General features: G+C 71.6%; 60 protein-coding genes (1 of these 60 running past the window's edge). 29 read left to right on the top strand and 31 right to left on the bottom strand.

Features of this window, described 5'->3' with window-relative positions:
- The 6 genes from ACFQ7C_RS06265 to ACFQ7C_RS06240 all read right to left on the bottom strand — a co-directional run.
- Positions 1–775, bottom strand: partial view of a cytochrome c biogenesis protein ResB gene (locus ACFQ7C_RS06265; RefSeq protein WP_378898649.1) — the start only. Its footprint begins 926 nt before the window's first position; 775 of the gene's 1701 nt are visible here — the first part of the coding sequence; the start codon lies at positions 773–775; its stop codon lies off the left edge, out of view.
- 28 nt (positions 776–803) lie between these two features.
- Positions 804–1658, bottom strand: a complete 855-nt coding sequence (locus ACFQ7C_RS06260) for a cytochrome c biogenesis CcdA family protein (RefSeq protein ID WP_378898648.1) — start codon at positions 1656–1658, stop codon at positions 804–806.
- Complete coding sequence (locus tag ACFQ7C_RS06255) at positions 1655–2272, bottom strand: TlpA family protein disulfide reductase (RefSeq protein WP_378898647.1); 618 nt, start codon at positions 2270–2272, stop codon at positions 1655–1657. Before ACFQ7C_RS06255 ends, ACFQ7C_RS06260 begins: the two co-directional genes overlap by 4 nt.
- Complete coding sequence (locus ACFQ7C_RS06250) at positions 2269–2898, bottom strand: histidine phosphatase family protein (RefSeq protein WP_378898646.1); 630 nt, start codon at positions 2896–2898, stop codon at positions 2269–2271. The genes ACFQ7C_RS06255 and ACFQ7C_RS06250 overlap by 4 nt, the downstream gene beginning before the upstream one ends.
- Positions 2899–2965: 67 nt before the next feature.
- A complete protein-coding gene (locus ACFQ7C_RS06245; protein WP_378898645.1) occupies positions 2966–3634 on the bottom strand; it encodes a DedA family protein in 669 nt (222 codons plus the stop codon).
- A 146-nt stretch (positions 3635–3780) separates the two neighbouring features.
- The gene (locus ACFQ7C_RS06240; RefSeq protein ID WP_378898644.1) at positions 3781–4236 is read right to left on the bottom strand and encodes a DUF6264 family protein; all 456 of its coding nucleotides are present in this window, start codon (positions 4234–4236) and stop codon (positions 3781–3783) included.
- Between the two features lie 73 nt (positions 4237–4309).
- On the opposite strand from ACFQ7C_RS06240, the gene aspS reads away from it, so the two are divergent.
- Positions 4310–5650 carry an aspartate--tRNA(Asn) ligase gene (aspS, locus tag ACFQ7C_RS06235; RefSeq protein WP_378898643.1) on the top strand — a complete coding sequence of 447 codons (1341 nt, stop codon included), beginning with the start codon at positions 4310–4312 and terminating at the stop codon, positions 5648–5650.
- Positions 5651–5847: 197 nt separating this feature from the next.
- Here the strand turns inward: aspS and ACFQ7C_RS06230 are convergent, their stop codons facing one another.
- From ACFQ7C_RS06230 to ACFQ7C_RS06210, 5 genes are all read right to left on the bottom strand, one after another.
- On the bottom strand, positions 5848–6099 hold the full coding sequence (locus ACFQ7C_RS06230; protein ID WP_378898642.1) for a glutaredoxin family protein: 252 nt from the start codon (positions 6097–6099) through the stop codon (positions 5848–5850).
- Between the two features lie 14 nt (positions 6100–6113).
- A complete protein-coding gene (locus ACFQ7C_RS06225) occupies positions 6114–6407 on the bottom strand; it encodes a rhodanese-like domain-containing protein (RefSeq protein WP_378898641.1) in 294 nt (97 codons plus the stop codon).
- Between the two features lie 88 nt (positions 6408–6495).
- Positions 6496–6594 (bottom strand): 30S ribosomal protein bS22, encoded by a 99-nt coding sequence (locus ACFQ7C_RS06220; RefSeq protein ID WP_003792170.1) that lies wholly within the window; start codon positions 6592–6594, stop codon positions 6496–6498.
- An 82-nt stretch (positions 6595–6676) separates the two neighbouring features.
- The gene (locus tag ACFQ7C_RS06215; protein WP_019182077.1) at positions 6677–6868 is read right to left on the bottom strand and encodes a helix-turn-helix domain-containing protein; all 192 of its coding nucleotides are present in this window, start codon (positions 6866–6868) and stop codon (positions 6677–6679) included.
- Positions 6869–6977: 109 nt separating this feature from the next.
- Positions 6978–7907 (bottom strand): TetR/AcrR family transcriptional regulator, encoded by a 930-nt coding sequence (locus tag ACFQ7C_RS06210; protein WP_378898640.1) that lies wholly within the window; start codon positions 7905–7907, stop codon positions 6978–6980.
- Between the two features lie 106 nt (positions 7908–8013).
- Here ACFQ7C_RS06210 and ACFQ7C_RS06205 point away from each other — a divergent pair, with 106 nt between their 5' ends.
- Positions 8014–8940 (top strand): ATP-binding cassette domain-containing protein, encoded by a 927-nt coding sequence (locus ACFQ7C_RS06205; RefSeq protein WP_378898639.1) that lies wholly within the window; start codon positions 8014–8016, stop codon positions 8938–8940.
- Positions 8937–9734, top strand: coding sequence for an ABC transporter permease (locus ACFQ7C_RS06200; RefSeq protein ID WP_378898638.1), 798 nt, complete (start codon positions 8937–8939; stop codon positions 9732–9734). The genes ACFQ7C_RS06205 and ACFQ7C_RS06200 overlap by 4 nt, the downstream gene beginning before the upstream one ends.
- Before the next feature lie 105 nt (positions 9735–9839).
- Here the strand turns inward: ACFQ7C_RS06200 and ACFQ7C_RS06195 are convergent, their stop codons facing one another.
- Positions 9840–10250 carry an ArsR/SmtB family transcription factor gene (locus ACFQ7C_RS06195; protein WP_378898637.1) on the bottom strand — a complete coding sequence of 137 codons (411 nt, stop codon included), beginning with the start codon at positions 10248–10250 and terminating at the stop codon, positions 9840–9842.
- Positions 10251–10380: 130 nt separating this feature from the next.
- On the opposite strand from ACFQ7C_RS06195, the gene ACFQ7C_RS06190 reads away from it, so the two are divergent.
- From ACFQ7C_RS06190 to ACFQ7C_RS06180, 3 genes are read left to right on the top strand one after another with little or no spacing between them, the layout of a single operon-like run.
- On the top strand, positions 10381–11793 hold the full coding sequence (locus tag ACFQ7C_RS06190; protein ID WP_378898864.1) for a TrkH family potassium uptake protein: 1413 nt from the start codon (positions 10381–10383) through the stop codon (positions 11791–11793).
- A 4-nt stretch (positions 11794–11797) separates the two neighbouring features.
- A complete protein-coding gene (locus ACFQ7C_RS06185; protein WP_374226639.1) occupies positions 11798–12457 on the top strand; it encodes a TrkA family potassium uptake protein in 660 nt (219 codons plus the stop codon).
- A gap of 37 nt (positions 12458–12494) precedes the next feature.
- Entirely contained in the window at positions 12495–12887 is a 393-nt protein-coding gene (locus ACFQ7C_RS06180; RefSeq protein WP_378898636.1) for a YybH family protein, read from the top strand.
- A 35-nt stretch (positions 12888–12922) separates the two neighbouring features.
- Here the strand turns inward: ACFQ7C_RS06180 and proC are convergent, their stop codons facing one another.
- A complete protein-coding gene (gene proC / locus ACFQ7C_RS06175) occupies positions 12923–13768 on the bottom strand; it encodes a pyrroline-5-carboxylate reductase (RefSeq protein ID WP_378898635.1) in 846 nt (281 codons plus the stop codon).
- An 84-nt stretch (positions 13769–13852) separates the two neighbouring features.
- Here proC and ACFQ7C_RS06170 point away from each other — a divergent pair, with 84 nt between their 5' ends.
- From ACFQ7C_RS06170 to ACFQ7C_RS06145, 6 genes are all read left to right on the top strand, one after another.
- Positions 13853–14260 carry an ArsR/SmtB family transcription factor gene (locus ACFQ7C_RS06170; RefSeq protein ID WP_378898634.1) on the top strand — a complete coding sequence of 136 codons (408 nt, stop codon included), beginning with the start codon at positions 13853–13855 and terminating at the stop codon, positions 14258–14260.
- Position 14261: 1 nt separating this feature from the next.
- Positions 14262–14933, top strand: a complete 672-nt coding sequence (locus tag ACFQ7C_RS06165) for an SRPBCC domain-containing protein (protein WP_378898633.1) — start codon at positions 14262–14264, stop codon at positions 14931–14933.
- 123 nt (positions 14934–15056) lie between these two features.
- The gene (locus tag ACFQ7C_RS06160; protein ID WP_378898632.1) at positions 15057–16169 is read left to right on the top strand and encodes an alpha/beta hydrolase; all 1113 of its coding nucleotides are present in this window, start codon (positions 15057–15059) and stop codon (positions 16167–16169) included.
- A gap of 64 nt (positions 16170–16233) precedes the next feature.
- Entirely contained in the window at positions 16234–17199 is a 966-nt protein-coding gene (locus ACFQ7C_RS06155; protein WP_378898631.1) for a cation diffusion facilitator family transporter, read from the top strand.
- A gap of 13 nt (positions 17200–17212) precedes the next feature.
- Complete coding sequence (locus ACFQ7C_RS06150; RefSeq protein WP_378898863.1) at positions 17213–18139, top strand: LLM class F420-dependent oxidoreductase; 927 nt, start codon at positions 17213–17215, stop codon at positions 18137–18139.
- Between the two features lie 40 nt (positions 18140–18179).
- Entirely contained in the window at positions 18180–18578 is a 399-nt protein-coding gene (locus ACFQ7C_RS06145; protein WP_378898630.1) for a hypothetical protein, read from the top strand.
- Here the strand turns inward: ACFQ7C_RS06145 and ACFQ7C_RS06140 are convergent.
- Together ACFQ7C_RS06140 and ACFQ7C_RS06135 are read right to left on the bottom strand one after the other, a co-directional pair.
- Positions 18535–19260: a DUF2306 domain-containing protein gene (locus ACFQ7C_RS06140; protein ID WP_378898629.1), complete on the bottom strand. Its 726-nt coding sequence runs from the start codon at positions 19258–19260 to the stop codon at positions 18535–18537. The genes ACFQ7C_RS06145 and ACFQ7C_RS06140 overlap by 44 nt on opposite strands.
- 142 nt (positions 19261–19402) lie before the next feature.
- Positions 19403–19834: a nucleoside deaminase gene (locus ACFQ7C_RS06135; protein WP_378898862.1), complete on the bottom strand. Its 432-nt coding sequence runs from the start codon at positions 19832–19834 to the stop codon at positions 19403–19405.
- A gap of 99 nt (positions 19835–19933) precedes the next feature.
- Between ACFQ7C_RS06135 and upp the strand changes: the two genes are divergently transcribed.
- Positions 19934–20566 carry a uracil phosphoribosyltransferase gene (gene upp, locus ACFQ7C_RS06130; RefSeq protein WP_378898628.1) on the top strand — a complete coding sequence of 211 codons (633 nt, stop codon included), beginning with the start codon at positions 19934–19936 and terminating at the stop codon, positions 20564–20566.
- A 15-nt stretch (positions 20567–20581) separates the two neighbouring features.
- Here the strand turns inward: upp and ACFQ7C_RS06125 are convergent, their stop codons facing one another.
- The 4 genes from ACFQ7C_RS06125 to ACFQ7C_RS06110 form a co-directional block, all read right to left on the bottom strand.
- On the bottom strand, positions 20582–21844 hold the full coding sequence (locus tag ACFQ7C_RS06125) for a type III PLP-dependent enzyme (RefSeq protein WP_378898627.1): 1263 nt from the start codon (positions 21842–21844) through the stop codon (positions 20582–20584).
- Complete coding sequence (locus ACFQ7C_RS06120) at positions 21841–22392, bottom strand: hypothetical protein (protein WP_378898626.1); 552 nt, start codon at positions 22390–22392, stop codon at positions 21841–21843. The genes ACFQ7C_RS06125 and ACFQ7C_RS06120 overlap by 4 nt, the downstream gene beginning before the upstream one ends.
- 215 nt (positions 22393–22607) lie before the next feature.
- Complete coding sequence (locus ACFQ7C_RS06115) at positions 22608–22928, bottom strand: DUF3467 domain-containing protein (protein ID WP_045296530.1); 321 nt, start codon at positions 22926–22928, stop codon at positions 22608–22610.
- Positions 22929–23031: 103 nt separating this feature from the next.
- Positions 23032–26661 carry a TM0106 family RecB-like putative nuclease gene (locus tag ACFQ7C_RS06110; protein WP_378898625.1) on the bottom strand — a complete coding sequence of 1210 codons (3630 nt, stop codon included), beginning with the start codon at positions 26659–26661 and terminating at the stop codon, positions 23032–23034.
- A 170-nt stretch (positions 26662–26831) separates the two neighbouring features.
- Between ACFQ7C_RS06110 and ACFQ7C_RS06105 the strand changes: the two genes are divergently transcribed.
- Positions 26832–28892: an NAD(+) synthase gene (locus tag ACFQ7C_RS06105; RefSeq protein WP_378898624.1), complete on the top strand. Its 2061-nt coding sequence runs from the start codon at positions 26832–26834 to the stop codon at positions 28890–28892.
- A 49-nt stretch (positions 28893–28941) separates the two neighbouring features.
- Here ACFQ7C_RS06105 and ACFQ7C_RS06100 read toward each other — a convergent pair whose 3' ends face one another.
- Positions 28942–29520 carry a hypothetical protein gene (locus tag ACFQ7C_RS06100; RefSeq protein ID WP_378898623.1) on the bottom strand — a complete coding sequence of 193 codons (579 nt, stop codon included), beginning with the start codon at positions 29518–29520 and terminating at the stop codon, positions 28942–28944.
- Between the two features lie 218 nt (positions 29521–29738).
- Here ACFQ7C_RS06100 and ACFQ7C_RS06095 point away from each other — a divergent pair, with 218 nt between their 5' ends.
- Positions 29739–31220, top strand: a complete 1482-nt coding sequence (locus ACFQ7C_RS06095) for a phytoene desaturase family protein (RefSeq protein WP_378898622.1) — start codon at positions 29739–29741, stop codon at positions 31218–31220.
- A gap of 4 nt (positions 31221–31224) precedes the next feature.
- On the top strand, positions 31225–32709 hold the full coding sequence (locus ACFQ7C_RS06090; RefSeq protein WP_378898621.1) for a lipase maturation factor family protein: 1485 nt from the start codon (positions 31225–31227) through the stop codon (positions 32707–32709).
- On the opposite strand, the gene ACFQ7C_RS06085 is transcribed toward ACFQ7C_RS06090, so the two are convergent.
- Entirely contained in the window at positions 32681–34210 is a 1530-nt protein-coding gene (locus ACFQ7C_RS06085) for an MFS transporter (protein WP_378898620.1), read from the bottom strand. The two genes, ACFQ7C_RS06090 and ACFQ7C_RS06085, sit on opposite strands and share 29 nt — an antisense overlap.
- Positions 34211–34296: 86 nt before the next feature.
- Between ACFQ7C_RS06085 and ACFQ7C_RS06080 the strand changes: the two genes are divergently transcribed.
- Positions 34297–34854 carry a nucleoside phosphorylase gene (locus ACFQ7C_RS06080; RefSeq protein WP_378898619.1) on the top strand — a complete coding sequence of 186 codons (558 nt, stop codon included), beginning with the start codon at positions 34297–34299 and terminating at the stop codon, positions 34852–34854.
- Between the two features lie 157 nt (positions 34855–35011).
- Here the strand turns inward: ACFQ7C_RS06080 and ACFQ7C_RS06075 are convergent, their stop codons facing one another.
- The 3 genes from ACFQ7C_RS06075 to ACFQ7C_RS06065 form a co-directional block, all read right to left on the bottom strand.
- A complete protein-coding gene (locus tag ACFQ7C_RS06075; protein ID WP_378898618.1) occupies positions 35012–35863 on the bottom strand; it encodes an SGNH/GDSL hydrolase family protein in 852 nt (283 codons plus the stop codon).
- Positions 35864–36021: 158 nt separating this feature from the next.
- On the bottom strand, positions 36022–39030 hold the full coding sequence (locus tag ACFQ7C_RS06070) for an AAA family ATPase (protein ID WP_378898617.1): 3009 nt from the start codon (positions 39028–39030) through the stop codon (positions 36022–36024).
- Positions 39027–40175, bottom strand: a complete 1149-nt coding sequence (locus ACFQ7C_RS06065) for an exonuclease SbcCD subunit D (protein WP_378898861.1) — start codon at positions 40173–40175, stop codon at positions 39027–39029. The genes ACFQ7C_RS06070 and ACFQ7C_RS06065 overlap by 4 nt, the downstream gene beginning before the upstream one ends.
- A 110-nt stretch (positions 40176–40285) precedes the next feature.
- Here ACFQ7C_RS06065 and ACFQ7C_RS06060 point away from each other — a divergent pair, with 110 nt between their 5' ends.
- The 4 genes from ACFQ7C_RS06060 to ACFQ7C_RS06045 all read left to right on the top strand — a co-directional run bounded on the left by ACFQ7C_RS06060 (position 40286) and on the right by ACFQ7C_RS06045 (position 42478).
- On the top strand, positions 40286–40759 hold the full coding sequence (locus ACFQ7C_RS06060) for an 8-oxo-dGTP diphosphatase (RefSeq protein WP_378898616.1): 474 nt from the start codon (positions 40286–40288) through the stop codon (positions 40757–40759).
- 101 nt (positions 40760–40860) lie between these two features.
- Positions 40861–41421: a hypothetical protein gene (locus ACFQ7C_RS06055; protein WP_341997012.1), complete on the top strand. Its 561-nt coding sequence runs from the start codon at positions 40861–40863 to the stop codon at positions 41419–41421.
- A 3-nt stretch (positions 41422–41424) separates the two neighbouring features.
- A complete protein-coding gene (locus ACFQ7C_RS06050) occupies positions 41425–42156 on the top strand; it encodes an alpha/beta fold hydrolase (RefSeq protein ID WP_378898615.1) in 732 nt (243 codons plus the stop codon).
- Positions 42157–42265: 109 nt separating this feature from the next.
- Positions 42266–42478 (top strand): hypothetical protein, encoded by a 213-nt coding sequence (locus ACFQ7C_RS06045; RefSeq protein ID WP_378898614.1) that lies wholly within the window; start codon positions 42266–42268, stop codon positions 42476–42478.
- A 10-nt stretch (positions 42479–42488) separates the two neighbouring features.
- On the opposite strand, the gene ACFQ7C_RS06040 is transcribed toward ACFQ7C_RS06045, so the two are convergent.
- From ACFQ7C_RS06040 to ACFQ7C_RS06025, 4 genes are all read right to left on the bottom strand, one after another.
- Entirely contained in the window at positions 42489–42932 is a 444-nt protein-coding gene (locus tag ACFQ7C_RS06040) for a DUF1622 domain-containing protein (RefSeq protein WP_378898860.1), read from the bottom strand.
- Between the two features lie 56 nt (positions 42933–42988).
- Positions 42989–43591, bottom strand: a complete 603-nt coding sequence (locus ACFQ7C_RS06035) for a hypothetical protein (protein WP_378898613.1) — start codon at positions 43589–43591, stop codon at positions 42989–42991.
- Complete coding sequence (locus ACFQ7C_RS06030) at positions 43591–43830, bottom strand: hypothetical protein (protein ID WP_378898612.1); 240 nt, start codon at positions 43828–43830, stop codon at positions 43591–43593. The genes ACFQ7C_RS06035 and ACFQ7C_RS06030 overlap by 1 nt, the downstream gene beginning before the upstream one ends.
- 100 nt (positions 43831–43930) lie before the next feature.
- Positions 43931–44224, bottom strand: coding sequence for a GNAT family N-acetyltransferase (locus ACFQ7C_RS06025; protein WP_378898611.1), 294 nt, complete (start codon positions 44222–44224; stop codon positions 43931–43933).
- 519 nt (positions 44225–44743) lie between these two features.
- Here ACFQ7C_RS06025 and ACFQ7C_RS06020 point away from each other — a divergent pair.
- From ACFQ7C_RS06020 to ACFQ7C_RS06005, 4 genes are all read left to right on the top strand, one after another.
- Positions 44744–45493, top strand: a complete 750-nt coding sequence (locus ACFQ7C_RS06020; protein WP_378898610.1) for a winged helix-turn-helix domain-containing protein — start codon at positions 44744–44746, stop codon at positions 45491–45493.
- Between the two features lie 76 nt (positions 45494–45569).
- Complete coding sequence (locus ACFQ7C_RS06015) at positions 45570–46577, top strand: DNA-3-methyladenine glycosylase family protein (protein WP_378898609.1); 1008 nt, start codon at positions 45570–45572, stop codon at positions 46575–46577.
- Between the two features lie 50 nt (positions 46578–46627).
- The gene (locus tag ACFQ7C_RS06010) at positions 46628–47005 is read left to right on the top strand and encodes an STAS/SEC14 domain-containing protein (protein WP_378898608.1); all 378 of its coding nucleotides are present in this window, start codon (positions 46628–46630) and stop codon (positions 47003–47005) included.
- 97 nt (positions 47006–47102) lie between these two features.
- The gene (locus ACFQ7C_RS06005) at positions 47103–47519 is read left to right on the top strand and encodes a VOC family protein (RefSeq protein ID WP_378898607.1); all 417 of its coding nucleotides are present in this window, start codon (positions 47103–47105) and stop codon (positions 47517–47519) included.
- Between the two features lie 63 nt (positions 47520–47582).
- Here the strand turns inward: ACFQ7C_RS06005 and ACFQ7C_RS06000 are convergent, their stop codons facing one another.
- A complete protein-coding gene (locus ACFQ7C_RS06000) occupies positions 47583–48500 on the bottom strand; it encodes an aldo/keto reductase (RefSeq protein WP_378898606.1) in 918 nt (305 codons plus the stop codon).
- Positions 48501–48582: 82 nt separating this feature from the next.
- On the opposite strand from ACFQ7C_RS06000, the gene ACFQ7C_RS05995 reads away from it, so the two are divergent.
- Both ACFQ7C_RS05995 and ACFQ7C_RS05990 read left to right on the top strand, forming a co-directional pair.
- Complete coding sequence (locus ACFQ7C_RS05995; protein ID WP_378898605.1) at positions 48583–48807, top strand: hypothetical protein; 225 nt, start codon at positions 48583–48585, stop codon at positions 48805–48807.
- 69 nt (positions 48808–48876) lie between these two features.
- The gene (locus tag ACFQ7C_RS05990; RefSeq protein ID WP_159842117.1) at positions 48877–49062 is read left to right on the top strand and encodes a DUF1918 domain-containing protein; all 186 of its coding nucleotides are present in this window, start codon (positions 48877–48879) and stop codon (positions 49060–49062) included.
- Between the two features lie 102 nt (positions 49063–49164).
- Here ACFQ7C_RS05990 and ACFQ7C_RS05985 read toward each other — a convergent pair whose 3' ends face one another.
- Entirely contained in the window at positions 49165–51312 is a 2148-nt protein-coding gene (locus ACFQ7C_RS05985; RefSeq protein ID WP_378898604.1) for a S9 family peptidase, read from the bottom strand.
- 46 nt (positions 51313–51358) lie between these two features.
- Entirely contained in the window at positions 51359–52240 is an 882-nt protein-coding gene (sigJ, locus tag ACFQ7C_RS05980; protein WP_378898603.1) for an RNA polymerase sigma factor SigJ, read from the bottom strand.
- A gap of 126 nt (positions 52241–52366) precedes the next feature.
- Between sigJ and ACFQ7C_RS05975 the strand changes: the two genes are divergently transcribed.
- On the top strand, positions 52367–53110 hold the full coding sequence (locus ACFQ7C_RS05975) for an SDR family oxidoreductase (RefSeq protein ID WP_378898602.1): 744 nt from the start codon (positions 52367–52369) through the stop codon (positions 53108–53110).
- Between the two features lie 192 nt (positions 53111–53302).
- Positions 53303–54049 (top strand): SDR family oxidoreductase, encoded by a 747-nt coding sequence (locus tag ACFQ7C_RS05970; RefSeq protein ID WP_378898601.1) that lies wholly within the window; start codon positions 53303–53305, stop codon positions 54047–54049.
- The last annotated feature ends 67 nt before the right edge of the window (positions 54050–54116 follow it).

Raw genomic sequence — 54116 nt, 5'->3', positions numbered from 1 at the left:
TCAGCGCGTAGGGCTCGAGGGCGTCCTCGTCGACGAACCGGCCGGGGTTGAACGAGGTGTAGTCGAGCATCGTGTTGACCCACGTGCGGCCCTCGATGATGACCGTCTGCCCGGTGTACGTGAACCCGCCGCCGATTCCGACCGCGAGCAGCACGCCGACCAGCGACGCGTGGAACACGAGGTTTCCGGTCTCGCGCAGGTAGCCGCGCTCGGCCGACACCGACAGCGCGCGTGCGCCGTCGTAGCGGGCGACGCGGTAGCCCGCCTTCTTCAGCTGCTGCTGGGCGGCCTCGACGGCGGTCGCAGCGGCGGCGGCAGCATCCGTGTCGTCCTGGTACTCGAGGATCTCGGAGCGGTGCGCTTCCAGACGGGCCAGTCGCGCGGGCGTGCGCGGGGGCTGCGCGCGCATCGCCTTGTAGTGGTGCTTGGTGCGCGGGATGACGCAGCCGACGAGCGAGACGAACAGCAGGATGTAGATCGCCGAGAACCACGGCGAGGTGTACACGTCGAAGAGGCTCAGGTTGTCGAGCACCGGCGCGAGGTCGGGGTTGTCGACGAAGTACTGGCGCACGCCGTTCGGGTCGGCGCTGCGCTGCGGAACGAGCGACCCGGGCACGGCGGCGATCGCGAGCAGGAGCAGCAGCACGAGCGCGGTGCGCATCGACGTGAGCTGGCGCCAGCCCCAGCGCAGCCACCCGACGACGCCCAGAGCGGGCTGCGTGATGTCGGATGCTGCGGACTCCGCGTGGTCGGAAGGCCTGAGGGGGTCGGTCATCTCGTCGGTCGTGGAACCTTCCGTGGCGTCAGAGCGGGGCCGGGACACTGGCGAACACCCCCTGGAGCTGAGCCATGACCGCGGTCCAGACGCCGGTGACCATGAGCAGGCCCAGCACGATGAGCACCGCGCCGCCGATGAGGTTGACGACGCGGATGTGGCGCCGCACGAACGACACCGAGCGCGTCGCCCACCCGAACCCCAGAGTGAGGAGGAGGAACGGGATGCCGAGACCCAGCGAGTACGCGACGCCCAGCAGCGCCGCGCGCGCGGCAGAGCCGGAGTCGAACGCCATCGTCAGGATCACGGCGAGCGTCGGGCCGATGCACGGCGCCCAGCCGATGCCCAGCGCGATGCCCAGCAGCGGTGCGCCGATCAGCCCGAGGTTTCCGCGCACCTGCGGGCGCGAGATGCGCTGCGCCAGGCCGAACCACCCGATGAAGACGAACCCCATCGCGATGATGACGACGCCGAGGATGCGCGTGATGAGGTCCTGGTACTCGAGGAGGAAGCGTCCCAGCGTTCCGCCGAGCATCGCCATGCTGACGAACACGACGGTGAAGCCGGCGATGAAGAGGAGCACCCCGAGCACGAGGCGTCCGCGAGCGGGTGCGTCCTCTCCGCCGGCCTCTCCCCCGGCCGTTGAGCGAGCGAGGGACGAGCGAGACGAGACGCCTTCAGCGCTCGGCGAACCGTGGGGCGCAGCATCCGTTCCGACTGCCACGCGTGCCGGCCGCGGCGAGACCGCGCCGCCGATGAAACCGAGATACCCAGGCACCAGCGGCAGCACGCACGGCGACAGGAACGAGATGGCGCCGGCGAGGATCGCGATCGGGATGGCGATCAGGAGCGACCCGTCGGCGACGAGGGCGCCGAGGTTCACGACTCCTCCAGGGCGTCGCGCACGATCGTCTCGAGGATCGACGCGTCGTCGGCCTTGATCTGGCCGATCAGGCGCGCGGCCACGCGGCCCTGCTTGTCGAGCACGATCGTCACCGGCACGGCGTTGAGAGGCGTCTCCCCGGCGAACGCGAGCTTGATCGAGCCGTCTTCGCTCGCCAGCGCGCTCGGGTACTCGACGCCGTACTTCTCCGAGAACGCCAGCGATGCGGCGGCCCCGTCGTAGAGGTTCACACCCAGGAACGAGACGTCCTGATCCGCGAACTCGGCGTCGGCCGCCGCCAGGACGGGCGCCTCGACACGGCACGGCGCGCACTGCGCGTACCAGAAGTTCACGACGAGCACCTCGCCCGCGTAGTCCGCGCTCGAGGTCGTGCCGCCGGTGTCGAGCACGCCCTCGAACTCGACGGCGTCGGTGCGCTCGGCCGGCGCGATCTCCTTGACGGTGAAGCCGTCGGCGGCCACGAAGCCCTTATTGTCCCCCGAGCGGTACTGCTCGGCGAGGGGGTCGCTCGTGCACGCGGCGAGTCCGGCGATCAGCCCGACGACGAGGAGAGCGGATGCTGCGGCCCGCACCTTCTGGAACCGCTGAGTCATACCGCCCCCACATCCACCGCGCCGGCCGTCGACGCCGGTTCGGCGTAGGCGGTCTCGGTCCACTTGCCGTCGACCATCTCGAAGCTCGTCACGCTCGACAGCGCGCAGCGTCGCGCGCGGGGGTCGTGACGGAGCGGGAGCCCGGCGACCGCGAGGTGGGTGATCCAGATCGGGAGCTGGTGCGACACGATGACGACGTCGCCCGTGTCCGCGGCCTCCCAGGCGTGCGTCATCGCGGAGTTCATGCGACCAACGACGTCGGCGTACGGCTCGCCCCAGCTGGGCAGCGCGGGCTTGCGCAGATGGCGCCAGTTCCACGGGTTGATGAGGGCCACCGCCATGCGCTTGCCCTCGAAGACGTTCGTCGGCTCGATGACCCGCTCGTCGAGGACGGGCTGCAGGCCGAAGATCTCGGTGAACGGGACGGCGGACTCCTGCGTGCGCTGAAGGGGCGAGCTCACGAGTGCCGACACCGGACGCTCAAGCGAGGCGATGTACTCGGCGGCCTGCCGGGCCATGTGGCGGCCGTCGGCGCTCAGTCCGTACCCCGGGAGTCGCCCGTAGAGCACGCGGGCGGGGTTGCGGACCTCCCCGTGGCGCACGAGATGAAGGCGAGCGGCGGGCACCGGCCCAGTCTACGTGGGCGTCTTCTGTGGACCGGCTGAGCGTTCTCCCAGGTTCGGCGGGGTCGGCTCAGTCGAGCTCGGGCTCCGGGCCGCCGCGCGACTCGAGCAGGGCGCGGACGCGCACGTAGAGGAACCACGCCACCCCGATGACGGCGGCCGCGATGACGACGTACTGGAGGATGTCGGCGTAGCGCTCGACGATGTGCCACGACTCGCCGAGGAAGAAGCCCGAGAAGACGAAGATCGAGTTCCACACCAGGCTTCCGGCAGCGGTCAGCAGCGTGAACCGCCACACCGGCATGCGCGTGATGCCGGCAGGGATGGAGATGAGACTCCGGAAGATCGGGATCATCCGCCCGAAGAACACGGCCTTGCCCCCGTGACGCCCGAACCACGCGACCGTGCGGTCGATGTCTTCGGGGTGCAGCAGCGGCACCTTGGTCGCGATCGCGCGCAGCCGTGCGATCCCGAGCCACGCGCCGAGGCCGTAGAGGAGGAGCGCGCCGGCGACCGATCCCACGGTGGTCCACACCAGCGCCTCGACCAGCGAGAACGACCCGCGGCTCGCGGCGAGCCCCGCCATCGGCAGGATCACCTCGCTCGGCAGCGGCGGGAACAGGTTCTCCATCGCGATCGCGAGGCCCGCGCCGGCGGGCCCGATCACGTCCATCAGGGAGACGGCCCAGTCCGCGAGGGCGCTGAGCCAGGAGCCGTCGGTCGTCGTCGCAGTCGTCATTCGTCGGATCCCCGTCCGTCGGTGGCAGTTTCGTGGCGGCGGCCGCGACTCTTCGGCGCGACGTCGTCCAGGCTAGGCGACGAGGATGAACGATTCCCGGGTGCTGACCCCCGGAAGCCGATGGGGTCCGCCCGCACGAGCGAGGATCAGGCGCCCGAGCTGGGGACGCCCGCGGCGGTGACGACGAACGCGAGCACGAGAGACAGCACGATGAGCGCGGCGCCGGCGAGCGGCACCCAGAAGGCGAGCCGGCGCTTCACCATGAGGATGACGGCGACCACCGCGGTGATCGCGAACGCGACCCAGGGCAGGATCATGCCCATCATCCAGCCGATCGCGATGAGGCTGCCGTCGCACAGGACGTTCCCGCACGGGTCGGATGCCATCACGAGGAACATGCCCGTGACCGAGGCGAGCCCAGCGAGCACGCCGTCGGCGACGAGCAGAACGATCGTGACGACGACGTCGAGAACTTTGACGGGCCGTTTGGCGGGCACCGCCTCCGCCGCCGGCGGACCGTATGCGGCGCCGCCCGGATAGGGAGGCGGGGCGGATGCCTCAGCCCACGTCGGAGCGGGCTGCTCGGGTTCCGGCGTGGTCATGCCCGCATGGTAGCGGTGGGTGCGGGCTTCGGCGAGAAGGCGACCGCGGCGCGCCAACGTAGACTTGTCGCTCGTGAGTGAACGCGTCCTCGTCAAGCAGCTTCAGGGTCTCGCCGACGGCCCGGTGTCCGTCTCCGGGTGGGTCGAGACCGTCCGCGATCAGAAGAAGGTGCAGTTCGTCATCCTTCGCGACGAGACCGGGGCCGTGCAGCTGGTCAACCCGGCGACGCGCCCCGCAGAGGACGGATCGGAACAGGATGCTGCGGCCCTGGCCCTCACGGACCTCATCTCCAACCTCGCCACCGGCACGTTCCTGACGGTCACCGGCGAGCTCAAGCACGACGAGCGCGTGAAGCTCGGCGGCGTGGAGATCAAGATCGGCGCGCTCGACGTCGCAGCGGCCGCCCTCCCCGAGACGCCCATCGCGGCCGACTCGGGTCTCGACAAGCGCATGGACTGGCGCTTCCTCGACCTGCGCCAGCGGCGCAACAACCTCATCTTCCGCGTGCAGACGACGCTCGAGCACGCCTTCCGCTCCTACTGGATCGAGCGCGACTACATCGAGGTGCACTCGCCCAAGCTCATGGCCTCGGCCTCCGAGTCCAACGCCGAGCTGTTCTCGCTGGAGTACTTCGAAGACAAGACCGCCTACCTCGCGCAGTCGCCGCAGTTCTTCAAGCAGATGGCCCAGGTCGCGGGCTTCGGCAAGATCTTCGAGATCGCCCCCGCCTTCCGCGCCGACCCGTCGTTCACGTCGCGCCACGCGACGGAGTTCACCTCGGTCGACGCCGAGATCAGCTGGATCGACTCGCACGAAGACGTCGCCGCGATGCAGGAAGAGCTCCTGCAGACCGCGTTCCAGGCCGTCAAGGACAAGCACGGCGCCGAGATCGAGGAGCTGTTCGGCCTCGAGGTGCAGGTGCCTGCGATCCCGTTCCCGCGCATCCCGCTCGCCGAGGCGCGCGAGATCGTGAAGAGCCGCGGGTACGAGATCCCGCGCACCGACGGCGACCTCGACCCCGAGGGCGAGCGCCAGATCTCCGCGTACGTCGAGGAGACCTACGGTCACCAGTTCGTCTTCATCACCGACTACCACCCCGAGATCCGCGCGTTCTACCACATGCGTGACGAGGAGACCGGGCTGACCAAGTCGTACGACCTGCTGTTCAAGGGCGTCGAGATCACGACGGGCGCCCAGCGCGAGCACCGCGTCGACGTGCTGATCGAGCAGGCGAAGGAGAAGGGTCTCGGGGCCGAGCACCTCGACTTCTACTTCGACTTCTTCCGCTACGGCGCCCCGCCCCACGGCGGGTTCGGCATGGGCCTGGCGCGCGTGCTGATGCTGCTCCTCGGCGAGTCGTCGATCCGCGAGGTCACGTATCTGTTCCGGGGCCCCACGCGCCTCGCCCCCTGATCTCCCTCAGCATCGCGAAAGGGGAGATCTCCGCGCTCAGCGTGCGGGGATCTCCCCTTTCGCGATTCCGGATGCTGCGGCCCGCAGCATCCGTCTTCCGCACGGTCTTCTGTTCGCGCTGTCCGAATCGGCATGCGCGGCCGTTCCGAATGGGTGCGAATGCCGATTTCGACCGCGCGGGTGAAAGTCGACGTTCCTCAGCGAGCGGCGGTCAGCGCGGCGCGCAGGCGGTCGGGCGAGACGCGCCAGTGGCCGTGCAGCTCTCCGTCGACGAGCACCACGGGGATCTTCTCCCACCACAGCGCGTAGAGGGCGGGGTCGTCGGCGATCGAGAACTCCTCGACGTCGACCGCGTCTTCGGGCAGCTCTGCCACGACGGTCTCGACGACCTCGCGCGCGACGTCGCACAGGTGGCAATCGGGCTTGCCGATGAGGGTGACGGTGGTCACGCCCTGCGCCGTCGTCACGCCTCGACCGGGTAGCCGGCCGCGATCCACTCGTTGGTGCCGCCGTCGACGTTGGTGACGTCGTAGCCGCGGGCCTCGAGCGCCTCGACCACGCGGCCGGACCGCCCGCCGATGGCGCAGATGACGTCGAACGCGCCGTCGGGGAGCTCGTCGAGGCGCCCCCCGATGACCGACATCGGGATGTTGACGGCGCCGGGCACGTGACCCGCGGCGTACTCGTCGACCTCGCGGACGTCGATGAGCGGGGTCTCGACGCGCTCGCGCAGCTGCTGGACGGTGATGGACTTCATGACGGCCTCTCGGGTCGCGGGCTCTGCCGGTGGGAGCACGGATACACGAAGCGCCCGTCCGGAGACAGGCGCTTGGTGCGGATGCCGCTTACTTCTTGTTGCGGCGCTGGTGGCGAGTCTTGCGAAGCAGCTTGCGGTGCTTCTTCTTCGCCATGCGCTTGCGGCGCTTCTTGATGACAGAACCCACGGAAAACCTCACTAGATCGGGGTCTGGACGCGGCCGCGCCGCGCCCGGGAACGGGGCAAAAGGAAAAATGCCTCGGAACAGTCTAGCCGACGTCGGCGATCGGCCGTTGCAGCGCCTCGGTGACCGCCGACTCGGGCACGCGGTAGCTGCGGCCGAAGCGCACCGCGGGCAGCTCGCCGGAATGCACGAGGCGGTAGACCGTCATCTTCGAGACTCGCATCAGCTCGGCGACCTCGGCCACCGTGAGGAAGCGCACGTCCGGCAGCTCAGCCATGTCGATCCCCTTCCCCAGAAGTGCTGCAGTCACTCTAGAACGCGCGTGACCCGCGTGTAAACACAGAGACGGATGTGAACGCGTGTGACCTGTGATGCCCCTGGGACGATCACGAGTCGGGCCGCAGTCGAGCGCGCCGGTCGCGCGCCTCGCGCGCCGCCTGTCGCTCGAGCTTGTGCGCGTCGCGCAGCGCCTTCTCGGCCTCGCGCACCGCCTTGCGCGCCTCACGGAACTTCTTGTCGTCGGCGATGTCGGCATCGTCGAGGGCCACCCACGGCCGGGGCCGCTCACGATGCCCGTCGGCCGTCGCGGCGATGTAGTCGCTCACGCCTTCGAGGCCCCGCGCGAGCGCGAAGGAGAACGGGTCCGAGTCGTCGAGGAAGGCTCCCGCCTCGATCGCCGCCCGCAGCTCGGGATAGGCATCGGCGGTGATCAGCGCGCGGAACATCGCGTCCTCGCTGCGGCTGATGGATTCGCCGTCGACCCCCCGCTCCCGCTCCACACGCGCGTAGCCCGCCAGGATCGTGCCGGCCCAGTGGGCGGTGCCGGTGACGAGGAGCATGACGGCGAGCCGCTCGGAGTAGGTGAGACCGGTGTCGGCGAGCGCGCTCAGCCCGGCATCCATCCATGCCGCGCTGTTCGGTGTCGCCGGCACCCCCGAGATCGGGATGTCGAGCACCCACGGGTGCGTGAGGTAGTGCTGCAGCTGCTCGCCATAGATTGCCTCGAGGCGTTCCCGCCAGCCCCCTGCTGTCCGTGTGGCCTCGGACGGCGCCCCGGTCGCCTCCTCCTGCATGAGGAGGACGAGGTCCTCCTTCGCGTTGACGTAGCGGTAGAGCGACATCGGCGTGAATCCGAGCCTCGCCGCCACCGCAGCCATCGAGACGGCACCGAGGCCCTCGGCGTCCGCGATCTCCACCGCCGCTTCCACGATGCGCTCGACGCTCAACTCGCGCTTGGGCCCGCGCTGCGGGTTGGCCGCCACGCCCCACGCCAGGGCGATGCCCCGCGGAAGCTCGGGCTCGGCTGCATCGGTCATGGCGCCAGTCTAGGACTGTTTATTCCGTAAACAGTGTGTTACCGTCATAAACAGTTACTGGTGTAAACAGTTTCTCCCCTACACGATTCAGACGGAAGGAAGTCCCATGCCCGACCGCACCGCTCCGCCGGTCATCGTCGTCGACGGCCTGCGCAAGGCCTTCGGCCGCCAGCAGGTCCTCGACGGACTCGACCTCGAGGTCGCGCGCGGCGAGGTCTTCGCGCTGCTCGGACCGAACGGCGCCGGCAAGACCACGACCATCAACGTGCTGACGACCCTCGTCCGCCCCGACGCCGGCATCGCGACCGTCGCGGGCATCGACGTCGTCCGGGATCCCGAGCAGGTCAAGCGCCGGATCAGCCTGACGGGGCAGTCCGCCGCCGTCGACGACGCGCTCACCGGCACCGAGAACCTCGTGATGCTCGGGCGCCTGTCCGGGCTGTCGCGACGGGCGGCCCGCGTCCGCGCCGCCGAGCTGCTCGACCGCTTCGGATTGACGGATGCTGCCACCCGCCGTGTCGGCGCATACTCGGGCGGCATGCGCCGGCGCCTCGACCTCGCCCTGAGTTTCGTCGTCGCGCCCGAGATCCTGTTCCTCGACGAGCCGACCACGGGCCTGGACACCCGCAGCCGCCGTGAGCTCTGGGAGGTCATCCGGTCGCTCGCCGACGCGGGCACCACCGTCTTCCTCACGACGCAGTACCTCGAGGAGGCCGACAACCTCGCCGACCGGATCGCCGTGCTCGACGACGGCCGTATCGTCGCCGTCGGCACTGCGGCGCAGCTCAAGGCGCGCATCGGCGGCGACGCCGTCGAACTGCACGACGCCCACGGCGCGCTCCTGCGCGAGGTGCCGACGGACGGCACGGTGTCGGGCCTGCGGCGGGCGCTCGATGTGCTCGACGAGTCCGGCGCCGAGGGAGTCGTGACGCTCCGCCGCCCGAGCCTGGACGACGTCTTCCTCGCCCTCACCTCCCCCGACGGCCGCGGCGCGCGCCGGGCCGCGGCCGACACCGTCAAGGAGCACGCATGACCACCATCGCCCCCGCCCCCGCTCTGCGCCCGCGCATCTCGGGCCTCACCGCCGAGAGCGTCTTCGTCGGCCGCAGCCTCCTGCACTCGCTGCGCGACGGCGAGTCGCTGCTCATGGCGATCATGCTCCCCGTGCTGCTCATGGTGCTGTTCACCTACGTCTTCGGCGGCGCCATCGACCCCTCGGGCGGGTACGTGAACTATGTCGTGCCGGGCATCATCCTGCTGTGCGCCGGCTTCGGCGCGGCCTCCACCGCCGTCTACGTCGCCAACGACATGAAGGCCGGCATCATCGACCGCTTCCGGACGATGCCGCTGCGCGCGAGCGCCGTGCTCACGGGGCACGTCGTCGCGAGCCTGCTGCGCAACCTGCTCGCCACCGCGGTGGTGATCGGCGTCGCGCTGCTGGTCGGGTTCCGCCCCACGGCCGACGTCTGGGGGTGGATCGGCGCCGTCGGGCTGATCGCGCTGTACATCCTGACGATCACCTACCTGTTCGCCGCGATCGGGCTCGCCGCGGGCAGCCCCGAAGCGGCGAACGGCTACGGCTTCATCATCCTGTTCCTGCCGTACCTGTCGAGTGCGTTCGTGCCCGTCACGACGATGCCCGAGTGGCTGCAGTGGGTGGCCGAGAACCAGCCTGTGACGCCGATCATCGAGGCCCTCCGCAGCCTCCTCATGGGGACCCCCATGGGCGACGCCGGCTGGTGGGCCATCGGCTGGTGCTTGGCGATCCTCGCCGTGTCGTTCGTCTGGGGCGGCTGGCTGTTCCGTCGCAAGGCCGGGCGCCGCTAGGAGCGATCACGAGGGACGGGACGGATGCTGCGGCCGCAGCATCCGTCTTGTCCGTGTGCCACAGCGAAGGGTGGAGGGGGCGTGGAGACGTCCCATCCGGGTGCGTCAGCGGCCGGGGAGACGCTTGAAGGCGTTCTCGAGGGCGTGCTTGGCCGAGGCGGCGGCGCGCCCGACGACCTCGGCCGCGTGCGCGGCGGAGTCGGGCAGCGCCGCGGCGACGCCGTCGGCCTCGAGCCCGCTGTCGTCGTCGAGGAAGGGCACGAGCCAGTCGTCGACCTCGTCGAGCGGCGCGGCGGAGAGGCTGTAGTAGCGGTGCTGCCCCTCTTCGCGCACCGACACGAGGTGCGCGTCGCGCAGCACCTTCAGGTGCTTCGAGACGGTCGGCTGGCTGGCACCGAGCTCGGTCACGATGTGCGACACGCTGGTGCCGCGCTCTCCGGCGGACGATCGATCGAGCAGCAGTCGCAGGATGTCGCGACGCGTTCCGTCTGCGATCACGTCGAAGATGTCCGCCATGTGCTCAGATTAGTCGGGAGCCCTGCGGAGTACCATGAGCACGACCGCCGGGCCGCCCGCACGAGCATCGTTTTCGCACCAGGAGGAAACCCGTATGACGGATGGCAGGCGCGCCGCCCCCGTCACAGGCATGGGTCGCGTGCGTGCCGTCGGCCACGCGTTCATGGAGTTCTTCCGCGACCTGACGCAGCGCTCCCCCGCCCGGTTCGCGATTCTGATCTTCCTGTCGCTGATCCTCGTGTTCACCGGTCTCTTCTCGCTGCCCATCGCCGCGGCGGACGGCCAGGTCACCCCTTTCGCCGACGCCTTCTTCACGGCCGTGTCGACCATCTGCGTCACGGGGCTGGCGACGGTCGACATGGCGACGCACTGGTCGCCGTTCGGTCACGTCCTGGTGTTCGTCGGCGTCCAGATCGGCGCGCTCGGCGTGCTGACGCTCGCCTCGATCCTCGGTCTCGTGATCTCGCGCCGTCTCGGATTGCGGGCGAAGCTCATCGCCGCGAGCGACTCGAATCCGCTCCGCACCCACGGCGGGCCTGTCAACGAGGGTCAGACGGTGCAGCTCGGCCAGATCGGCAGCCTGCTCGCGACGGTCGCACTGTCGACCCTCGCGATCGAGACGATCATCGCGATCCTGCTCTACCCCGGACTCATCGTCGCGGGCGTCCCGTGGCAGGCGGCACTGTGGGAGGCGCCGTTCTACGCGGCGATGTCGTTCACGAACACCGGGTTCACGCCGAACGCGGAGGGCCTCGAGCCGTTCCGGCACGACTACTTCTTCCTCACCGTCCTGATGGCGGGCGTGTTCCTCGGCTCGATCGGATTCCCCGTCATCTACACGCTCCTGCGGCAGCGGTGGCGGGTGCGGCGGTGGTCGCTGCACGCGAAGCTCACGGTCATCACGACCGTGACGCTGTTCTTCCTCGGCGGCGTGGTGTTCCTCGTCCTCGAGTACGACAACCTGCTCACGCTCGGCACCAACGACGCGTGGGACACCACGTTCCAGGCGTTCTTCCTGTCGGCGATGACGAGATCCGGCGGCTTCGCCATCCTCGACATCGGAGAGCTGAATCAATCGAGCCTGCTCGTCGCGTGCATGCTCATGTTCGTCGGGGGCGGCTCGGCGTCGACCGCCGGCGGCATCAAGGTGACGACCCTCGCCGTGATCGCGCTCGCGGTCATCTCGGAGGCGAAGGGCCGCGCGTCGAACCAGGTGTTCGGGCGCCGGATCCCGAGCGACGTGCTGCGCGTGGCGCTGTCGGTCGTGGCATGGGGATCGACGATCGTCGCGATCTCGACGATCATCATCACGCAGATCACGAAGGCGGATCTCGGCGACGTGCTCTTCGACGTCATCTCCGGCTTCGCCACCGTCGGTCTCTCGACGGGCCTCACGGCGGAACTGCCCGACCCCGCCATCTATGTGCTCGCGATCACGATCGTCATGGGTCGCGTTGGTACAGTGACACTCGCCGCGGCGGTGGCCGCGTCATCCCGATCGCAGCTGTATTCGCTGCCCGTGGAAAGGCCGATCGTTGGTTGAGCGGATGAGGGGCGATGCGCCCGTTCTCGTGATCGGACTGGGGCGCTTCGGCGCCGCGTGCGCAGGTGAGCTGGACCGGCTCGACCGGGAGGTGCTCGCCATCGACGACAACCTCGACCTCGTGCAGAAGTGGTCGGAGCGGGTCACCCACACGGTGCAGGCCGACGCCCGCAACATCGACGCGCTGAAGCAGATCGGCGCCCAGGACTTCTCGGTGGCCGTGGTGGCGGTCGGCTCGTCGATCGAGGCATCCGTCCTCATCACCGCCAACCTCGTCGACCTCAAGGTGCCGCAGATCTGGGCGAAGGCGGTGTCGCAGTCGCACGGCAAGATCCTCGCCCGCGTCGGCGCCAACCACGTGATCTACCCCGAGCGGGAGGCCGGCGAGCGCGTCGCGCACCTCGTCAGCGGCCGCATGCTCGACTTCATCCGGTTCGACGACGACTTCGCGCTCGCGAAGCTCTACCCGCCGAAGTTCATCCGCGGCGTCGGCCTCAACGAGTCGGGCGTGCGCACGAAGTACAACGTCACCGTCGTGGGGGTGAAGAGCCCGGGCAAGCCGTTCCGCTATGCGGAGGCGAACACCGTCGTCACCAACCACGACCTCATCATCGTGTCGGGCACCAACTCCGACATCGAGCGCTTCGCGTCCCTCGAGCGCTGACCTTCCGGATGTCGGCGCCCCGAGGCATACTCGCGGCATGACAGACCGGAACACGACGGATGCTGCGGCCCGGTGCTGGGTCGCCGCGTATGAGGACGCCTGGCGTACGAACGATCCGGACGACATCCGGAGGCTGTTCACCGATGCCGCGGTCTACGCCACCGAACCCTGGGGTGACGCGTGGGAGGGCGCCGACGCGATCGTCGCGGGGTGGCTCGAGGCGCGCGACGAACCGGGCACGTACACCTTCGAGTGGGACCTCGCGGGCATCGACGGCCGCCGCGTCTTCGTCGAAGGGCGCACGGTGTACGCCCCCGCGGACTCGCAGCCCGAGGGCCGCACGTACCGCAACCTGTGGGTCGTCGACCTCGACGACGACGGCCGGGCGCAGGCGTTCACCGAGTGGTACATGGAAGAACCGCACGCCTGAGGCGTCCTCCCACACAGCTCCCGTGATCGGTGTCGCTACCCGCCGGCGGCGAGCTCCTTCGCGCGGGCCAGGGCGGCGTCCGTCGCCTCGGCGAACACGTCGTCGAGGCGGGCGTCCTGCAGCACGGCGATGGCGCGCTCGGTGGTGCCCTTCGGGCTGGTCACCCGTCGACGCAGCTCCGCCGGATCGTCGCCGGACGCCTCGAGCAGCGCCGCGGCGCCGATGAAGGTCTGCTCGGCCATGAGCCGAGCTTCGGCTTCCGCGAATCCCTTGCCGATCGCCGCCTTCGTGAACTCCTCCACGAGCAGGAAGAAGTAGGCCGGGCCCGAGCCCGAGATCGTCGACAGCGCGTCGATCTGCGACTCGGGCGCTTCGACGACCATGCCCACGGTCTCGAACAGGCGGCGGACGATGGCGCCCGCGTCCTCGTCGGCGTGCGAGCCCGCCGCGAGACCCGTGACGCCGCGACCGACGAGCGCGGGCGTGTTCGGCATGGAACGCAGCACCGCGACCTCATCACCCAGGATCTCTTCGAACGTCGCGATCGTGACACCCGCGGCGAGGCTCACCACGATGGTGCCGGGCTGCAGAGCCGGCGCGATCTCGCGCAGCAGATCGGGGACCATGGCCGGCTTGACTCCCACGAGCACGACTCCGGCGGCGGCCGCGGCATCCGTGTTCCCCGTCGGGTCCGTCTCGAGGGCGATGCTCGTCACATTCGCGAGGCCGTCGAGCTCGGCCGCCTTCGCGCGGGAGCGGTTCGTCGTGGTCACTCCCCCCGCGGCGAGCCCCGAGCGCGACAGGCCGCGGGCGATCGCGCCGCCCATCGAGCCGGCGCCGAGGATCGCGATGGACGGGAGGGCGGGGGTGTCTGCAGCCATGGCTCCGATCCTACGAGCCACCCTTTCACCCCCCGCCCGTGTATTGGTATTGACTTATATAAGTGTTCGCGCAATCATTGGCTTGTGCACGCGCTCGACATCCTCGGAGACCCGGTGCGCCGGCGCATCCTCGAACTCCTGGCGGAGGGCGAGCGCAGCGCCGGCGAGATCGGTGAGGACGTGCAGCGCGAGTTCGGCATCTCGCAGCCCGCCGTCTCGCAGCACCTCCGCGTGCTGCGAGAGTCGGGCTTCGCGACCGTGCGCCCCGATGGCACCCGCCGCCTCTACGCGATCGCCCCCGACCCGCTCGAGGACGCCGCCGCCTGGTTCGATCCGTTCCGGCGGTTCTGGCAGCCGCACCTCGACGCCCTCGGCACCGAGCTCGCGCGCGGGCGCCGCGCGCGACGGCTCGCCGCCGAGCAGCACCCGGATGCCGACACTCGAGACTCCGAGACCGAAGAATCCGACACGACCGAACCGCAGGAGGAATGACATGGTCGACGTACAGGGCCAGCTCGCCGCAGTGACCCGCGAGATCGCGAGCGAAGAGGTCGACGGCTTCCCGTCGCGCGTGCAGACGCTCGCGCAGACGTACCCGTCTCCCATCGACGACGTGTGGGACGCCGTCACCAGTGCGGACCGGATCGCCCGATGGTTCCAGCCGATCTCGGGGGACCTCGTGCTCGGCGGCCGCTACCAGATCGAGGGCAACGCCGGCGGCGAGATCCAGGAGTGCGCGCCGCCCGCCGGCGGCGCCGCCCACTACAAGGCCACGTGGGAGTACGGCGGCGGGGTGACGTGGCTCACAGTGCGGCTGACCGCCGAGCCAGGCGACGCGACCCGCTTCGAACTCGAGCACATCGCCCGCACCGACGACGTGCCTGCCGAATTCTGGGATCTGTACGGCCCCGGCGCCACCGGCGTCGGCTGGGACGGCGGCCTGCTCGGACTCGCCCTGCACCTCACCGGCGGCGGCGGACCGAAGCCCGAAGACGCCGAGGCGTGGGCGTTCACGGACGAGGGCCGCGCGTTCTACCGCGGCGCCGCCGATGCGTGGGGCGCCGCGCATGCCGCCGACGGCGCGGATGCCGGCGCTGCCGCGCGGGCCGCCGACAACACCTACGCCTTCTACACCGGTGAGAACCCGCCGTCCACCACGGAATGACACGGATGCTGCGGCCCGCGGCATCCGTAACATGAAAGGCGATTCACAAGAACTGGCACCCGGTCTATTCTCGTGAGTGGGCGGGGGCGCAGGGGCTTCCGCAGGACGTGGGAGGCACCTGAAATGACCCTCTTCGATGGCATCGCCGCACGCATCGTCGAGACACCCGGCCTGTCGGTGAACGTGCTGGAGCGCACCGCGGACGACCCGAGCACGCCGCCCGACCGCACGGTGGTGCTCATCCACGGCAACGCCTCCTCGTCCCTCTTCTGGCAGGAGCTGATGGAGGACCTCCCCCACGATCTCCGGGTGATCGCGATCGACCTGCGCGGCTACGGCGGCACCGAGCACGCACCCATCGACGCGACGCGCGGCGTGCGGGACTTCAGCGACGACGTGCACGCGACTCTCGAGGAGCTCGGCATCGAGACAGCCCACCTCGTGGGCTGGTCGCTGGGCGCCGGCGTCGTCATGCAGTACGCGCTCGACCATCCGGTGCTCAGCCTCACGCTCGAGGCGCCGGTCTCGCCCTACGGGTTCGGGGGCACGCGTCGCGACGGCACACGCCTCACCGACGACGACGCCGGCACCGGCGGCGGGGCCGGCAACCCTGACTTCGTGCAGCGGCTGATCGACCACGACACCGGGACCGACGCGCCCAACTCGCCCCGCAACGTGTTCCGCGCCCACTACGTGGCTCCGGGCTACCAGACCGAGCACGAGGACGTGTGGGTCGAGTCGATGCTCACGACCTCGACCGCGACGGGCAACTACCCCGGCGACGCGGAGAAGACCGAGAACTGGCCCGGCTTCGCCGCCGGCAAGGTCGGCGTGCTCAACACGCTGGCGCCGGGGAACTACGACGTGTCGGGCATCGTCGACCTGCCGGAGAAGTTCCCGATCCTCTGGATCCACGGCGCGCTCGACCCGATCGTGTCGGACGCGTCGCTCTACGACCTGAACAACCTCGGCAAGCTCGGCATCGTCCCCGGCTGGCCGGGCGACGAGGTCGCGCCGCCGCAGGAGATGGTGTCGCAGATGCGCGACGTCCTGGCCCGGTATGCGGACGCCGGCGGCGAGGTGACCGAGATCGATCTCCCCGACACCGGCCACACGCCGCACCTGGAGCGGCCGGCCGAGTTCCGCCACGCGCTCCTCGAGGTCATCGGGTACGTCGGGCACCCCCACGACCCGGCTCCGCCGACCGAGGCGATCATCCTGCGTTCGTCGGACTGACACCGCGCGCGGCGCCGCGCAAGGGGGGCGGAGCGCGGGTCGCCGCATCCGTAGACTCGTCCGCATGAGTGCTTCCGGCGGCGGCAAGGCGATCCTTGCGGCGTTCTTGGCGAACATGGGCATCGCTCTGGCGAAGTTCGTCGCATGGTTCCTATCGGGCTCGGCGTCGATGCTCGCCGAGGCGATCCACTCGGTCGCCGACTCGGGCAACCAGCTGCTGCTGATGCTCGGCGGGCGCCAGGCGAAGAAGAAGGCCGACCGCGAGCACCCCTTCGGCTACGGCCGCGAACGGTACGTCTACGCGTTCGTGGTGTCGATCATCCTGTTCTCGGTCGGCGGCCTGTTCTCGATCTACGAGGGCGTCGAGAAGCTCACGCACCCCCACGAGCTCGAGAACGCGTGGATCCCGATCGCCGTTCTCGTCGTCGCGATCGTGCTCGAGTCGTTCTCGCTGCGCACGGCCGTCAAGGAGAGCAACCACGTGCGCGCCAAGGGCCAGTCGTGGGTCTCGTTCGTGCGGCACGCGAAGGCCCCCGAGCTCCCGGTCGTCCTGCTCGAAGACATCGCGGCGCTCGCCGGACTCGTGTTCGCACTTTTCGGCGTCGGCATGACCGTGATCACCCACAACCCGGTCTTCGACGCGATCGGCACGCTCATGATCGGAACGCTGCTGATCCTCGTGGCCATCACCCTCGGCGTCGAGACGAAGAGCCTCCTCGTGGGCGAGGGCGCGACGGACGCCGACCACGACCGCATCGTCGACGCCATCAACGACGGACCCGAGGTCGAGAAGATCATCCACATCAAGACGCTCTACCTCGGCCCCGACGAGCTGCTCATCGCCGCCAAGCTCGGATTCGCGTCGGATGCGCCGCTGGTGCATGTCGCCTCCGACATCGACCGCGTCGAGGCCCGCGTGCGCGCGGCCGTGCCTGCGGCGCGCGTCATCTACTTCGAACCCGACATCTACCGCCCCGGCGAGGATTCGACTCCGCCCACCTCCGAGTTCGTCATCAAGTCGGCGGACTGAACGACCGATGGCGATCGAGTACTGCATCTTCACCGAGCCCCAGCAGGGCGCGAGCTACGACGACCAGCTCGCCTTCGCGCAGACGGCCGAGCGCCTCGGGTTCGACGGCTTCTTCCGCTCCGACCACTACCTGCACATGGGCGACGGCGACGGGCTTCCCGGTCCCACCGATGCGTGGACCACGCTGGCAGGGCTCGCCAGGGAGACCTCCCGCATCCGTCTCGGCACCCTCGTGTCGTCGGTGACCTACCGCGTTCCCGGCCTGCTCGCGATCCAGGTGGCGCAGGTCGACGCGATGTCGGGCGGACGCGCCGAGCTCGGCCTCGGCACGGGGTGGTTCGGCCGCGAGCACGAGGCCTACGGCATCCCGTTCCCTCCTCAGCGGTTCGACCTCCTGGAGGAGCAGCTCGAGATCGTGACCCGGCTGTGGTCGACGCCGGCGGGCGAGACCTACAGCTTCGCCGGCGAGCACTACCGGCTGACGGATGCCCCGGCCCTGCCGAAGCCGGTGCAGTCCCGGGTTCCCGTCATCGTGGGCGGCGGCGGGCCGAAGCGCACGCCCGAGCTCGCCGCACGGTTCGCGACGGAGTTCAACATCGGCTTCCGGTCCGAGGCGGAGTCGGCGGAGAAGTTCGCGGGCGTGCGCGCGGCGTGCGAGCGCGTCGGCCGCGACCCCGAGTCGCTCCGGCTCTCCGTGGCGCTGCCCACGCTGGCCGGGGCATCCGTGTCCGAACTCGACCGGCGTGCCGAGAACCTCGGCCGCACCGTCGACGAACTGCGCGGCGAGGTGAACATCGTCGGCACCCGCGACGAGATCGTCGCGAAGGTCGAGCGGCTGGTCGCGATCGGCGCGCAGCGTGTCTACTTCCAGCTCATGGATCTGCAGGACCCCTCGCACGTCGAGTATCTCGGCGAGGTGCTCCCCCACCTCCCCCGCTGACGTCACGAGCCTGCCCCGTTCCTCGGCGCGGAGGATCACGGTGTCGACGACGATCGCGCGTCCGGCACCTGAGCCGGCCACCTCGAGGCTCGCCGTTCACTTCCCGGTCGTTCTGGTCCTCCTGGGCGACGGCGAGAGGAGCCGGTACACCGACCCGCCGTTCAGCGGCACGCTCGCGACGCTCGACCTGTCGAGCGGCGACCTGCTCGAATACCCGCTGCAGGGAGTGACGTCCGCGGCGTTGGCGCCCGATGGACTCGCGCGGGATCTGATCCGCGAGGGGGTGGTCGAAGACAGACCGGCGGACCAGGGATGGACGTTCGGGATCATCGGCAGCATCGCGGTCGGCGCCGCCGCCGGACTCGTCGTGTGGTCTGTGCCGCGGCGCGCCGCTCTCAGACCGGCAGGCGGTACGAGGGCAGGCCGCGGCGCCGGATGAGCCACTCGGCGAAGACAAGGTTCGGCAGCCAGCACAGGAACGGCACCGCGGCGTACGCGTTCGCGAACGCCGAGTCGAACTCCCACGGCTGTCCGAACACCAGCGGCGCCATGAGCAGCAGCGGCAGCCAGACGCGCAGCATGACACCGGAGTAGGTGAGCGCGTAGTTGCGGATCATCCACGCCTGGTGGCTCGGCACATCGTGGCGGCGGATCGCGCGGTACGCGCGCCAGCCCGTGAGCAGCCACAGCACCGCGAGCGCACCGAACCCGAACAGACCCACGTAGCCGGCAGGGCTCGAGGGCGCGATGATCAGACCGCCGACGGCCCCGATGGCCACCGCCACCAGGTAGACGCGGCCGATCCAGCGGTGCACACGCGGCGCCCGGGTGCGCAGGCCGCGCCAGAACTGCAGCGGCCCGGCCACGAGCGCCACGGCACCGCCCACGATGTGGACGTACAGCGCGCCCTGCACGAAGGGGTGCACGGCGGCGTAGGTCGGCGCGAGGCCCACGTCGTCGCCGGCGAGGTCGGCCAGCGACGCCGTGAAGTAGGGCACGGCGGAGTACGCGACGATGGCGAGCGCCGTCAGCAGGACGAACGTCCAGCCGATGCGGGAGCGGATGCCGCCCGGCCGTGCAACGGCAGGAGCGGTGCGAACGGGTTCGATGAGGCGGGTCACGTGCCACACGCTAGGCCCGGGCCGGCGGCGCCCAGCAGGGTGCTGTCCCCCCGTTCCCGCGCGGCTGGCCCCCGGAATCGCGAAAGGGTATGTGTGGGGGCACGCACCGCGTGCGGAGATACACCCGCTCGCGATTCCCGGATCAGCGGCGGGCGTCGAAGAAGGCACGCAGGAGGACGGATGCCTCCTCCTCGCGCACCCCCGCGACGACCTCGGCCCGGTAGGGCAGGCGCCGGTCGCGCACGACGTCGTACACCGACCCCGCGGCGCCGGCCTTCTCGTCCCAGGCGCCGAAGACGAGCCGCGAGATGCGCGACTGGAGCACGGCGCCCGCGCACATCACGCACGGCTCGAGGGTCACGACGAGCGTGCAGCCTTCGAGGTTCCAGCTGCCCCGGGCCGCCGCCGCCGCGCGCAGAGCGACCACCTCGGCGTGCGCCGTGGGGTCGTGCTCGAGCTCGCGGAGGTTGCGGCCCTCGCCGATGACCGTGCCCGCAGCATCCGTCACGACCGCGCCGACCGGGACGTCTCCCGCCGCGCCCGCCGCGGCGGCGAGTTCGAGCGCGCGATCCATGGCGGCGAGGTCGGCGGGGGCGGGAAGCACAGCACGAGCGTAGCCGCCCGCGCAGAAGTCGCCCCGGGTCCGGGCGTGCCGACGCACTAACCTGTCTCTATGCGCCTGCACGTCGCCGATCACCCCCTCATCACCCACAAGCTCACGGTGCTGCGCGACCAGCGCACGCCGTCGCCGGTGTTCCGCCAGCTCACCGAAGAGCTCGTGACGCTGCTCGCCTACGAGGCGACCCGCAACGTCCGTGTGGCGCCGATCGACATCCAGACGCCGGTGACGACGACGACCGGCGTCCGCATCGACGAGCCGCGACCCCTCGTCGTGCCGATCCTCCGTGCCGGCCTCGGCATGCTCGAGGGCATGGTCAAGCTCATCCCGACAGCGGAGGTCGGCTTCCTCGGCATGGTCCGCGACCACGAGACGCTCGAGCCCTCGACCTACGCCGAGCGACTGCCCGACGACCTCAGCGACCGCCAGTGCTTCGTGCTCGACCCGATGCTCGCGACCGGCGGCTCGCTCGGCGCGGCCATCGACTTCCTGTTCGCCCGCGGCGCGCAGGACGTCACCGCGATCTGCATCCTCGGCGCGCCCGAGGGCGTCGCCGCGATCGAGAAGCAGGTCGCCGGCCGCGACGTCACGCTCGTGCTGGGCGCCCTCGACGAGCGCCTGAACGAGCACGGCTACATCGTGCCGGGACTCGGCGACGCCGGCGACCGGCTGTACGGCACGGTCTGAGGGGCTTCGCCGGGATCACACGATCGGCACACGGCGCACGTCGGCGGTCACCGCGACCTCGCCCGTCGTCGCCCCGCGCCCGACGACGGCCACGGGGGTGAAGGGCCGTCCGTTGAACCGCGTCGCGGTGACCGTCGTATACGCGCCCATCGTGGGGCTGACGAGCAGGTCGCCCACCCGCAGCTCGGGCAGCAGCACCTCGCGCGCGATCACGTCCGACGAATCGCACGTCGGACCCGCGAGCGTCGCCCAGCGATGGTCGGCAGCATCCGTCCGCGGGAGGTCGCGTTCGGCGAACACCAGGGGATGCACGTCTTCGGTGAGCACGTTGGAGTACGAGCCGTAGAGCCCGTCGTCGAGGTAGTACCAGCGGCCGTCAGCGCGCTCGGCCATGCCCACGACACTCGTGACGAGCGTCATCGCGTCGGCCACCATGACCCGGCCGGGCTCGGCGATGATGTCGAGCCGGCGTGCGTGGGGCTCGAGCACGGGGCGCAGCACCGCCGCGACGTCCTCGATGGCGGCGGCCTCGGAGTCGTACGACGCGGGGAACCCGCCGCCGATGTCGAGAGTGTCGAACTGCACGTTGAGGCGCCGCTCGAGGATGCCCATGAGCTCGAGCGTGTCGGCGGCCGCGGCGGCGAACCGAGCGGGGTCGTCGAGCTGGCTCCCCACGTGATAGCTGAAGCCGGCGACCGTGACGCCCGCGGCGAGCGCCCGTTCGACGAGACGCGCCGCCTCGAACGGCCCGACCCCGAACTTGCTCGACAGGTCGCTCTTCGCATGCGGGCTGCGGTAGGCGAGCCGGACGAGCAGTCGCGTGTCGCTCGGCGCGCCCCGGAACTTGTCGATCTCGACGTCGTTGTCCACGACGAACGTGCGCACTCCTGCGGCCAGCGCCTCGGCGATCTCGGCGGGCTTCTTGATCGGGTGCGTGTGGATGATGCGGGATGCCGGCACACCGCGGCGGGTCAGCATCGCCAGCTCCTCGCCGGTGGCGACGTCGAAGCCGCAGCCCGCGTCGTCCAGCACGTCGAGGACCGCGTCGTGCGCGAGCGCCTTCACCGCGTAGTGGAACCCCACGAATGGCAGTGCGTTGCGAAGGTGCCGGTACTGACGCCGCACGCGCTCCGGATCGAGCAGCAGCAGGGGCGTGCCGTGCAGCGCGATCGCCGCGCGGGCCGCCACGGAGGAGAGAAGCGCGGATGCCTCGGCCCGGCGCCGGTGCTCGAGTGCCTGGGTCGTGCGCGGCTCGCGCCGCAGAGCCGCCGGGTTCACGGTGTCACCTCCGGGGCCGCCCTCCGGCGGCGCGCGTCGCGCAGCCCGGTCTTGGCGGTGACCGTGAAGGCGCCGGCCGCGACGGCGTAGAACACGATGTCGGCGGCGATCTTGCCCGCGAGCATGCCCCAGAGCGGATCGGGGATGAGCCACACGCCGATCATGAGCGCGGCGGGACGCACGAGGAAGGTGTCGAGCAGCTCGGCAGCGCCGAACTCGGCGACCAGGAGCACGGCGGTGCGCCCGGCGGCGCGGCGCCGGGTGGCGGACACCTGCGTCTGCTCGATGTAGATGGTGACCGCCAGGACGGCGTAGAAGCCCACGATCTCGCCGAGGAGCGCTGCGACCGCGATGAGCGGCGCCGCGTCGGTCCACATCGTGGCGAGGAGACCGCCCATCACCATCGCGGCGGTGCCGACGACCTCGGCCGGCAGGTAGCGGACGATCCAGAACACGAGTCCACGACGCGTGGGCTCGGCCGCGGTCGGCGTGCCTGCCTGCTCCGGCGCGGTCGCGATCGTCGCGAGCGGCTGGTCGATCGTGGTCATGGCGTCCTCCTCCGTGTGTCAGAGGAAGAAGCACCGAGCGTGATACCGCGCAGGTGCGGCGCGGCATCCGCCCCTCGCCGAACGGATGCCGCGCCTTGCGCCGTCTGGGGCGCGTGGCAAGGCTACGTCGCGAGGATTTTTCACCCAAAGGGGTTGACTTTGGCGGCACCGGCCGTCTAGTTGCGCGGGGCGCGCGACTCGCCGCAGGGTCGGGGTCAGTCGCCGAGCGGGGGCTCCTGCGGGTTGCGGCGCCCGGTCTCGCGCTCCCAGAACTCGAGCTGCTGGGTGAGCGCCTTCGCGAGCTCGAACACCTGGTCGGGTGGGATGCGGATGCGGCTCACGACGCGCGCCGGAACGACGGTGTGACGCTGACCGGTCTCGGCGTCGACCTGCTCGCGCGGCGGCTGCGCGAGAGTGAGGAAGTCCATCACGAACACCGTCGGCGTGTGCCAGACGTTCGCGAAGTCGGCGTAGTTGCCGCCGATGAGCTCGGGCGGGAGGTCGATCTCGAACTGCTGCGATGCGTCGTCGGCCATGCGGGCTCCTGTTCGGGCGGGCGTCTCTTCCCTGACCGGTGCGAGACGCTCGGGGGCTGTCGTGTGCGACGTGTTCGACTGTGAGCGCGAGTCTACGCGGGCGTCAGCCCCGCCCGACGAGCCGCGCGAAACCGCTCAGGCGCGCGACCCCCTCCGGCGTGTACGGCAGATCGTCGAGGAGGCCCGGCGAGTACACGACGAACGCCGTGTGCATGGCGCGCGAGATCGCGACGTTGAGGCGGTTGCGCAGCAGGAGGAACTCGAGCCCCCGCGGCGCGTCGCGTCCGCTCGAGGCCGCGAGCGACACGATCGCGACGGCCGCCTCCTTGCCCTGGAACTTGTCGACCGTGCCGACGGGCACCTCGGGGAAGCCCGCGGCCGCCAGCGCCGCCTCCACCGCGACCTGCTGGGCGTTGTACGGCGTGACGACGATGACGTCCTGCTGCGTCAGCGGCCTCGGCGGCAGCGCGACGGAGGATCCGTCGATGTCGTTGGTGGCAGCATCCGTCCACTCCCGACCGATGAGGTCGGTGACGAGACGTGCGACCTCCGCGGCCTCCTCGAGGGACTGCGTGGCATTGCCGTGATGGCGCAGCGCGATCGGCACGAGGCCGGCGGGAACGCCGTCGATGCGACGCAGGGCCGTCGAGGGATGCGCCTCGAGCTCGCCGCGGTACGACAGCGTCGACACCGGCGCGGCGACCTCGGGCCGCATGCGCCGGGTCTCGGCGAGGAAGTAGCCGTACTCGTGCGGGATGACGTCGGCACCGTCCATCACCCAGCCGAGCGCCGACGTGTCGACGGGCGCGGGGTGGGTGCCCTGACTCACCTGCGGCAGCTGCTGCGGGTCGCCGAGCAGCAGCAGCCGCGGGGCGGCGAGCGACACCGCGATCGTCGAGGCGAGCGAGAACTGGCCGGCCTCGTCGACGACGAGGAGATCGAGGCTGCCGCGCGGGACGCGGCCCTCATGGCTGAAGTCCCACGCGGTGCCGCCGACGACGTAGCCGGATGCCTCGTGCTCGGCCGTGAACGCCGCCACACCGTTCTTCGGCAGCACGGTGAAGGCGTGATCGGCCGCCGTGTCCTTCGGGGCCTTCCCCACCTGCGACGCCGGCACGCCCGCGGCGATGACGCGGTCGAGGAGGTGCTCGATCGTCGCGTGCCCCTGGGCGACGACGCCGACCTTGTAGCCGTGGTCGCGCACGAGCCGTGCGATCACGTGGGAGCCGACGTAGGTCTTGCCGGTGCCGGGAGGACCCTGCACGGCGAGGTAGCTGCGATCGAGGCCGCGCACGGCCCGCGCGATGGCCTCGACGGCGTCCTCGCCCGCGGCCGGCAGCGAGCCCGCCAGCGTGCGCGGCGGGCGGCGGCAGAGGATGTCGGTGGCCGGATCCGCCGGCAGCTCCGGCGCCGACGCGATCAGCGTGTCGGCCCAGGCGTCGATGGCCTTCTGCTGGTTGCCCGCGGCCGGCGGAGCCTGCGGGGTCAGCGCGAGGGGCAGCTCGCTCCAGGTCACGCCGTCGACGGCGGTCTCTTCGATCACGGCGCCGTCGTCGAGCACCTCGACCACGGTCACCGAGCGGTACGCATGGATCCAGCGCGGCGACGCCTCGAACGGGAACGGCGCAGGCAGCTCGTACAGCGCGAACGGGTTGGTCCCCTCGCTCAGCCGAGTGCCGGGTGCGAGGTCACCGCGCAGCTCGACGATGCGCCGCTCGCCGCCCTTGCCGCTCTCGAGGAAGTGCCAGTCCTCGCGCACGCGGCTGCGCGCCGGGTCGATCGCGACGACGTCGCGCGTCTCGTCCCACAGCGAGACCGGCTCACGCAGCCGGAGGAAGTGCGTGGCCCAGAACGATTTCGCCTCGCGCGGGTAGTAGTCGATCGCGGCGGCGCCGAGCCGGAGCGTGCGCGCCTCGACAGAGTCCTCCGGGTGGTCGAGGGCGAGCGCATCGAGCACCGTCGCCCGCACCGACGGCTCGTACGCCCGCTCGTCGGGCTCGGGATTCGGCGAGGGCACCAGCCTGGCCTCGCGCGCGCGGTCGACGAGCCAGTCGCGCAGGCGCCGGGTCGAGACGCAGTCGTAGCGGTTGTAGTCGGCGAGGTCGTCGAGCACGAGTGTCGCCTCGGCCTCGGCGCCGTCGGCCTGGAGAGCACGGGCCTCGACGTAGCGGACGATCGAGTCGTCGCCCTTCTGCACGTCGCTCGTGCGCACCTCGTCCCGCATGTACAGGGGCTCGAGCTTCTTGATCGAGTACGACCGCGAGCCGACGCGCAGCGCGCGGCGCACGATCGGATACAGGTCGACGAACACGCCGTCGCGCAGCAGCCGGTCGACGTCGGCTTCGCGCACCCCGTGGCGCGCGGCCATGGCCAGCAGGTGCGTCGGCTCGTACGGCGCGTAATGGTAGATGTGCATGCCGGGGAACTGCTGCCGGCGGAGGTTCACGATGTCGAGGAACGCCTCGAGCGCCCGCCTCTCTTCGGCGAACGAGTGCGCCCACAGCGCCGTGTACTGCTCGCGGGTGTCGACCCACCCGAACAGGTAGTCGATGCCCCACTGCGTGGGCTGGCCCGGCGCCGGCGGCTCGGTGTGCAGCGGATCGCCTTCGAAGTCGAAGAAGAGGTCGCCGTGGTCCGGCCGAGGCAGAGCCCCCAGCGCCTTGGGCGCCACCACCTCGAACACGGGGACCGGTGGAGCCGGCACCGCTACCGGCGCCTCGAGCACCGCGGCCACCGTCGCCTGGGCGACCGTGACGCCGTCGGAGGCGACCAGGGTCTCGGCCACCACGACGTCGTGCGGTGCGGGCTTCGGCGCGATGAGCGGCGGCGTGCCGGCCGGGCTCTCGAGCTGCAGGCGCGCCTGTGTGCGCAGCGACGCGAACACGTCGGGATTCATGCCAGCTGGCCCGTCCGGCGCCGCGGCCAGCTGCTCGATCCTCTCGATCCCCGCGGCGCGGAGCCGTTCGCGCTGCACCGGGCGCATCCCCGCCACGAGGAGGAGGTCGCGCGATGCCACGACCTCGGCGTCGCACGTCGCGCAGCGCCCGCACGCGACCACCCCGAGCTCGCCTCGCGGGTCGCCCCAGGCGATCGGCTCGCCCGCCGCGCCGAGGGCGAGCCGGCGGTCGGCGATGAGGGCCGCGAGCCGCTCACGGCGCAGCGCGAACACGGGCAGCAGGTCGTCGACCTCGTGCTCGCTGACGCTGCCGTCGCCGAGCAGCAGCTGCACGCGGTCGGAGCGCGGGACGCCGAGTCGGTCGAGCTGGTCGACGTACGCCGCCAGCTGCATGAGCGCGGTCACGCGCGCGTGGCGTGCGAGCTTGGTGTCCTGCACGAGCCATCGTCCGGACTCGTCCCGCACGAGGAAGTCCGCGAAGCCGACGAAGGAGTCGGTCGAGAACGCGGCCTGGTAGACGACCTCGGCGTCCGACGCGAGGGCCGCATTCGTCTGGGCGACCGCATCGGCGAGGGCCGCAGCATCCGATGATCGCGCCTCGGGGATCTCGACCACGCGGTCGCCGAAGCGCTCCACGTAGGCGGCGAGCACTCGACGCTCGTGCACCGTGCCGAGGCGGCCGGCGCGCTCGAGCGTGAGGTCTTCGGGCTCCTCGACGGCGGCAACGCGCCCGAGTCGCGCGTCGATCGCGCGCAGCCACGCGAACTCGCACTCCGCCGCGGTCTTGAGATCGCTCGCGCTCCAGACGATCCGGCCTTCGTCCTCGATGTATCGCATACCCCGCCCTTCCCTCATGACGATAGCCGCGGCCGCCGACACCTCCGCCCTCCCCTGCTCACCTGTCGCGATGTGCCACCCGCCCCGGCACTTCGTGACAGGTGAGCAGCCTGAACTCGCGGCGCGCACCGCCTCGAACCCGAGCCGGGCCACCTGCCAGACTTGACCCCATGAGCCTGCCCTTCGACAGCGCCTACCGGCACGGGTTCGCCCGGGTCGCGGCGTGCACGATCCCGGTCGAGATCGCCGACCCCGCCGCCAACGCCGCCGCGGTTCTCGAAGCCGCGCGCGTGGCGGACGCCGATGCGGTCGCCGTCGCGGTCTTCCCGGAGCTGTGCCTGACGGGGTACGCGATCGACGACCTCGTCATGCAGGACCCCGTGCTCGACGCCGTCGCGGGCGCGATCGAGGGGCTGGTGGCAGCATCCGTCGATCTCCTCCCGGTGCTCGTGGTGGGTGCGCCGCTGCGTCACCGCAACCGCCTCTACAACTGCGCCGTCGTGATCCACCGCGGCGAGCTGCTCGGCGTCGCGCCCAAGTCGTACCTGCCGACCTACCGCGAGTTCTACGAGCGCCGCTGGTACGCGCCGGGCGACGACCAGGACGGGCAGGACATCCGGGTCGGCGAGCTCGAGGCGCCGTTCGGGCCCGACCTGCTGTTCGAGGCGCTCGACATCCCCGGTCTCGTGGTGCACGCCGAGGTCTGCGAGGACGTCTGGGTGCCCATCCCGCCGTCGTCGCGCGCGGCGCTCGCCGGCGCGACCGTGCTCCTCAACCTCAGCGGCAGCCCGATCACCATCGCGCGCGCCGAGGATCGCAAGGATCTCTGCAAGTCGCAGTCGCTGCGCTGCCTCGCCGCGTACGCCTACGCGGCCGCGGGCTCGGGCGAATCCACGAACGACGTCTCGTGGGACGGCCAGACCATGATCTACGAGGGCGGCAACCTGCTGGTCGAGACCGAGCGCTTCCCCGACGGGCCCCGCCGCTCGATCGCCGACGTCGACCTCGACCGGCTCCGCCAGGACCGCCTGCGACAGGGCACGTTCGACGACAACCGCCGGACGACGGCGGCGGATGCCGCGTTCCGCACCGTGCACTTCCGGCTCGACCCGCCGCGCACCGACGTGGGCCTGCGCCGCACGCTCGACCGGTTCCCGTTCGTGCCCGACGATCCCGCGCGCCTCGCGCAGGACTGCTACGAGGCGTTCAACATCCAGGTGTCGGGCCTGGTCCAGCGCATGCGCGCGATCGGCGACCCCAAGCCCGTCATCGGCGTGAGCGGTGGCCTCGACTCGACGCACGCGCTGCTCGTGGTCGCGCGCGCCATGGACCTCATGGGCCGCCCGCGCAGCGACATCCTCGCCTACACGATGCCCGGCTTCGCGACGAGCGAGCACACGAAGTCGAACGCGATCGCCCTCGCCGAATCGGTGGGCGCCTCGATCGAGACGATCGACATCCGGCCGCTGGCCATCGAGATGCTCGAGCGGCTCGACCACCCGTTCGCCGACGGCGAGCCGGTGCACGACATCACGTTCGAGAACGTGCAGGCCGGTCTGCGCACCGACTACCTCTTCCGCCTCGCCAACCACCACGGCGGCATGGTGATCGGCACGTCCGACCTGTCGGAGCTCGCCCTCGGCTGGGCGACCTACGGCGTCGGCGACCACATGAGCCACTACGCCGTGAACGCCGGCGTGCCCAAGACCCTCATCCAGCACGTGATCCGCTGGGTCGTCTCCGAGCGCGAGGGCGTCGACGACCGCGAGGCAGAGGTGCTGCAGTCGGTGCTCGACACCGAGATCTCGCCCGAGCTCGTGCCCGCGGGCCAGGACGGGAAGATGCAGTCCACCGAGGACCGCATCGGCCCCTACGCGCTGCACGACTTCGCGCTGTTCCACGTCCTGCGGTACGGGTTCCGGCCGTCGAAGATCGCCTACCTCGCCGCGCACGCGTGGGGCGACGCCCAGGCGGGCGCCTGGCCCCCCGGGTTCCCCGACGAGGACCGCTACGCCTACGACCTGCCCACGGTGGCCAAGTGGCTGCAGGTGTTCCTGAAGCGCTACTTCGCGTTCGCACAGTTCAAGCGCTCGGCGATCCCGAACGGCCCGAAGGTGTCGCCCGCGGGCTCCCTGTCGCCGCGCGGCGACTGGCGCGCTCCGTCCGATGGCAACGCCCGCGTGTGGCTCGCGGAGCTGAAGTCCGCCCTCCCCGATCTCGTGAAGGACTGAGGACGACGGATGCTGCGGCCCGCAGCATCCGTCTCCTCCGCTGTGCGGCTCAGGCCGGCGGCTGCGTGTACGCGAGCGTGATGATCCAGCTGTCGCGGGACAGATCCGCGAGCTGATAGAAGACCTTGCGGTCGGGGATCCAGCCCTTGGTCAGCGGGCTGTCCAGGCGCACGTGGTCGGCGGCGACGCGGGCGCCCCTGCCGTCGGCGTCGCGCACGGCCTGCACGCGCGTCCAGTGGGCGAGCAGCTTGCCGAGGTCGTTCTCGTCGAACAGGTGCGAGTGCCGCTTCATGAGGTGCAGCTCGGCGTCGTCGGGGTGCGCGTCGCGCAGATCGAGCCCGAGGGACGCATCGGCGTCGGCGACGGCGACGACGGTGGCCGCGCGGAAGTTCACATTGCGGATCTTCAGCGGCACCTCGGCGCCGTCGACTTCCGCGATCAGCTGGGTGTGGAAGCCGAATGTGCGGGGGGCCTCACGCTCGACGCGCACGTCCTTCGGCTCGACGCCGAGCTGCGCCGCGACGATCTCCTTCGCGAGCACGCGCTTGCGGTCGTGGTCCGAGAGCTTCGGGTCCCAGCCGAGCCGGGCCGTGATCCCTGCCGGAGTCTCGAGAAGCACCGATTGCATGATCCACCTCATTCTCCGCGGCCCGTCCGCACCTCCATCCTGTCGCGGGGCCGGTCGGTGAGGAAGATCGCCACGCCACTGTCGAAGGGCTGGGATTCCGGGACCCCGCGAATCCCGGACGGACTGCGCACCGAGCATCCGAGATTCGCCGTCTCCCCGAATCCCTCGGGCCCGTCAACCCCCTCGCGCGGCCCCGGCACGATGGAAGGATGGAGCCCATGGCGAGGCGCGCGACGGTGATCGGCAGCGGGCCCAACGGGCTGTCGGCCGCGGTCGCACTCGCGCGGGCCGGATACGAGGTGCGCGTGCTCGAGGGCGCCTCGACGATCGGCGGCGGCGTGCGCACCTCGGCCCTCACGCTCCCCGGCTTCCGTCACGACGTGTGCTCGGCCGTCCACCCTGCGGCGCTGTCGTCGCCGTTCTTCCGCGCGTTCGGCATCCACGAGAAGGTCGGCTGGATCCATCCGCTCGCGTCCTACGCGCAGCCGCTCGACGGCGGGCGGGCGGCGATCGCGTGGCGCGACATCGAACGCACGGCCGATGCCCTCGGTCCTGACGGGCGCGCGTGGCGGGCGGTGCTCCGCCCGCTCAGCCGCCACCTCGGCGGTGTCGTCGACTTCACCGGATCGCAGCTGCTGCGGTGGCCGCAGCATCCGGTCACCACCGTCCGGTTCGGCTTGCGCGCCCTGCAGCTGGGCACACGCCTGGGGCGCGGCACGTTCCGCACCGAGGAGGCGAACGCGCTGCTGGCGGGGGTGCTGGCGCATTCGAACAGTCCGCTGCCGTCGCTCGGCGCCGCCGCGTCGGGGCTGTTCCTCGCGGCGCACGGTCACTCCGCCGACGGCTGGGCCTTCCCCCGCGGCGGCTCGCAGACGATCGCCGACGCGCTCGTCGCCGACCTCACCGCCCACGGCGGCACGGTCGAGACGAGCACACGGGTGCAGACCCTCGCGGGCCTGGATTGGGGCGATCCGGATGCCGGCGACCTGCTGCTGCTCGACACCACACCGCGCCTGCTGCTCACGCATCCGGACCTGCCCGCGCGGTACGCGCACGCCGTCCGGCACTACCGCTACGGGCCGGCCGCAGCCAAGGTCGACTTCGCGCTCGACGGCCCCGTGCCCTGGGCCCACCCCGACGTCGCCCTCGCTCCCACCGTGCACCTCGGCGGCACGCGGGAAGAGATCGAGGCGAGCGAGAACGCGGTGGCGCAGGGCCGCGTGACCGACCGGCCGTACGTGCTCACGGTGCAGCCGAGCGTGCTCGACGGCACGCGAGCGCCCTCCGGCAAGCAGGTGCTGTGGGCGTACATCCACGTTCCGGCGGGTTCGACATTCGACCCCACCGAAACGGTCGTGCGACAGGTCGAGCGCTTCGCCCCGGGCTTCCGGCACCACATCATGGCGAGCCACGCGATGACGGCCGCGCAGCGTGCGGCGTACAACCCCGCCGACATCGGCGGCGACATCCTCGGGGGCGCGTTCACCTTCGCGCAGGCGTTCCGGCGTCCCGTCGTGTCGACGACCCCATGGCGGACGCCGCTGCGCGGCGTCTACCTCGCCTCCGCCTCGACGCCGCCGGGCCCCGGCGTCACCGGGATGCCCGGCTGGTACGCCGCGCGGCAGGCGCTCCGCGACGGCGCGCGCCGCGGCCCGTTCCGCGGCGAGCGCCTCGAACTCGGGGATCTCTTCGGAGCGTGACGCCGTGGAGGGCTTCGCCGCAGTCGACTTCGAGTTCGCTCGGCAGGTGCTGCAGCGGGGCGTCGCGGCGCTGTTCGTCATCGCGTTCGTCTCGACCCTGAACCAGTTCCGGCCCCTGCTGGGCGAGCGCGGTCTGGTGCCCGCGCCGGAGCTGCTCGAGTGGGTGCACACCTCGAAGCGCGGGAGACGGATGCTGCGCCCCACCCTCTTCCGGTACCTCCGGTACACCGACCGGCGCCTGGTGGCGCTGTGCTGGACGGGCATCGTCGTCGCGGCGGCGCTGGTCGCCGGCATCCCGCAGCTCGGCCCGCCGTGGGTGCCGATGCTGTGCTTCCTCGCGCTGTGGATCGGCTACATGTCCATCACGAGCATCGGGCAGACCTTCTACGGCTTCGGGTGGGAGATGCTGCTGCTCGAGGCCGGATTCCTCGCGGCGTTCCTGGGTTCCGGCGACCAGCCGCCGCCGGTCGTCGTGATCGTGCTGTTCTGGTGGCTGGTGTTCCGGCTCGAGTTCGGCGCGGGCATGATCAAGATCCGCGGCGGGCGGGAGTGGCGCGACCTCACGGCGCTGACGTACCACCACGAGACGCAGCCGATGCCGGGGCCGCTGAGCCGCCAGGCGCACCTCCTCCCCCGCTGGTTCCACCAGGGCGAGGTGCTCGGCAACCACTTCGCGCAGCTCGTGGTGCCGTGGTTCCTGTTCGCTCCGCTGTTCGGGCTGTTCGTTCCCGGCCCCGTGCCCGCGATCGTGGGCGCCGTCGCCGCCGCGATCGTCATCGCGACGCAGGTGTGGCTCGTCGTCACCGGCAACTTCGCATGGCTGAACTGGATGACCATCGTGCTCGCCTTCTCGGCGATCGGACTGCCGGGAATCGGCGCAGCGCACGGGGCGGCAGCATCCGTCCCTCCCGGTGTGATCGACGGGATCCCGCTGTACTGGCTCGTCGTCACGAGCGGGGTCGGCGTGCTGTACCTGGTGATCAGCTGGTGGCCGCTGCAGAACCTGTTCGCGCGGCGGCAGCTCATGAACGCATCCTTCAACCGGTGGCAGCTCGCCAACGCCTACGGCGCCTTCGGCACGGTGACGAAGCAGCGCATCGAGATCGTCGTCGAGGGGACGATGGACGAGGATCCGGATGCCGCCACCTGGCACGAGTACGCCTTCAAGGGCAAGCCCGGCGAGGTGCACCGCATCCCCCGGCAGTTCGCGCCGTACCACCTGCGCCTCGACTGGCTGATGTGGTTCCTGCCGCTCGGCCGCTCGTTGGACGACTGGTTCGCGGCGTTCCTCGTGCGCCTTCTGGAAGCGGATGCTGCGACCCTGCGCCTGCTCGCCCGCGACCCGTTCGCCGGCGAGCGGCCGCGGTGGGTGCGTGCCGTGTCGTACCGCTACCGCTTCACGACGCGCGCGGAGTTCCGCACGGGCCGCGCCCGGTGGACGCGCGACCGGCGGCGTACGGTCATGGGACCGGTGTCCCTGCGCCGCTGACGGCGGCCGTGCGCTGGCGCGCGGTACGGCGCGCGGTGAGGTCGACGATGGCGACCAGGAACGCGAGCGCGAGGAAGACCGCGACCGACAGCATCCCGAACGCGTACGCGTCGTGGTACACGACCAGGCTGTCGTGCGAGCCGGACTCACGGTAGATCGCCGCGTAGAAGAGCGACAGGGCGACCGCCGTTCCGACGGCGGCGCCGATGCGCTGGCCCAGCTGGCCGACGGAGCCCGCCAGCCCGCCCTGCTTGACCGGGATGTCGCCGAGGGTGAGCGCCTGGTTGGGCGCGATGACGAGTCCACCGCCCGCACCGCCGACCGTCATGACGGCGGCGGCGATGTACGGGGTCCACGCGGGGTCGCTGTAGAGCGCCGCGAGCACCAGCCCGCCGGCGCACAGCAGCATGCCCGCGAGACCCCACACCACGACGACGCGGCCGTGGGTGCTGACGAGGTTGCCGCCGATCCACGACGTGACGGCGGACGCCAGCGCGAATCCGATGGAGACCATGCCCGCGTACACCGGCGCGAGCCCGAGGCCGAGCTGCAGGAACAGCGTCGTGACGAGGAACATCGCCGGCGCCGCCGTGAAGTACGCGGTCTGCAGCAGCGTGCCGTTGCGGTACGACGTGATGCGGAACAGGCCGAGCGGGATGAGCGGGTTGCGACCGCGCTTCGCGTAGCGACGCTCCCACGCGATGAACGCCGACGCGAACAGGGCGAACGCGACGAGAAGCCACCAGCGCGCCGGGTTGTCGGTGGGCGCGCCGGTGGTGAAGAGGAAGGGCCACATCAGCGAGACGACGCTCGCGCCGAACAGCAGCACACCGACGGGGTCGAGCTGCACTTTGCGCTGCGACCTCGTGCGGGTGTCGGGCAGCAGCCACAGCGCGAGCGCGATCGCGATGAGACACAGCGGCACGTTCATCCAGAAGATGAGCCGCCAGCCGTCCGTGGGTCCGCCGAGGGCGATGAGCAGGCCGCCGAGCGTCGGACCGAAGGCGGTCGCGATGCCGATCGTGGCGCCGAAGAGGCCGAAAGCCCGCGCACGCTCCCTGCCCTGGAAGAGCTCCTGCGCCATGCCGAGCACCTGGGGCATCTGGATGCCGGCAGCCACTCCTTGCAGCAGCCGGCCGACGAGCAGCACCTCGGCGGTGGGCGCGAGCGCGCAGAGCACGCTGGTGACGGTGTAGAGCGAAAGCCCGACGACGAACAGCGTCCGCCGCGACCGCTGGTCGCCGAGGCGTCCCATCGGCACCAGCACCAGGCCGAACGTGAGCACGAATCCCGACACGATCAGCTGCAGCTGGGTCGAGCTCGCGCCGAGCACCTCGCCGATCGACGGGAGCGCGACGTTGACCTTCGTCATGTCGAGGATGGTGATCGCCGCGACCGAGACGCAGACCCAGAACGCCCGCCAGCGGGCGGCCGGCGAGAGCGGGATGACGGCGGTCGTGGCCGGTACGTGCCGTGCCGTGCTCGAAGGTCTCTGGGGCATCGGCTGCGGCTCGGACATCGTGCCCAGGCTAGACCTGTTCCGCCGCGTGCCGGGCGGAACAGGCGGGGGCGAGACATGATGGGAGGGTGAGACTCCTCGTCGCCGCCCTCGAATCAGAGCTCGTCGCGTTCCCCGCCGACCTCCCCGGCTTCGACAGACTCGTCACCGGCCCGGGCAAACTCCAGGCGACCTATGCGCTCACCCGTGCACTCGACGCGACCGCCTACGACGAGATCGTGGTGGTCGGCACCGCGGGTGCGATCGACGCGCGGCTCGAGGCGTCCGTCTACGAGATCTCGGCCGCGCTCCAGCACGACGTCACCGACATCGACGGCATCGTCGGACAGCATGTGTCGCTCCCGCCTCGTGTCGAGCTCGATGCCGACGGCGTGACGATCGCGACCGGCGACCACTTCGTCGACGACTCGGAGGCGGTCGCCGTCATCCGCCCGCTGGGCGCGGGCCTCGTCGACATGGAGACGTACGCGTACATCTGGGTCGCCCAGCGGTTCGGCGTGCCGATCCGCGTGCTGAAGGCGGTGTCGGACCGCGCCCAAGACAACGCGATCACGGACTGGCGCACTGCGGTGACCGCTTGCAGCCACCAGCTCCGCGACCGCATCCGCGCCGACTACGGCGTCTGACCCCGGGCTCCACCTTGCGGCGCCGGCCCCGCGCTCGCCGTCCCCCGCGTTCAACAGGTCAACCGGGCTTCCACAGGAGCGGAATCGCCCCGTTGCTCCTGCAGAACCGCGGTTGACCTGTTGGAGCTCGGGCGGACGGATGCTGCGGCTCAGCCGATCACGACACCCACTGCGTCTTCTGCCACGTGAGGTTCGCGAGCGTCGCCTGTCCCAGCAGCGACGGGTGGAAGTAGTCCCGCGTCGAGATGTCGGACCTCGCGAACGCGTAGTTCGCGACCGCGTAGCCGTCGAACCGGCACTTCGCCGTGGCTGCGCAGGCGGCCTCCAGCACCTTGTTGAAATCGGTCACCCGCTGCTGCACCAGCGTGCGCCGCTGCACGTCGGCGGACGCGGTGCTGCTCGGGTTGGCGAGCATCGACTGGCACGTGCCGAGCAGCGCCCAGGCGAGGCGGGCAGACAGACTCGACTTGTTGATGTCGTAGAGGCGCTGCAGGCTCGGGATGCTCGCGACGAAGATCTCCGGTGCCCCGGCACTCGCGGCCAAGGTGGAGAGCGCCGCTTGCACGTTGGCCCTGAAAGCGTCGACCGACGTCATCTGCGCCACGGTGCGGGTGCAGGCGTCGATCGCACCGATCTCGATGGTGACGTACTGGGCTCCCTGGCCGGCAGCCGTCTGCGCCTGCCCCGGGAGCGCCGACGAGCCAGCGCCCGACTTGGCGTCGTTGAAGACGTTGGTGAGGCCCGTCGCCCCCGCGGCCCGCAACCGCTGCAGATGGGAGTTCACCGATGTCGTCGAGCCTGTGGACCAGCTGTTCGTCGGACACGAGGTCAGGCTCGAGCAGGTCATCGCGGCCTGGGTGATCGAGTCCCCGAGAGCGGCCATGCGGGTGATGGTCGACGGCGCGGGTGCGGCGTGCGCGGCCGATGCGGCGCTGAGTGTGCCGGTGAGAAGGAGAGCGGATGCCGCGAGCGCGGCGAGGGCGCGGCGCGCCCGAGAGGTGGAACGCATGTCGACTCCGTACGTCGTCGTAACGAGAGGGCGCGGCGAACGGCCGCGGCCGGACGGCGCCGGCGGTCGGGCGGGATCGCGATCCCCCAGGAAGCGATCTGCCGCGAACGATACACCCGCGCATCGCCCCGGCGACAGGGGGAGAACGTCTTCGCGACTCAGACGCGCGCGTCGGCGTCCTGCCGGATGACGCTCGGCCCCGCCGTCGTCGACTCGACGGCGAGCTGTGCCGGCAGCTGCTCCTTCATCGCGGCGACGTGGCTGATCACGCCCACGGTGCGCCCGCCCTGCCGTAGTTCGTCGAGGGTGCGCATCGCGAGGTCGAGTGTCTCCTCGTCGAGCGAGCCGAAGCCCTCGTCGACGAACAGGGTGTCGAGCCGGACGCCGCCCGCGCGCGCCGTCACGACCTCGGCGAGCCCGAGCGCGAGGGCGAGCGACGCGAGGAAGGTCTCGCCACCTGAGAGCGACTGGGCGGGACGCGCTTGTCCGGTGAAGGCGTCCATGATCTCGAGGCCGAGCCCCGAGGCGGCGCCGCGGGCCGCCCGCGCGTCGGTGTGCTGCAGGCGGTAGCGGCCCGACGACATGTCGCTCAGCCGCAGGTTCGCGGCGGCCACGATCTCTTCGAGCTCGGCGGCCAGCACGAACGTCTCGAGGTCCATCTTCATCGTGTTGGGGGCGCGTCCCGCGACGGTGTCGGCCAGCCGGGCGATGGCCGCGGCATCGGCGGCGCGGTCGGCGACGCCGGCGTACGCCTGATCGATCTGCAGCGCGAGGTCGCGCAGGCCCGAGACGAGTGTGCGAGCGTCGCTCTCGGCGCGCAGCGCCGCCGTGCGAGCGTGGTCGGCGGCCTCGAGCGCCGCCTGCGACGCGGCGGTGTCGACGGGTTCGGCGGGCGCACCCGCGAGTTCGAGTTCGAGTTCGAGCATCCGCGCCCGCGCGGCGCCGAGCTGGGTGTCGTGCGCTGAGATCCGGTCGGCGAGCGCCACGACCTGGGCGGGGTCGACGAGCGCTGCGGACGCTTCGGCGGCATCGGCGAACACGGATGCCCCGACCCTCGTATCGACGTCGACCCGTGCCTGCGACGCCAGGGTCGCTGCGCGCTGCGCGTCGGCGCGGGCGTCCGCCGCTGCACGGCCGGCGTCGCGGACCGCAGTGACCTGGGCGACACGCTCGGCGACACTCGCATGCGCGCCGCGTGCGGCCTCGACGGCGCTGCGGGCAGCGGCGACCCGCTCCTCCAGGCCGGCGATCCGAGTGCGCGCATCGACGAGCTGCTCCGCCAGCGTCGCGCGGGACGCCTCGGCCTCGAGATCGAGAGCCGCGAGCCCGGTGCGACGAGCGGAGAGGGCATCGCGGCGTTCGACAGCCGTCTCGGCGGTCGCGAGCTCGGTGACCGCCGCGGCCAGCTGTTCGCGGATGGTCTCCACGTCCTCGCCGCCGGCGCGGGCGGCAGCCGCGCCGTGGCGTTCCCGCGCATTCTTCGCGGCGTCCGACGCGACGCGCTCGCGCTGGACGGCGGCGTCCCGCTGGGTCTCCGCCTCTGCGATCAGGTCATCGGTGACCGGCTCATCGGCCGGTGTGGCGGGAGACGGGTGCGCGGTCGCGCCGCACACGGCGCAGGGTTCGCCGTCGACCAGGGTCATCGCGAGCTCGCCTGCGTAGCCATCGAGGCGGCGCTGCAGCAGGTCGGCGACCCGCAAGGCCGCGGCGGCCGCCGCGGCAGCCGCGTCGCGGTGGGCGATCTCGGCCGCGCGCCGTGCGTCGGCGAGTCCGTCCGCCTCGACGGCCGCGGCGAGTCGTGCCGTGAGCTCGTCACGTCGGACCCGTGACGGATCGCGGCGTGACGCGGCCTCACGCTCGGTCTCGAGCGCGGCGTCGATGCGGGCGAGCTCTGCCGGCACCTGCGACCGCTGCGCGTCGAGCGCGACGATGTCGGTCTCGAGCCTCATCGCCTCCCCTGCGGCGTCCGCCAGTTTCCGCTCACCGTCCGCGAGGGCGGCCTCCTGGGCGAGTGCTGCCGTCCACAGGGCCAGTTCACCGGTGAGGCGCTCGACGACGACGGCGAGGTCGTCGGCGCGCGCATCGTCGGTGCCCGCGACCGCGCGAGCCCACGTCTCGTGGGCGGCCGTGGACAGCTCCGCCGTCGTCGCCGCGGTGCGATCGGCTCGGCGTGCCGTCTCGAGCGGTGCTCGCAGCACCTCTGCCGAGCGCGCTCGCTCGAGTCGCCGGCGATCATCTGCCACCTGCGGACCGGCCTCCTCGAGGACGGCGAGGCGCTCCCGCGCCCGACCCAGCTCGCCCTGCGCCCTCGCGAGCGCGACGCGCTCCGCGTGCGCAGCCTCCGCGGCCGCGCGGGCGTCATCTGCGGCGGCGCGCTCGCGCGTCAGCGTGTCGAGGCGATACGACGCGCGCTGCGCACCGAGGTCGACGGCTGCTCGCCGCGCTGCGAGGTCGAGCGGCGTCGCGAGGTCGGCCTCCTCAGCCGGCACGAGTTCGTGCGCCACGACGAGTCGCTCCGCCTGGTCGAGCAGGGTGCGGGCGCGCTCGCCGAGCGCGTCGAGCTCGTGCTGCGCCGCCTTGCTGCGCTCACCCAGCTCGCGTGCGTATTCCTCATAGCGGCGCGTCCCGAAGAGCGCCCGCAGCAGCGACTGCCGTTCCGCCCCGGGAGCGAGAAGGAACCTCGAGAACCGGTTCTGCGCGAGCAGGATCACCTGCTGGAACTGCTGCGCGTTGAGCCCCAGCACCTCGTCGAGGAGAAGCCCGACGTCGCGGGGCCGCGCGGCACGGCCGATCCACGCGCCGTCGACCAGCTCTTCCAGCTCGGCGCGGGTGGGCTCGTTCGTCAGCCCCCCGCCACGCCGTGCAGGTCGCTGGTACTCCGGGGCGCGCGTCACGCGCCAGCGGCGGTCGCCGACGGTGAACTCCAGCCTCACCTCGGTGGGGTCCTGGGGTTCGCAGTGGTCGCTGCGCAGGCGCTTGTCGCCCGACTCGTAGCGGGGCACGCTGCCGTACAGCGCGAAGCAGACGCCGTCGAGGATGCTCGACTTGCCCGCGCCGGTGCGGCCGGCGATGAGGAAGATGCCGTCGTGCTCGAAGGCCTCGAAGTCGACGCTCTGCTTCTCGCGAAACGGCCCGAACCCGGTCAGTTCGAGATGATGCAGCCTCACGCGGCGGCCTCCACCCGCGCGCGCTGCTCCAGCAGCTCGCCGACGAGCTCGGCCTCGCGAGCCGACGCGCCCTCTCCCTCGCGCACGTGTGCGAGGAACGCGTCGACGAGCTCGGCGTCGTTGCGGGCGGTGCGCACGCGCTGTGCATAGGTGCGCGCGTCGTCGGTGCGCATCGACACCGGTGCGTGGCGCACCTCGGCGCAGAACGGGAAGCGCGCCAGGAGGCGGCGCATCGGGTCGCGCTGGGGCAGCGGATCGGTGTACTCGGCACGGACCCACTCGTCGGCATGGGTCGCGAAGCGCTCGTCGGTGAGCAGCTCGTCGAGCGTCGCAGTGAGGGTGGTGAGCGTGCGCGGCACCGGCAGCGGGAGCCACTCGACCTCGCCGAGTCCGTCGACGCCGAGCTCGACGAGCCACGACCCGCGCGGCTTGTGCCCCTCGTCGAAGCTGTAGTGCAGGGGTGCACCGGCGTAGCGGACCCGCGGCGAGAGCTGCTGGCGCCCGTGGATGTGCCCGAGTGCCATGTAGTCCACACCGTCGAACGTCGACAGCGGCACGATGTCGAGACCGCCCTGCTGGATGTCGCGCTCGAGATGCGGCGTGGGCTCGACCCCGGCGGCGAAGCAGTGCGCGACCGCGATCGTGCGCCCGCCCCGGGTCGCGGCATCCGTCCGCACCAGGGCCATGGCGTGTGCGAGCACGTCGGCCTGGGTCCGCACGCCGGGCCAGGCGCTGCGCAGCAGCACGGGCTCGAGGTAGGGGATGCCGTACACGTGCACCGGGCCGTGCTCGTCGTCGACGGTGACGGGGGTCCCGACGGTCGCCGGATCGGTCAGGACGTGGACGCCCTCGCGGAGGAGGCCCGACTGGAAGCCGAGCCGTGCCGCCGAGTCGTGATTGCCGCTCGTGACGACGACGGTCGCGCCGGCGTCGGCGAGGCCCCGCAGGGCGTCGGTCAGGAGCGTGTACGCGCCCGCGGCGGGAGTGGCCGAGTCGAAGACGTCGCCCGCGACGATCACGAGGTCGACGTCGTGCTCGTCCACCTGTGCGACCAGCGCCTCGAGCACACCGCGCAGCGCATCGAGCGTGGAGTGGCCGTGGAACGACCGCCCGATGTGCCAGTCCGAGGTGTGCAGGATCCGCATGCTCATCACGGTACGTTCGGCCCCTGACATCGGCGGCGAGGCAGGCCGCGGACCGGCGAACCACGGGGTTTCCGCGCGGGTGGGACGCGTGCGACGCGTACCCTCGAGCCATGTCCTTGCCCGAGGTCTGCGTGGTGTTCCTGCTGCGCCGCGGGCCGGAGGGCGTCGAGGTGCTGCTGGGGCGCAAGCACACCGGACTCGGGCAGGGCAAGGTCGTGGGCGTCTGCGGGTGGATCGGCCCGGGCGAGAGCGCGGACGAGGCCGCGGTGCGCGAGGTTCGGGAAGAGATCGGCGTGCGGGTCGACGCATCCGATCTGCTGCTCTCCGGAACGGTCGAGTACCACTTCCCGACCCGCCGCGCGTGGTCGCAGCAGGCGACGGTGTTCGTCTGCCGGCGATGGCAGGGCGAGCCGATCGAGAGCGACGGGATGACCCCGCAGTGGTACGCCCTCGACGCCGTGCCCTACGCGCGCATGTGGGACGACGCCTCACGGTGGCTGCCGGGCGTGCTGCGGGGCGGGACCGTCGACGCCCGCTTCACCTTCGGCGCCGACCTCGCGACGGTCGTGCTGACCGCCGAGTGACCGCGGATCCGCCGCGCATCGGGCCCACCGGGAACGGCGGGTCGGGCCGTCCTCCGGCGGTGCGCCCTCCCTTCCGCGCTTCGCCGGACGTATCGTGGAACATGGCGCACAACGCAGACACCGCTCCGCGATCGACTGTCGTGGCTCTCGTCGGAGCCGACAGCGACGAGCTGCTGACCGGTCTCGCCGACGTTCCCGCGCTCGTCGCGCTCTCGCTCCGGGAGGCCGAGCCGGCCGTCGCGGCGCACCTCGTCGCCTCCGTCTCGATGCCCTACGTCGTGCATGACGCCGACCCTCTGGAGCACGTGGCCTCGGCGTGGGTCGAGCTCTACGAGGAGCGCGCCACGCTCGGTTCGCTCGAGGCCGAGGTCGGGGCGCTGCTGGCGCTGTTCGCGTCGGGCGAGGCCGTCATGCCCGATTACTACGTCGTCGCCGGACCGGAGGCCATCGAGGGCACGTGGCGGCACTGGTGGCTCGGGGCGCTCGCCCACCACGCGCCGTCGCGGGTGCTGCCGGTCGAGGCATCCGGAACCGCGCTGCGGGCACGGCTGCGCACCCTCCCTGCGTCCCGACCGTGGCCCGAGCCCTCGGCGTGGCTCACGCGCGTGCAGTTCGACATCCCCGATCGCGTCGGCCTTCGCGATCAGCCGGGCGCGGCCTGATCCATGACGGACGCCGAGAGATTCGCGCACGCCGGCGCGACGCTCCTCGCCGAGCGCCGGGGCCGCGGCGAGCGCGTGTACGTGCTCATCCACGGCATCGGCATGGGCCGGAGCGTCTTCGCTGACCTCGAGCGGCATCTGGGCGACGGCGAGGTCGTCGCCTTCGACCTCCCCGGCTACGGCGAGGCTCCCGAGCCGCGTCGCGTGCTGACGATCGAGCGCACCGCCGACCTCGTGGCCGCGTACCTCCGGGCTCGCGTGCGCACGCCCGCCGTCGTCGTCGGCCACTCGATGGGCGCGCAGGTCGCCCTCGAGGTCGCGGCGCGCCATCCCGCCGTCGTCGACCGCATCGTGCTCATCGGCCCGACGGTCGACCCGTCTGCCCGGACGGCCCCGCGGCAGCTGTGGAGGCTCCTCTGCGACATCGCCGTCGAGAGCCCTGTGGTGATCGCGCGCGGCGCGCGGGAGTACGTGCGTGCGGGGCCGCGCCTGCGCGCGAAGTTCCGCGCGATGCTCAGGCACCGCCCCGAGGACGTGCTGCCGCGCGTGCGGGTGCCCGCGCTGGTGCTGCGCGGCGAGGACGACCTCGTCGCCCCTCTCGACTGGTGCCGTCGCGTCGCGGACGCCCTGCCCGACGGCCGGCTGGCCGAGGTGCCCGACCACGGCCACGAGACGATGATCAGGGATGCTGCACCCGCCGCGCGGCTGATCCGCGGGTTCGCCGGATCGGCCTAGAAACCGCTCGCGACTGCCGCGTCGCGGCGGAATCCTGCCATCCCCGCCGCAGCCGGCAATGTCGGAACCCCCGCGTAGGTTCCAACTGTCGGAACCAACGGAGGAAACCATGTTCGCTGTATATGCCGCCGAACAGCAGTACCGCCACGACACTTGGTCGCGAGACCGCGAGCACGCGCTCCTCGCCTCCATCCGCGAGCGGAAGGCCGCCGTCTCCTCGCGCCGCCCGGCTCACGCCGTCGTGCCGCAGCGCGTCGCGTGGGCCCGGCCGATCGGGCTGCACGTGTCGGAGAGCGACCCCGCGGTCTGCGCCGTCGCGTAGGGACGAGGTATCAGGGACGCGGATCCGCGGGAGCGGGTCCGCGCGTCGCGCCCGAGGTCTGCTGGGCGGCGCGATCCTTGGCCACGGCGTCGCCGATCATCTGACCGCCGCTGCGCAGGAGTGCGCGACGCCATGGCAGAGTGCCCTCGATCTCGATCTGGATCGAGATCGACAAGACGGTCCGGATGAGGACGATGAGCCCCAGGATCGCCGCGTCCTCGAGCGACGGCTTCGAGGTGATGGTGCGGATCAGGTCTGCCGCCACGAGCACCTCGAGCCCCAAGAGGATCGCGGCGCCGAGGGTCGTGCGCAGCGTCGTGAACGCCGTCTGACCGCCCTCGTGGCGCGCGAGCGACCGGGCGCCGAGCACGAGCGCGACCACGAATCCCACGATCATGGCGGCGGCGCCGATCGCCTCGAATCCGACGGCGACGGCGGTGAACACTGCCTCCATGTGCACGCGCCCAGCCTAGGGCCGGGCGCGTGCACATCGGTGGCGGAATCGCGGTGTCAACCCGCGGGTTCCCGGCGCGGGCGTGCCGGATCGTCGGTGTCGCCGACCGCGACCTGCCGTGCGAGCTCTTCGATGTCGTGATCCGGCAGCTCGACGCCGGACTGCGTGAGCCGCTGACGCAGCACGTGCGCGATCTCCTCGAGGGGGTGGGTGCCGACGTCCTGGCGGGTCTGCGCGACGATTCCCGCCACCTTGTCGATGTCGGAGGCGTTGTTCTGCGCCATCGCGGGAAGGCGTTGCTCCTGCTCCGTCCCGAGAGCGCCCGGGGTGCGCTGAGCCTCGCCCGCGCTCTGGGTCTCGCGGGCACCGTCCTGGCCGTGGTGGTCGGTGCCGTCGTCCACGACCCCGATGCCGACCGCTTCGTGCGTCGGCGCCGGCGCCGCCGGTGCCGCGGGCTCGACGTCGGCCTGACCCGGATCGCCCGTCGCGGATGCGGCGTCCGCCGCGTCCGGTGCCGGCTCTCCCAACGTGGGCGGGGCCGCAGGCGGCTCCTCGCGCACCGGCTCGCCCGACGCCGGCGTGTCCGCCGCACCCGCGGCGTCCTGACGATCGGGGTAGTTGACCCCGGGCTGCTCGTACTCGTTGCCGGTCGTGCTCATCACGGCTCTTCCCCTCTTCCGCTGTCGGTCGCAAGGTCGGGATCGGTTCCCTGCCGGGCCGCCTCCCCCTCGACGGGGTCGTCGGGCTGCAGGGCGGCATCCGTGAGCAGGTCCGCCTCGGTCACCGCCGAACTGCGCTCCCGTGACGCGGTGTCATCCACCTGCTCCCAGCCGCCGGGCGGGTCGGCGTCCACGACGCCGTCGGGCAGGTCCTGGCTTCTCGCTCGGTCGCGATCCATGGCGTGCTCCTCTCGTCCTCCCCCAGCTTCCGTCGCCGCGGCGACCGATGACATGGGGTTGACAAGGGATGCCGACGGTGTCGGCGAGGGCGCGCTCGGGCTACGGACGCGGATTCAGGATGCCGCGACGCGACGGATTCGCATCGAACCAGTCGGCGACGTACCAGCACACCGGAACGACCTTGCGGTCGCCGCGCTCCTCGAGCTCGTCCACGGCGCGCTCGACGAGCTCACCCGCGTAGCCGTGCCCGCGGAACGTCGGAATCGTATAGGCGCGGGTCATGGCGACGGTGCGGCCGTCATCGCGATAGTCGAGCACGCTCACCAGGTCGTCGCCGCGGTGCAGGGTGTACCGCGAAGCGTCGGTCTCTTTGGCGAAGCGGAGCTCGGTCACGCCGACAGGCTACGCCCGCGGCGCGGCGGTGGGACGCGTCCGGGGGCATGTCGCAGTGATCGCTCAGCTGACACTCGGTGTCACCCGACGTGGAACTGAGCAATCTGTCATATTCCGAAACGATCTGGGCTCAGAACCCGTGCGATTTGACGTTTTTGGACAAAGTCGGTAATAATCGGGCTCATGACTGACAACGCGCTGTATCTGTCCGCCCGGGAGGCGAACAGGACTGCCGGCACGATGATGGCCGGCCGCATTGTCATGTGTTGTCGAATGTGCCACTAGCACGGTGACCCCCGTCGGACTCCTCCTCCGCTTCTGAAACACGGATCGTACGGAGTCCCCCGAAGCACCGGTTTCGTGCGTCGATCACGCGCACCCGGATCCGCTTCGCACACCGCCCAACGTCGGGCACAGGCCTCAACCGGCCTACGGCCTTCTCGCCACCGACGATCAGGGCCGCAGCACATCATTCAACCCGGTTCCGCCATCCGGGTTCCTCCCGCAAGGACCATCATCATGTCGACCACCGCTCTCCTCGACCGTCCCGCTACCGCCGCTCCCGTCCGCCACCTCCGCGCCGTGAATCACCCGGCCACCGTCGAGGCGCCCGCCGCCCCGACGCCGGAGGCCGCGCAGCCCGGCGGCCGCGCCCTTCCCGCCGGCACCGCGCCGCGCGGATTCGCCCTCTACGTCGGCATCGACGAGGCCAAGGCGGCCGCCTCCGGCGTGAACCTCGGCGTGCTCGTCGACGCCCTCCGCCGCACGCTCGCCGAGCTCGCCCCGTCCGCCGAGACGTATGCGACCGTCGCCCTCGCGCCGGTCGGCTCCGGCGGCCGCGACGTCGACGTCGTGCGCCTCGCACTGCACGAGCCGTCGGCCGTCGCCCGCACCAAGCAGGAGGAGCCCGAGGACGAGGAGCCGGCTTCGGGCGGCGTGGTCGTCGACATCTCGCGCAAGCGCGTCCTCATCGACGGCGAGTCGGCCGCGTTCACGTTCAAGGAGTTCGAGCTGCTGCAGTACCTCGTGCTCCGCGAGGGCCGCACGATCGAGCGCACCGAGCTGGTGACCTCGCTCTGGCAGGGCGCGACCGACGACGACGCCCCCGGCGAGCGCACCATCGACGTGCACGTCCGCCGCCTGCGCGCCAAGCTCGGCCGCTACGAGGACATCGTCCGCACCGTGCGCGGCGTCGGCTACCGCTTCGACCGTCACGCCGACGTGGTCATCCGCTACGGCCACGGCACCCCGTCGCCCGACCGCTTCTGACCGTCCGCCCGGACGAGCCGACGCCTCGCGCGCGACCGGGAACGGATGTCGGAGGCCGGGGCGTAGGGTGGGCGGCATGACCACCTCGCTCTCGCACATCCCTCGGACGAGGGATGCCGAGCGCTTCGGTGCGCGGGCGACGACCCGGGATCCCCGGCCCGATCACGGGCGGCCGCTCGAGACCGAGTACCGGCCGCGACATCCGCTCGATCTCCGCCGGACGGTGCTCTCCCAACGACGCGGAGCCGGCGACCCTACGATGGCGGTCTCGGGCACGGTGATCTGGCGGGTGAGCCGTACCCCGGCCGGCATCTCGACCCTTGCGATCCGCGAGACGCACCCCGGAGTGATCCGCGCTGCCGCCTGGGGTCCCGGCCGCGACTGGGCGCTCGCGCAGCTTCCCGCGCTGTGCGGTGCAGACGACGATGCCGGCGGCTTCGATGCGTCGCAGCATCCGCTCATCGCCGACGCCCATCGCCGCAACCCCGGCCTTCGCCTGTCGCGCACCGATCTCGTGTTCGACGCGCTCGCGAGCGCGATCTTCGAGCAGAAAGTGACCGGCATGCAGGCGTTCGGCGCGTGGCGACGCGTCGTCACCTGGTGCGGCGAGCGCGCTCCCGGCCCGACGCCGGCGCCGATGTTCGCGCCGCCGACGATCGAGGGCTGGCATCACGTGCCCTCGTGGGTGTGGCACCGCGCGGGACTCGAGCCGCCGCAGTCGAAGACCGTCGTGCGGGCGGCACGCCGTGGCGACGCGATCGAGCGCGCCGTGCTGGCCGCCGAAGACGGCGAGGCCGTCGACCGCGTGCTCGTGAGTCAGCCCGGCATCGGCCCGTGGACGTCGGCCGAGACCCGCATCCGGGCGCTCGGCGACCCCGACGCGGTGAGCGTCGGCGACTATCACCTGGCCCACGAAGTGGGCCACGCGCTCACCGGCCACCGGACGGACGACGACGGGATGCTGCGGCTCCTCGCCGCGTGGCCAGGCCAGCGTCAGCGTGTCATCCGTCTCATCGGGGCCAGCGGTGTGCGCGAGGCACGCCGTGGCCCGCGCCTGCACCCCGAGGACCACCGCGACCGCTGACTCTCCGCGCGTCCGCGCCGTTTCGCCGCGTCGGCCGACAGGATGGACGCATGATCGAGTCTCTGCACGGCCTGCCCGACGGCGTCATCGGATTCCGCGCCGTCGGCGCCGTCGACGCATCGGACTACGTCGGGTCTCTCGACCCGGCCATCGACGCGGCGATCGACGCCGGCCGCAAGGTCAACCTCGTCTACGTCCTCGGCGACGAGTTCGAGCGCTACTCGCTCGGCGCGCTCTGGCAGGACGCGAGGCTCGAGGGCAAGCCTGCCCACGTGTGGGGCCGTATCGCCCTCGTCACCGACCACAGTCTCATCGGCGAGGTGATCCACGGGATCTCATTCCTGTTTCCCTGCGAGCTGCGCATCTTCGCCGTGTCGGCACTCGATGACGCGATCGCGTGGGCGGCGGAGGGACCGAAGGAGTCCTGACGCGCGAAGCTCCCTTGTGGATGTCGGAGGCCAGGGCGACACTGGGACGCGCCACGCGGCCGGGCGCGGCATCCACCATCCACCTCAGGAGTTCGACATGCCCAGCCTCAACCCGTATCTCTCTTTCAAGAACCAAGCCCGTGAGGCGATGACCTTCTATCAGAGCGTGTTCGGGGGCGACCTCGACATCTCGACGTTCGGCCAGTTCGAGGGGATGGTGCAGGACCCCTCCGAGAACGACCTCGTGATGCACGCGCAGCTCACCAGCCCCGACGGCTTCGTGCTCATGGGTGCCGACACTCCCACCGGCATGAACTACGAGAAGCCCGCCGGCATGTCGGTCTCGGTCAGCGGCGACGACGAGGAGTCGCTGCAGCGGTTCTGGGACAAGCTCGCCGACGGCGGGACCATCACGATGCCCTACGACACCCCGCCGTGGGGCGGCAAGTTCGGCATGCTCACCGACCGCTACGGCATCGACTGGATGGTCGCGGTCAACGCGCAGCAGGGCTGAGCCGGCGAGCGGCCGCCGGCCCCGGGCCGGGGTCCGCTCCCCTTCGCGACGCGTCGGGCGCGGTCAGGCGTAGTCGCTGTCGTCGATCGTCGATGGAGCCGGGCCGAGTGCCTCGAGCTCGGCCCAGACATCGTCGGGGATCGGCGTCGCGGCGAGCTCGTCGAGCTGCGCGAGACGCCGCGCCGAAGAGATGCCCACGACCGTCGAGTCGACGAGCGGTGACCGCAGCGAGAAGTGCAGCGCCACCGCGGGGAGGCTGACTCCGAACGAGGCCGCGGCACGGTCGAGGCGCGAAACCCACTCCTGCAGCTCGGGCGTCGCCGGCCGGTAGCCGTACATGGCGCCCTCGCGCGGACCGGTCGCCAGGATGCCCGCACCGAACGGCGCCGCGTTGAACACGGTCATGCCGCGCTCGCGGGCGTCCGCGAACACCGGTGCGGCGGAGTGGTCGACGACCGTGAAGCGGTTGTGGATCAGCACGGCGTCGAACACCCCGGTGCCGACGTAGCGGGCCATCAGCCCGACGGGTCCGGCCGCCACGCCGATGGCGTCCACGCGGCCGGATTCGCGCAGCTCGATGAGCCCTTCCACGGCGCCGCCGCGGCCCATCGCCTCGTCGAAGGTGACGGTGTACGGGTCGTGCAGGTGCAGCAGCGGGAGACGGTCCACGCCGAGGCGGGCGGTGGTCTCTTCGAACGAGCGCATGACCCGGTCGCGGTCGAAGGCGCCGGTCTCGGGATCGCAGTCGACCTTCGAGATGACGCGGGTGGCGGCATCCGTTCCCTTCCGGGCGAGCGCGAGGCCCAGCACCGCCTCGGACCGCCCGCCGGCGTAGTTGTTGGAGGTGTCGATGAAGGCGTGGCTGCTGTCGAACAGCTGCTCCGCGAAGGCGATTGCGGCCTCTTCCTCCGGGGAGCCGGGCTCGGTGCCGCGTCCGAGGGGGGAGGTGCCGAGGGTGAGCGGGCTGACGTTGAGGGTCATGGCGTCCGTTCCGTGTGATGGGTCCCTCCAACATATCGAGCGCCCGGCGCCGCCCGCCCCGCCGCAGCCCTAGGCTTTCGACATGACCACGACGCGCAGGGGCTGGACGCGCGGGCACTCGGGCTGGGCGCTCGGGACAGCCCTCATGTTCACGCTGGGAATCGTCTTCGGACTCATCTGGGGCAACGTGCTGCTGGGCGTCGTGCTCGCCGCTGCGGTGTCGATCGGCTGGCTCATGGCGTACGAGTCGTGGCGTGGGCGCAACGTCGGCCTCGAGAACCGCGACGACGACGGCGCTCAGCTCTAGCAGGAGTCCGTCCACCCCTACCCCTCGCCGCCGTCGCGTCGTATCGTGAGCGCGAGGAGGTGGTCCGCCATGCAAGCGAGCGTCGGCGATCGCGTGATCATCCACGGCCGCGTCGTCGGTGCGGTGGAGCGCGCGGGTGAGGTCATCGAGGTCCGGGGCAGCGCGGAGAACCCGCTGCTGGTGGTCCGCTACGACGACGGGCACGAGGCGATCCTGTCGCCGGGCAGCGACTGCGAAGTCCGGCACGCGTCCTGAGACGCGGCGCAGAATCGGAGGATCTGCCCGGCACGCCGGGCGGCAGCATCCGTGTCCCGGTGTGCCGCCAGGGATCTCCGATCCTGCGGGCGGCGCCCTGCGCTACCCGAGCAGCTCGTAGCGCGACGGCTCCGCGCCGAGCACGTGCTCGCCGAGGAACGCGAACACCGTCTCGTACCAGACGACGGCGTGCTGGGGCTTGAGCACCCAGTGGTTCTCGTCGGGGAAGTACAGGAAGCGGTGCGGCATGCGACCGTTCTCGTCGGCGTGGTGCTCGGCGAGCTCCGACCACAGGCGCAGTCCCTCGCCGACCGGCACGCGGTAGTCCTTGTCGCCGTGCACGACGAGCAGCGGCGTGCGGATGGCGCGCACGAACCGGTGCGGCGAGTGCTCGATCATCGCCTCGGCGGTGAAGATCCGCTGCCAGTACTCCGAGCTGTCGGTGGTGCCGGCGAACTGGTCGAGCGCCCACAGGCTCGCGTGGGTCACGATCGCCTGGAAGCGGTCGGTGTGACCCGCGACCCAGTTGGCCATGTAGCCGCCGAACGACCCGCCCATCGCGGCGGTGCGCGTCTCGTCGATGTCGTCGCGTCCCTCGACGGCGTCGGTGATCGAGAGCAGGTCGGTGTAGGGCTTGCCGCCCCAGCTGTTCCAGCCGCGCGCGATGAAGTCGAGGCCGTACCCGGTCGACAGGGCGGGGTCGGGCAGCAGCACGGCGTACCCGCGAGCGACCGCGAGCAGCGGCGCCCAGCGCCAGCTCCATGCGTTCCAGCTGTTGAGCGGACCGCCGTGGATCCACAGCAGCAGCGGCGCCGGGGCATCCGCCGACGCCCCCTCGGGCAGCAGCAGCCAGCCCCGCACGCGTGCGCCGTCCTCGGCGGTGGTCTCGACCTCGGTGATCGAGCCGGGTGCGGCCGGCGCCGGTGCGGGGGTCGCGAGCGGGGTGACGGCGCCGTCGCGCGCGATGCGGACCGGGTGCGGCGGCACGACCCACGACGAACGGAGCGCGACCAGGTCTCCCGTGCCGCGGTCCACGAGCACGTTCGAATAGGCGAAGTCGTCGTCGGTGAGCTTGTCGGGCGCACCGCCGTCGAGCGGGATGCGGAACACCGGACCCCGGCCGTCGTCGTCGGCGGTCGCGATGAGCGCCGCGTCGTCGGCGGCGAACGTCAGCGACGATGCCCAGCGGTCCCACTCGGCAGCCACACGGCGCGCGCCGCTGCCGTCGATGCCCGCGACCCAGATCTCGTAGTCCGTGGGCGCGGCGGGGCTGCTCTTGACCGTCCGGAGGTACGCGATGCGCGTGCCGTCGTGGCTGACCGCCGGCATCTCGTAGTCCACACCGACCTCGTCGAACAGCGTCGTGCGCTCGCCCGTCGCGGTGTCGATCGCGACGATCACCCGGCGCCCCGCGCGCTGCTCGCGGTGCTCGATCGACGCGACGAGCGTCGACCCGTCCGGGGCGAGCGCGGCTTCCGCGTGGTCGAGCGACCGACCCGGCCTCGGCGTGAGGTCGCGCGGTCGCGGCAGCGTCGCCGGGTACGGCTTCGCATCGGTCCCGGATGCTGCGGCCTCGGCGTCCGCGCCGGAGGCAGGGGCATCCGTGTCCGATGCGGCCTCCACCGCGGCATCCGCCACCGCCGCCGCGATGGTGTCTTCGAGGGCGTCGATGTCGATCGTCAGGAAGTGCGGCTCGGCCGGGCCGAGGTCGTGGTCCCAGTAGCGGACCGGGTAGGTGTCGTGCAGGATCGCCGAGACCTTCTTCTCCTTGCGCTTCGCGCGGAGCGCCGCCTCCGACTCGAGCGTGTCGGCCCCGGGGAGGAGGGAGGCCGAGATCACGAGCCGGGCCGAGGAATCGGCGGTCGCGGCGATGCCGTCGACCCCGCCCGCCAGTCGCGTCACCGGGCGGGCCTCGCCGCCGGCGGCCGGCAGCAGCCACAGCTGGCCGGACTCGTCGTCGGCGTCGCCCTCGGAGTCAGGGCGGGCCGAGACGAACAGGATGTCGCCGGTCGCCGTGAACGCGGCCCCTGCCTCCCCCTTGGCCGACCGTGTCAGCCGTCGGGGCGCACCGCCGCCGGTCGCCGGCACCGCCCAGAGGGAGCGGTCGTAGCCGGTGCCGTCCTTCTTGAGCGCGGCGACCGTGAGCACGGCGGTCCGCCCGTCGGGCGAGAGGGCGAGCGCCTCCACCCGGGGAAGGGCGATGTAGTCGGTCAGCGAATCGAAGGGGGTGGAGTTCGAGGGGGTCGCCATGGCTCCACGCTAACCGACGCGTCTCCGGCCTCCGAACGGTCGGCCGTCAACCCCACTGGGTGAGCTTGTCGGGGTTGCGCACGACGTACACGTCGGTGATCCGGGCGTCGCGCACCTCGAGGGAGAACAGCGCGTTCGGCTCGTCGTCGATCGTCGCGAGGAACCCGAGTCCGTCGGGCGTCTCGACCGCGACGAGCACCGCGTCGGGCTCGAGCCGCGGCAGGCCGAGGAGGAATCTGCCCACGCGGTCGGCGCCCCGCACCGGGCGCAGCGCGGCCGACACGCGTCCGCCGCCGTCGGAGCGCAGCACGACGCCGGGGTCGAGCAGCGCGACGAGCGCATCCAGGTCGCCGGTGGTCGTCGCCGCCGCGAAGGCGCGGGCGACGGCGTCGTGCTGCTCCCGCGGGGCCGCCGCTCCGCGATGCTCGCGCACGCGACGCCGGGCCTGCGACGCGAGCTGGCGCGCAGCATCCGGACTCCGCCCCACCGTCTCGGCGATCTCGGCGAAGGGCACCCCGAACACGTCGTGCAGCACGAACGCGACGCGCTCCGCGGGGCTGAGCGCGTCCAGCACCACGAGGAGGGCCATCGAGACGGAGTCGTCGAGCGTCACCCGATCGATCGGGTCGGCGGAGACGGATGCTGCGAGCGGCGAGTCCTGCGGCAAGGGTTCGGGCAGCCACTCCCCCACGTAGCGCTCCCGCCGGGCGCGTGCCGAACCCAGCATGTCGAGGCACACGCGTCCGGCCACCCGCGTCAGCCAGGCGGCGGGATTGCGGATGGCCTCCCTCTCCGCGTCGGGCAGTCGCAGCCAGCGCACATAGGTCTCCTGCACGGCGTCCTCGGCGTCGGCCACCGTGCCGAGCAGCCGGTAGCACAGTCCGAGCAGCGCGCGCCGCTCGCTCTCGACCTCGTCGATGGACGGCATCCGCTTCCCTTCCGCCTCGTCGACGGACCGATGGCGATGGTTCGGCCCGCCCGCTCACATTCTGGCGCGCTGCGTCGTCGGTGTTCCAGGAGCACCCGCATCGGGCGGGACGAGAGGAGTGATGTCATGAGGATCGCGGTCGCCGGGGGAACAGGCGTCGTCGGAAGCCACGTCGTGGAGGCGCTGCGCGGGCAGGGGCACGATGCGGTCGTGCTCAGTCGCCGCACGGGCGTCGATCTCGTCACCGGAGCCGGCCTCGACGCCGCGCTCGACGGCGTCGACACGGTGATCGACACCGCGAACATCACGACGGTGTCGGCCGACGCCGCGACCCGGTTCTTCGAGGCGGCGACCGGCCATCTCGTCGCGGCATCGGCCCGCGCGGGGGTGTCCCATGTCGTGCTGCTGTCGATCGTGGGGATCGACCGGATCCCCCACGACTACCTCGCGGGGAAGCTCGCGCAGGAGCGCGTGGTCCAGACGGGGACCGTGCCCTGGACGATCCTGCGCGCGACGCAGTTCCACGAGTTCGCCGGTCAGGTCTTCGCCCGGGCGAAGGTCGGCCCCCTGCATGTCGCGCCCCGCGGGCGGGTGCAGCCGGTCGCTGCCCGCGAGGTGGGCACGCATCTCGCCGCACTGGCTGCGCGCGGAGCGCAGGGACGCGCCGCCGACCTCGCCGGACCGCGCGAGGAGCGCCTCGACGACATGATCAAGGCGTACGCCCGGCGCACCGGGCACGGCGGCTGGATCCCCTCGGTGAGCCTGCCGGGCGGGCAGATGAAGGGGATGCGGGCGGGACTCGGCCTGCCCGGCCCGGGCGCGGTGCTCGGCACCCAGACCTTCGCGGAGTGGCTCGACGAGCTCGGCTGAGCCGACGCGTATCTGAGGGGCGGCAGAGCGCCTCCACCTGATCGAGGTGGTGCGCTCGCCGCGCCGACCGATGAGCGGCTCGGGTTCGAACTCTGCCCCGAGCGACCCGAGCCGCTCGAGTCGTGCCGCCCGGCGCCCGGGTGGCGCGCGGGTCTACGCTGGGCGGGGGCGCGACACGCACCGGGAGGACTCGTGAGACTCGCGATCGCCGGCGGCACCGGCATGACCGGCGCGCACGTCGCGGCGATCGCGCGCGAGCGCGGCCACGATGTCGTCATCCTGTCGCGTCGCACGGGGGTCGAGCTCCTGAGCGGCGCGGGTCTCGCGGGCACGCTCGACGGGGTGGACGCGCTCATCGACGTCACCAACGTGACGACCGCGAAGCCCGACGTGTCGGTGATGTTCTTCGCGGGGGCGACGAAACGTCTGCTCGCCGCAGAGCTGGCGGCCGGCGTCGGGCACCACGTGGTGCTGACGATCGTGGGCGCCGAGGCGGCGCCCGACGGCTACTACGCCGGAAAGCTCGTCCAGGAGCGGCTGGTCGCCGGCGGCGATGTGCCGTGGACGATCCTGCGCACCACGCAGTTCCACGAGTACGCGGCGATGATGTTCCACCGGGCCCGCGCGGGCGCGCACGTCGCCCCGTCCGGCCGCGTGCAGCCGGTCGCCGTGCACGAGGTCGCCGCGCACCTCGTCGACCTCGCCCAGCAGGGGCCTGCCGGCCGGACGACCGACCTCGCCGGACCGCAGGAGGAGAGCCTCGCCGACATGGTGCACCGCTACGCCCACGCGATCGGCCACCGCGCCCCCATCCCCGTGGTGAACACTCCCGGCGCGTTCGGCCGTGCGCTCCGGTCCGGGGCGCTGCTCCCGGGCCCCGAGGCGCTGCGCGGGATCCAGACCTTCGCCGAGTGGCTCGACGCCCTCCCCGACGCCTGAGCCGCAGCCCGCCTCCGGGAATCGCGGGGACGGATGCTGCCGCCCGGCGCAGTGCGCCGGGCGGCAG

Source organism: Microbacterium sp. NPDC056569, assembly GCF_042793475.1.
Lineage (GTDB): Bacteria > Actinomycetota > Actinomycetes > Actinomycetales > Microbacteriaceae > Microbacterium.
Note: the sequence above shows the minus strand (reverse complement) of the source record. Positions and strands in the feature narration are given on the sequence as shown.

Coding starts and splice junctions, on each gene's coding strand:
- ACFQ7C_RS06115 (WP_045296530.1), bottom strand. CDS start 22,928: ATGGCCGACGACGCATCGCAGCAGTTCGAGATCGACCTCCCGCCCGAG.
- ACFQ7C_RS06240 (WP_378898644.1), bottom strand. CDS start 4,236: ATGACCACGCCGGAACCCGAGCAGCCCGCTCCGACGTGGGCTGAGGCA.
- ACFQ7C_RS06245 (WP_378898645.1), bottom strand. CDS start 3,634: ATGACGACTGCGACGACGACCGACGGCTCCTGGCTCAGCGCCCTCGCG.
- ACFQ7C_RS06205 (WP_378898639.1), top strand. CDS start 8,014: ATGCCCGACCGCACCGCTCCGCCGGTCATCGTCGTCGACGGCCTGCGC.
- ACFQ7C_RS05985 (WP_378898604.1), bottom strand. CDS start 51,312: ATGGCGACCCCCTCGAACTCCACCCCCTTCGATTCGCTGACCGACTAC.
- ACFQ7C_RS06100 (WP_378898623.1), bottom strand. CDS start 29,520: ATGCAATCGGTGCTTCTCGAGACTCCGGCAGGGATCACGGCCCGGCTC.
- ACFQ7C_RS06255 (WP_378898647.1), bottom strand. CDS start 2,272: ATGACTCAGCGGTTCCAGAAGGTGCGGGCCGCAGCATCCGCTCTCCTC.
- ACFQ7C_RS06045 (WP_378898614.1), top strand. CDS start 42,266: ATGTTCGCTGTATATGCCGCCGAACAGCAGTACCGCCACGACACTTGG.
- proC (WP_378898635.1), bottom strand. CDS start 13,768: ATGGCTGCAGACACCCCCGCCCTCCCGTCCATCGCGATCCTCGGCGCC.
- ACFQ7C_RS05975 (WP_378898602.1), top strand. CDS start 52,367: ATGAGGATCGCGGTCGCCGGGGGAACAGGCGTCGTCGGAAGCCACGTC.
- ACFQ7C_RS06035 (WP_378898613.1), bottom strand. CDS start 43,591: ATGAGCACGACCGGCAACGAGTACGAGCAGCCCGGGGTCAACTACCCC.
- sigJ (WP_378898603.1), bottom strand. CDS start 52,240: ATGCCGTCCATCGACGAGGTCGAGAGCGAGCGGCGCGCGCTGCTCGGA.
- ACFQ7C_RS06060 (WP_378898616.1), top strand. CDS start 40,286: ATGTCCTTGCCCGAGGTCTGCGTGGTGTTCCTGCTGCGCCGCGGGCCG.
- ACFQ7C_RS06000 (WP_378898606.1), bottom strand. CDS start 48,500: ATGACCCTCAACGTCAGCCCGCTCACCCTCGGCACCTCCCCCCTCGGA.
- ACFQ7C_RS06030 (WP_378898612.1), bottom strand. CDS start 43,830: ATGGATCGCGACCGAGCGAGAAGCCAGGACCTGCCCGACGGCGTCGTG.
- ACFQ7C_RS06195 (WP_378898637.1), bottom strand. CDS start 10,250: ATGGCGGACATCTTCGACGTGATCGCAGACGGAACGCGTCGCGACATC.
- ACFQ7C_RS06180 (WP_378898636.1), top strand. CDS start 12,495: ATGACAGACCGGAACACGACGGATGCTGCGGCCCGGTGCTGGGTCGCC.
- ACFQ7C_RS06215 (WP_019182077.1), bottom strand. CDS start 6,868: ATGGCTGAGCTGCCGGACGTGCGCTTCCTCACGGTGGCCGAGGTCGCC.
- ACFQ7C_RS06085 (WP_378898620.1), bottom strand. CDS start 34,210: ATGCCCCAGAGACCTTCGAGCACGGCACGGCACGTACCGGCCACGACC.
- ACFQ7C_RS06055 (WP_341997012.1), top strand. CDS start 40,861: ATGGCGCACAACGCAGACACCGCTCCGCGATCGACTGTCGTGGCTCTC.
- ACFQ7C_RS06165 (WP_378898633.1), top strand. CDS start 14,262: ATGGTCGACGTACAGGGCCAGCTCGCCGCAGTGACCCGCGAGATCGCG.
- ACFQ7C_RS06190 (WP_378898864.1), top strand. CDS start 10,381: ATGGGTCGCGTGCGTGCCGTCGGCCACGCGTTCATGGAGTTCTTCCGC.
- ACFQ7C_RS06015 (WP_378898609.1), top strand. CDS start 45,570: ATGACCACCTCGCTCTCGCACATCCCTCGGACGAGGGATGCCGAGCGC.
- ACFQ7C_RS06135 (WP_378898862.1), bottom strand. CDS start 19,834: ATGGATCGCGCGCTCGAACTCGCCGCCGCGGCGGGCGCGGCGGGAGAC.
- ACFQ7C_RS06155 (WP_378898631.1), top strand. CDS start 16,234: ATGAGTGCTTCCGGCGGCGGCAAGGCGATCCTTGCGGCGTTCTTGGCG.
- ACFQ7C_RS05995 (WP_378898605.1), top strand. CDS start 48,583: ATGACCACGACGCGCAGGGGCTGGACGCGCGGGCACTCGGGCTGGGCG.
- ACFQ7C_RS06160 (WP_378898632.1), top strand. CDS start 15,057: ATGACCCTCTTCGATGGCATCGCCGCACGCATCGTCGAGACACCCGGC.
- ACFQ7C_RS06040 (WP_378898860.1), bottom strand. CDS start 42,932: ATGGAGGCAGTGTTCACCGCCGTCGCCGTCGGATTCGAGGCGATCGGC.
- ACFQ7C_RS06005 (WP_378898607.1), top strand. CDS start 47,103: ATGCCCAGCCTCAACCCGTATCTCTCTTTCAAGAACCAAGCCCGTGAG.
- ACFQ7C_RS06210 (WP_378898640.1), bottom strand. CDS start 7,907: ATGACCGATGCAGCCGAGCCCGAGCTTCCGCGGGGCATCGCCCTGGCG.
- ACFQ7C_RS06120 (WP_378898626.1), bottom strand. CDS start 22,392: ATGACCACGATCGACCAGCCGCTCGCGACGATCGCGACCGCGCCGGAG.
- ACFQ7C_RS05990 (WP_159842117.1), top strand. CDS start 48,877: ATGCAAGCGAGCGTCGGCGATCGCGTGATCATCCACGGCCGCGTCGTC.
- ACFQ7C_RS06110 (WP_378898625.1), bottom strand. CDS start 26,661: ATGCGATACATCGAGGACGAAGGCCGGATCGTCTGGAGCGCGAGCGAT.
- ACFQ7C_RS06225 (WP_378898641.1), bottom strand. CDS start 6,407: ATGAAGTCCATCACCGTCCAGCAGCTGCGCGAGCGCGTCGAGACCCCG.
- ACFQ7C_RS06200 (WP_378898638.1), top strand. CDS start 8,937: ATGACCACCATCGCCCCCGCCCCCGCTCTGCGCCCGCGCATCTCGGGC.
- ACFQ7C_RS06095 (WP_378898622.1), top strand. CDS start 29,739: ATGGCGAGGCGCGCGACGGTGATCGGCAGCGGGCCCAACGGGCTGTCG.
- upp (WP_378898628.1), top strand. CDS start 19,934: ATGCGCCTGCACGTCGCCGATCACCCCCTCATCACCCACAAGCTCACG.
- ACFQ7C_RS06185 (WP_374226639.1), top strand. CDS start 11,798: ATGAGGGGCGATGCGCCCGTTCTCGTGATCGGACTGGGGCGCTTCGGC.
- ACFQ7C_RS06020 (WP_378898610.1), top strand. CDS start 44,744: ATGTCGACCACCGCTCTCCTCGACCGTCCCGCTACCGCCGCTCCCGTC.
- ACFQ7C_RS06010 (WP_378898608.1), top strand. CDS start 46,628: ATGATCGAGTCTCTGCACGGCCTGCCCGACGGCGTCATCGGATTCCGC.
- ACFQ7C_RS06105 (WP_378898624.1), top strand. CDS start 26,832: ATGAGCCTGCCCTTCGACAGCGCCTACCGGCACGGGTTCGCCCGGGTC.
- ACFQ7C_RS06050 (WP_378898615.1), top strand. CDS start 41,425: ATGACGGACGCCGAGAGATTCGCGCACGCCGGCGCGACGCTCCTCGCC.
- ACFQ7C_RS06075 (WP_378898618.1), bottom strand. CDS start 35,863: ATGCGTTCCACCTCTCGGGCGCGCCGCGCCCTCGCCGCGCTCGCGGCA.
- ACFQ7C_RS06065 (WP_378898861.1), bottom strand. CDS start 40,175: ATGCGGATCCTGCACACCTCGGACTGGCACATCGGGCGGTCGTTCCAC.